At 73.6% G+C, this 56759-nt stretch carries 50 protein-coding genes and 1 tRNA gene (1 of these 51 running past the window's edge); 30 read left to right on the top strand and 21 right to left on the bottom strand.

Features of this window, described 5'->3' with window-relative positions; all coding sequences use genetic code 11:
- Window positions 1–125, top strand: the 3' end of a protein-coding gene (locus ACTHAM_RS16135) for an SDR family NAD(P)-dependent oxidoreductase (protein WP_440689307.1). The gene continues 628 nt to the left of window position 1, outside the view; 125 of the gene's 753 nt are visible here — the last part of the coding sequence; its start codon lies off the left edge, out of view; the stop codon is at window positions 123–125.
- Window positions 126–142: 17 nt separating this feature from the next.
- Here the strand turns inward: ACTHAM_RS16135 and arsM are convergent, their stop codons facing one another.
- Window positions 143–940, bottom strand: coding sequence for an arsenite methyltransferase (arsM, locus tag ACTHAM_RS16130; protein WP_440689305.1), 798 nt, complete (start codon window positions 938–940; stop codon window positions 143–145).
- A gap of 115 nt (window positions 941–1055) precedes the next feature.
- Here arsM and ACTHAM_RS16125 point away from each other — a divergent pair, with 115 nt between their 5' ends.
- Together ACTHAM_RS16125 and ACTHAM_RS16120 are read left to right on the top strand one after the other, a co-directional pair.
- On the top strand, window positions 1056–1463 hold the full coding sequence (locus ACTHAM_RS16125) for an ArsR/SmtB family transcription factor (protein ID WP_440689303.1): 408 nt from the start codon (window positions 1056–1058) through the stop codon (window positions 1461–1463).
- Window positions 1460–1999: an N-acetyltransferase family protein gene (locus ACTHAM_RS16120; RefSeq protein ID WP_440689301.1), complete on the top strand. Its 540-nt coding sequence runs from the start codon at window positions 1460–1462 to the stop codon at window positions 1997–1999. The genes ACTHAM_RS16125 and ACTHAM_RS16120 overlap by 4 nt, the downstream gene beginning before the upstream one ends.
- A 69-nt stretch (window positions 2000–2068) precedes the next feature.
- On the opposite strand, the gene glpK is transcribed toward ACTHAM_RS16120, so the two are convergent.
- From glpK to ACTHAM_RS16105, 3 genes are all read right to left on the bottom strand, one after another.
- Entirely contained in the window at window positions 2069–3592 is a 1524-nt protein-coding gene (gene glpK, locus ACTHAM_RS16115; protein WP_440689299.1) for a glycerol kinase GlpK, read from the bottom strand.
- A 53-nt stretch (window positions 3593–3645) separates the two neighbouring features.
- On the bottom strand, window positions 3646–4356 hold the full coding sequence (locus ACTHAM_RS16110) for an MIP/aquaporin family protein (RefSeq protein WP_440689329.1): 711 nt from the start codon (window positions 4354–4356) through the stop codon (window positions 3646–3648).
- Window positions 4357–4544: 188 nt separating this feature from the next.
- Complete coding sequence (locus tag ACTHAM_RS16105; protein WP_440689297.1) at window positions 4545–6302, bottom strand: FAD-dependent oxidoreductase; 1758 nt, start codon at window positions 6300–6302, stop codon at window positions 4545–4547.
- A 217-nt stretch (window positions 6303–6519) separates the two neighbouring features.
- Between ACTHAM_RS16105 and ACTHAM_RS16100 the strand changes: the two genes are divergently transcribed.
- Together ACTHAM_RS16100 and ACTHAM_RS16095 are read left to right on the top strand one after the other, a co-directional pair.
- A complete protein-coding gene (locus tag ACTHAM_RS16100; RefSeq protein WP_440689295.1) occupies window positions 6520–7506 on the top strand; it encodes a sugar-binding transcriptional regulator in 987 nt (328 codons plus the stop codon).
- A 62-nt stretch (window positions 7507–7568) separates the two neighbouring features.
- A complete protein-coding gene (locus tag ACTHAM_RS16095) occupies window positions 7569–8123 on the top strand; it encodes an amino-acid N-acetyltransferase (RefSeq protein WP_440689293.1) in 555 nt (184 codons plus the stop codon).
- A 12-nt stretch (window positions 8124–8135) separates the two neighbouring features.
- On the opposite strand, the gene ACTHAM_RS16090 is transcribed toward ACTHAM_RS16095, so the two are convergent.
- A complete protein-coding gene (locus ACTHAM_RS16090; RefSeq protein WP_440689291.1) occupies window positions 8136–8492 on the bottom strand; it encodes a cupin domain-containing protein in 357 nt (118 codons plus the stop codon).
- Window positions 8493–8567: 75 nt separating this feature from the next.
- Window positions 8568–9470 (bottom strand): A/G-specific adenine glycosylase, encoded by a 903-nt coding sequence (locus tag ACTHAM_RS16085; RefSeq protein WP_440689327.1) that lies wholly within the window; start codon window positions 9468–9470, stop codon window positions 8568–8570.
- 238 nt (window positions 9471–9708) lie between these two features.
- Here ACTHAM_RS16085 and ACTHAM_RS16080 point away from each other — a divergent pair, with 238 nt between their 5' ends.
- The gene (locus ACTHAM_RS16080) at window positions 9709–10314 is read left to right on the top strand and encodes a hypothetical protein (protein WP_440689289.1); all 606 of its coding nucleotides are present in this window, start codon (window positions 9709–9711) and stop codon (window positions 10312–10314) included.
- A gap of 60 nt (window positions 10315–10374) precedes the next feature.
- Here the strand turns inward: ACTHAM_RS16080 and disA are convergent, their stop codons facing one another.
- The gene (gene disA / locus ACTHAM_RS16075) at window positions 10375–11451 is read right to left on the bottom strand and encodes a DNA integrity scanning diadenylate cyclase DisA (RefSeq protein WP_440689287.1); all 1077 of its coding nucleotides are present in this window, start codon (window positions 11449–11451) and stop codon (window positions 10375–10377) included.
- Between the two features lie 296 nt (window positions 11452–11747).
- Here disA and ACTHAM_RS16070 point away from each other — a divergent pair, with 296 nt between their 5' ends.
- Complete coding sequence (locus ACTHAM_RS16070) at window positions 11748–12176, top strand: DUF6318 family protein (protein ID WP_440689285.1); 429 nt, start codon at window positions 11748–11750, stop codon at window positions 12174–12176.
- A gap of 133 nt (window positions 12177–12309) precedes the next feature.
- A complete protein-coding gene (locus ACTHAM_RS16065) occupies window positions 12310–13065 on the top strand; it encodes a PKD domain-containing protein (RefSeq protein ID WP_440689283.1) in 756 nt (251 codons plus the stop codon).
- A gap of 35 nt (window positions 13066–13100) precedes the next feature.
- Here ACTHAM_RS16065 and radA read toward each other — a convergent pair whose 3' ends face one another.
- Window positions 13101–14498, bottom strand: coding sequence for a DNA repair protein RadA (gene radA / locus ACTHAM_RS16060; RefSeq protein ID WP_440689281.1), 1398 nt, complete (start codon window positions 14496–14498; stop codon window positions 13101–13103).
- A gap of 160 nt (window positions 14499–14658) precedes the next feature.
- On the opposite strand from radA, the gene ACTHAM_RS16055 reads away from it, so the two are divergent.
- The gene (locus tag ACTHAM_RS16055) at window positions 14659–15930 is read left to right on the top strand and encodes a hypothetical protein (RefSeq protein ID WP_440689279.1); all 1272 of its coding nucleotides are present in this window, start codon (window positions 14659–14661) and stop codon (window positions 15928–15930) included.
- A gap of 54 nt (window positions 15931–15984) precedes the next feature.
- On the opposite strand, the gene ACTHAM_RS16050 is transcribed toward ACTHAM_RS16055, so the two are convergent.
- Both ACTHAM_RS16050 and ACTHAM_RS16045 read right to left on the bottom strand, forming a co-directional pair.
- Window positions 15985–17592 carry a sensor histidine kinase gene (locus ACTHAM_RS16050; RefSeq protein WP_440689277.1) on the bottom strand — a complete coding sequence of 536 codons (1608 nt, stop codon included), beginning with the start codon at window positions 17590–17592 and terminating at the stop codon, window positions 15985–15987.
- Entirely contained in the window at window positions 17589–18323 is a 735-nt protein-coding gene (locus ACTHAM_RS16045; RefSeq protein ID WP_440689275.1) for a response regulator transcription factor, read from the bottom strand. The genes ACTHAM_RS16050 and ACTHAM_RS16045 overlap by 4 nt, the downstream gene beginning before the upstream one ends.
- Window positions 18324–18504: 181 nt before the next feature.
- On the opposite strand from ACTHAM_RS16045, the gene ACTHAM_RS16040 reads away from it, so the two are divergent.
- The 4 genes from ACTHAM_RS16040 (at window position 18505) to tmk (ending at window position 23997) form a co-directional block, all read left to right on the top strand.
- Complete coding sequence (locus ACTHAM_RS16040; RefSeq protein WP_440689273.1) at window positions 18505–19455, top strand: phosphatase PAP2 family protein; 951 nt, start codon at window positions 18505–18507, stop codon at window positions 19453–19455.
- 76 nt (window positions 19456–19531) lie between these two features.
- Complete coding sequence (gene topA / locus ACTHAM_RS16035; protein ID WP_440689271.1) at window positions 19532–22267, top strand: type I DNA topoisomerase; 2736 nt, start codon at window positions 19532–19534, stop codon at window positions 22265–22267.
- Window positions 22268–22297: 30 nt separating this feature from the next.
- Complete coding sequence (locus ACTHAM_RS16030; RefSeq protein WP_440689269.1) at window positions 22298–23302, top strand: Gfo/Idh/MocA family protein; 1005 nt, start codon at window positions 22298–22300, stop codon at window positions 23300–23302.
- Window positions 23299–23997, top strand: a complete 699-nt coding sequence (gene tmk, locus ACTHAM_RS16025) for a dTMP kinase (RefSeq protein ID WP_440689267.1) — start codon at window positions 23299–23301, stop codon at window positions 23995–23997. The genes ACTHAM_RS16030 and tmk overlap by 4 nt, the downstream gene beginning before the upstream one ends.
- Before the next feature lie 48 nt (window positions 23998–24045).
- Here tmk and ACTHAM_RS16020 read toward each other — a convergent pair whose 3' ends face one another.
- From ACTHAM_RS16020 to ACTHAM_RS16005, 4 genes are read right to left on the bottom strand one after another with little or no spacing between them, the layout of a single operon-like run.
- Entirely contained in the window at window positions 24046–25212 is a 1167-nt protein-coding gene (locus ACTHAM_RS16020; protein ID WP_440689265.1) for a HAMP domain-containing sensor histidine kinase, read from the bottom strand.
- Window positions 25209–25892: a response regulator transcription factor gene (locus tag ACTHAM_RS16015; protein ID WP_440689263.1), complete on the bottom strand. Its 684-nt coding sequence runs from the start codon at window positions 25890–25892 to the stop codon at window positions 25209–25211. Before ACTHAM_RS16015 ends, ACTHAM_RS16020 begins: the two co-directional genes overlap by 4 nt.
- A 1-nt stretch (window position 25893) precedes the next feature.
- Entirely contained in the window at window positions 25894–26175 is a 282-nt protein-coding gene (locus tag ACTHAM_RS16010) for a hypothetical protein (RefSeq protein WP_440689261.1), read from the bottom strand.
- Window positions 26172–26612, bottom strand: coding sequence for a hypothetical protein (locus ACTHAM_RS16005; RefSeq protein ID WP_440689259.1), 441 nt, complete (start codon window positions 26610–26612; stop codon window positions 26172–26174). Before ACTHAM_RS16005 ends, ACTHAM_RS16010 begins: the two co-directional genes overlap by 4 nt.
- A 157-nt stretch (window positions 26613–26769) precedes the next feature.
- On the opposite strand from ACTHAM_RS16005, the gene ACTHAM_RS16000 reads away from it, so the two are divergent.
- The 7 genes from ACTHAM_RS16000 to ACTHAM_RS15970 all read left to right on the top strand — a co-directional run bounded on the left by ACTHAM_RS16000 (window position 26770) and on the right by ACTHAM_RS15970 (window position 37110).
- Complete coding sequence (locus tag ACTHAM_RS16000) at window positions 26770–27924, top strand: DNA polymerase III subunit delta' (protein WP_440689257.1); 1155 nt, start codon at window positions 26770–26772, stop codon at window positions 27922–27924.
- Window positions 27925–27947: 23 nt separating this feature from the next.
- Window positions 27948–29486, top strand: a complete 1539-nt coding sequence (locus ACTHAM_RS15995) for an alpha/beta hydrolase (RefSeq protein ID WP_440689255.1) — start codon at window positions 27948–27950, stop codon at window positions 29484–29486.
- 130 nt (window positions 29487–29616) lie between these two features.
- The gene (locus ACTHAM_RS15990; RefSeq protein WP_440689253.1) at window positions 29617–30519 is read left to right on the top strand and encodes a DUF2510 domain-containing protein; all 903 of its coding nucleotides are present in this window, start codon (window positions 29617–29619) and stop codon (window positions 30517–30519) included.
- Window positions 30520–30614: 95 nt separating this feature from the next.
- Window positions 30615–30690, top strand: a tRNA-Thr gene (locus ACTHAM_RS15985).
- A 173-nt stretch (window positions 30691–30863) separates the two neighbouring features.
- A complete protein-coding gene (locus tag ACTHAM_RS15980; RefSeq protein WP_440689251.1) occupies window positions 30864–33617 on the top strand; it encodes a cation-translocating P-type ATPase in 2754 nt (917 codons plus the stop codon).
- A 227-nt stretch (window positions 33618–33844) separates the two neighbouring features.
- On the top strand, window positions 33845–36805 hold the full coding sequence (locus ACTHAM_RS15975; protein ID WP_440689249.1) for a glycoside hydrolase family 2 TIM barrel-domain containing protein: 2961 nt from the start codon (window positions 33845–33847) through the stop codon (window positions 36803–36805).
- A gap of 95 nt (window positions 36806–36900) precedes the next feature.
- On the top strand, window positions 36901–37110 hold the full coding sequence (locus ACTHAM_RS15970) for a hypothetical protein (protein WP_440689247.1): 210 nt from the start codon (window positions 36901–36903) through the stop codon (window positions 37108–37110).
- Window positions 37111–37136: 26 nt separating this feature from the next.
- Here ACTHAM_RS15970 and ACTHAM_RS15965 read toward each other — a convergent pair whose 3' ends face one another.
- Entirely contained in the window at window positions 37137–37508 is a 372-nt protein-coding gene (locus ACTHAM_RS15965; protein ID WP_440689245.1) for a DUF2249 domain-containing protein, read from the bottom strand.
- A 120-nt stretch (window positions 37509–37628) separates the two neighbouring features.
- Between ACTHAM_RS15965 and ACTHAM_RS15960 the strand changes: the two genes are divergently transcribed.
- A complete protein-coding gene (locus ACTHAM_RS15960) occupies window positions 37629–37931 on the top strand; it encodes a hypothetical protein (RefSeq protein WP_440689243.1) in 303 nt (100 codons plus the stop codon).
- 24 nt (window positions 37932–37955) lie between these two features.
- Here the strand turns inward: ACTHAM_RS15960 and ACTHAM_RS15955 are convergent, their stop codons facing one another.
- Complete coding sequence (locus ACTHAM_RS15955) at window positions 37956–38918, bottom strand: hypothetical protein (protein WP_440689241.1); 963 nt, start codon at window positions 38916–38918, stop codon at window positions 37956–37958.
- 275 nt (window positions 38919–39193) lie between these two features.
- Here ACTHAM_RS15955 and ACTHAM_RS15950 point away from each other — a divergent pair, with 275 nt between their 5' ends.
- Window positions 39194–40171, top strand: coding sequence for a M15 family metallopeptidase (locus ACTHAM_RS15950; protein WP_440689239.1), 978 nt, complete (start codon window positions 39194–39196; stop codon window positions 40169–40171).
- Between the two features lie 7 nt (window positions 40172–40178).
- On the opposite strand, the gene ligD is transcribed toward ACTHAM_RS15950, so the two are convergent.
- The 3 genes from ligD to ACTHAM_RS15935 all read right to left on the bottom strand — a co-directional run bounded on the left by ligD (window position 40179) and on the right by ACTHAM_RS15935 (window position 44534).
- The gene (ligD, locus tag ACTHAM_RS15945; protein ID WP_440689237.1) at window positions 40179–41267 is read right to left on the bottom strand and encodes a non-homologous end-joining DNA ligase; all 1089 of its coding nucleotides are present in this window, start codon (window positions 41265–41267) and stop codon (window positions 40179–40181) included.
- A gap of 70 nt (window positions 41268–41337) precedes the next feature.
- Complete coding sequence (locus ACTHAM_RS15940; protein ID WP_440689235.1) at window positions 41338–44307, bottom strand: helix-turn-helix transcriptional regulator; 2970 nt, start codon at window positions 44305–44307, stop codon at window positions 41338–41340.
- Entirely contained in the window at window positions 44304–44534 is a 231-nt protein-coding gene (locus ACTHAM_RS15935; RefSeq protein ID WP_440689233.1) for a hypothetical protein, read from the bottom strand. The genes ACTHAM_RS15940 and ACTHAM_RS15935 overlap by 4 nt, the downstream gene beginning before the upstream one ends.
- A 298-nt stretch (window positions 44535–44832) precedes the next feature.
- Here ACTHAM_RS15935 and ACTHAM_RS15930 point away from each other — a divergent pair, with 298 nt between their 5' ends.
- The 4 genes from ACTHAM_RS15930 to ACTHAM_RS15915 all read left to right on the top strand — a co-directional run bounded on the left by ACTHAM_RS15930 (window position 44833) and on the right by ACTHAM_RS15915 (window position 49251).
- Window positions 44833–45270, top strand: a complete 438-nt coding sequence (locus tag ACTHAM_RS15930; RefSeq protein WP_440689231.1) for an ATP-binding protein — start codon at window positions 44833–44835, stop codon at window positions 45268–45270.
- 207 nt (window positions 45271–45477) lie between these two features.
- Complete coding sequence (locus ACTHAM_RS15925; protein WP_440689229.1) at window positions 45478–47019, top strand: MinD/ParA family ATP-binding protein; 1542 nt, start codon at window positions 45478–45480, stop codon at window positions 47017–47019.
- A 102-nt stretch (window positions 47020–47121) separates the two neighbouring features.
- On the top strand, window positions 47122–47646 hold the full coding sequence (locus ACTHAM_RS15920) for an RNA polymerase sigma factor (protein ID WP_440689227.1): 525 nt from the start codon (window positions 47122–47124) through the stop codon (window positions 47644–47646).
- A gap of 138 nt (window positions 47647–47784) precedes the next feature.
- Window positions 47785–49251 carry a hypothetical protein gene (locus ACTHAM_RS15915; protein WP_440689225.1) on the top strand — a complete coding sequence of 489 codons (1467 nt, stop codon included), beginning with the start codon at window positions 47785–47787 and terminating at the stop codon, window positions 49249–49251.
- A gap of 43 nt (window positions 49252–49294) precedes the next feature.
- Here ACTHAM_RS15915 and ACTHAM_RS15910 read toward each other — a convergent pair whose 3' ends face one another.
- Complete coding sequence (locus ACTHAM_RS15910; protein WP_440689223.1) at window positions 49295–51379, bottom strand: beta-galactosidase; 2085 nt, start codon at window positions 51377–51379, stop codon at window positions 49295–49297.
- A gap of 195 nt (window positions 51380–51574) precedes the next feature.
- On the opposite strand from ACTHAM_RS15910, the gene ACTHAM_RS15905 reads away from it, so the two are divergent.
- The 4 genes from ACTHAM_RS15905 (at window position 51575) to ACTHAM_RS15890 (ending at window position 55912) form a co-directional block, all read left to right on the top strand.
- A complete protein-coding gene (locus tag ACTHAM_RS15905; protein ID WP_440689221.1) occupies window positions 51575–52897 on the top strand; it encodes an ABC transporter substrate-binding protein in 1323 nt (440 codons plus the stop codon).
- Window positions 52898–52983: 86 nt separating this feature from the next.
- A complete protein-coding gene (locus ACTHAM_RS15900; RefSeq protein ID WP_440689219.1) occupies window positions 52984–53952 on the top strand; it encodes a carbohydrate ABC transporter permease in 969 nt (322 codons plus the stop codon).
- A gap of 1 nt (window position 53953) precedes the next feature.
- Window positions 53954–54853 carry a carbohydrate ABC transporter permease gene (locus ACTHAM_RS15895; RefSeq protein WP_440689217.1) on the top strand — a complete coding sequence of 300 codons (900 nt, stop codon included), beginning with the start codon at window positions 53954–53956 and terminating at the stop codon, window positions 54851–54853.
- A 30-nt stretch (window positions 54854–54883) separates the two neighbouring features.
- Complete coding sequence (locus ACTHAM_RS15890; RefSeq protein ID WP_440689215.1) at window positions 54884–55912, top strand: LacI family DNA-binding transcriptional regulator; 1029 nt, start codon at window positions 54884–54886, stop codon at window positions 55910–55912.
- A gap of 207 nt (window positions 55913–56119) precedes the next feature.
- On the opposite strand, the gene ACTHAM_RS15885 is transcribed toward ACTHAM_RS15890, so the two are convergent.
- On the bottom strand, window positions 56120–56392 hold the full coding sequence (locus ACTHAM_RS15885) for a hypothetical protein (protein WP_440689213.1): 273 nt from the start codon (window positions 56390–56392) through the stop codon (window positions 56120–56122).
- Between the last annotated feature and the right edge of the window lie 367 nt (window positions 56393–56759).

Raw genomic sequence — 56759 nt, 5'->3', positions numbered from 1 at the left:
CACCGTTGGCCCGTGCCGGCGCGGGGTCCGACGTGGCCGCGGCCGTGGTGTTCCTGGCGTCCGAGGCCGCCTCGTTCATCACGGGCACGGTGCTCGACGTGAACGGCGGTGCGGGCTTCCGCTGACGCACCGCCGTGCGACGTCAGCCGGCCTTGTGCGCGCGGACGATCGCGCCGTGCAGACCGTCGGCCACCTCGTGCGTGAACTCGACCGTGGGCCGCTCGAACCCTGCGGCGGTGAGCAGGTCGAGGTACTCGGTGCGGCTCAGCGCCCCGGCGATGCAGCCGACGTGGTCGCCCCGCTCGGCGCGGTCGGCGGGGCTGAGCCGGTCCTCGGCGACGATGTCGCTGATGCCGACCCGGCCGCCGGGTGCGAGGACGCGGAAGGCCTCGCGGAGCACGGCCGGCTTGTCGGGGGAGAGGTTGACGACGCAGTTGGAGATGACGACGTCGACGCTGGCGTCGTCCAGCGGCAGGTCCTCGATGGTGCCGGCCCGGAACTCGACGTTGTCCAGCCCGGCCCGCTCGGCGTTGGCGCGGGCCAGCTCGAGCATCTCCGGTGTCATGTCGACCCCGATGGCGTGCCCGGTGGGGCCGACGCGGCGGGCGGAGAGCAGCACGTCGATGCCGCCGCCGGACCCGAGGTCGAGCACGCGTTCGCCGGGGTGCAGGGCGGCGACCGCGGTGGGGTTGCCGCAGCCGAGCGAGGCGAGCACGGCCTCGCGGGGCAGCACGCCGGTGGCGTCGGCCTCGTAGAGCGCGGCGCCGAACCGCGTGTCGTAGACCTCCGTGGTGTCCGGTCCGCAGCAGGCGGCGTCGGTCGCGTCGGCGGCAGGCGCGCAGCACGTGGCGGTGCCGCTGGTCAGCACCTCGCGGGCCGCGGCGCCGTAGTGCTCGCGGACGGCGGTGCGCACGGCGTCGGGCTGGTCCTGCGTGCTCATGGGGTCCTCCTGGTCGCGATGCGATATTGACGAGCGTCAATGTCTCTATCGTGAAGGTCCACATCGACCGGTGTCAATATCGACACGGGTCGATGTCCGGGGCTAGCGTGTGCCCATGAGCCCGACCACCCTGGCCGCGTCCCCGGCCGTCCCGTTGCCGCTGACCGACGTGTCCGCCGTCCCGCAGGGCGCCCCCGACGGGCTGTGCTGCGCACCGCTCGCCCGCGCAGCCCTCGACCACGACGACGCCGTCGTCCTGGCCCGCGTGCTCAAGGCCGTCGCCGAGCCGACCCGCCTGCGCCTGATCTCCCTGATGTGCGCGGAGGAGGGCGGCGAGGCCTGCGTGTGCGACCTCGTCGACGCCGTCGACCTCAGCCAGCCGACCGTCTCGCACCACCTCAAGGTGCTGATGGACGCCGGGATCGTCACCCGCGAGAAGCGCGGCGTCTGGGCGTACTACGCCGTCGTCCCCCGCTGCATGGACGCCCTGTCCGACGTGTTCCGGATGGGACGCGAGGCATGAGCGCCCCCACCGGCACGCCGACCACGCTCGTGGTGACCCCGATGCTCGCCGAGCACGGGGAGCGGGTCCGCGCCGTGCAGGCCGAGGGCATCGCCACCGGCGACGCCACGTTCGAGCAGGCACCCGCGCCGTGGCCCGACTGGGACGCCGGCCATCTCGCCGACCACCGGTTCGTCGCGCTCGACGCCGCGACCGGTGACGTGCTCGGCTGGGTCGCCGCCAGTCCCGTCTCCGGCCGCTGCGTCTACTCCGGTGTCGTCGAGGTGTCCGTCTACGTGGCCGCGGCCGCCCGCGGGCGTGGGGTCGGGCGTGCGCTGCTCGACGCGTTCGTCGCCTCGACCGAGGCCGGCGGGGTGTGGACGATCCAGGCGGGCATCTTCCCGGAGAACACGGCCAGCCTCGCGCTGCACCGCTCGGCCGGGTTCGCCGACGTCGGCGTGCGGCGCGGGCTGGGGCTCATGGGCCACGGCCCGCGGATCGGGCAGTGGCGCGACGTGGTGCTGCTGGAGCGGCGGAGCACGGTCGTCGGCATCTGACAGGGCGAGGGCCCCGGGGAGTCGATCTCCCCGGGGCCCTCGCACGTCATCCGCGTTCCGTGACGGAGGTCAGTGCACGTCCTCGTCGACCCAGTCGAACGTGCGTGTCACGGCCTTCTTCCACAACCGGTACTGACGGTCCCGCTCGGAGTCGTCGATGTCCGGGTCCCAGCGCTTGTCCTCGGCCCAGTTGTCGATGACGTCCTGCTCGCCCGACCAGAAGCCCACCGCGATGCCCGCTGCGTACGCCGCACCCAGGGCCGTCGTCTCGGCGACCTTCGGGCGGATGACGGGCACGCCGAGGATGTCGGCCTGGAACTGCATGAGCAGCTCGTCCTGCACCATGCCGCCGTCGACCTTCAGCTCGGTCAGGTCCACACCGGAGTCGGCGTTCATCGCGTCGAGCACCTCGCGCGTCTGGAAGGCCGTGGCCTCCAGCGCGGCCCGGGCGATGTGCGCCTTGGTGACGTACCGGGTGAGCCCGACCAGCGCACCGCGCGCGTCCGAGCGCCAGTACGGGGCGAACAGGCCCGAGAACGCCGGCACGAAGTACGCACCGCCGTTGTCGTCGACCGTGCTGGCGAGCGCCTCGATCTCCGGTGCCGACGAGATGAGCCCGAGGTTGTCGCGCAGCCACTGCACGAGCGACCCGGTCACCGCGATCGACCCCTCGAGCGCGTACACGGCCGGCTGCGAGCCGATCTTGTAGCAGACCGTGGTCAGCAGGCCGTTCTTGGACGGCACCGGCGACGTGCCGGTGTTGAGCAGCATGAAGTTGCCCGTGCCGTACGTGTTCTTGGCCGTGCCGACCTCGAAGCACGCCTGGCCGAACGTGGCCGCCTGCTGGTCGCCGAGGATGCCCGCGATCGGCACGCCCGGCAGCAGACCGCCCGTGCGGCCCTCGCCGTACACCTCGGACGACGAGCGGATCTCCGGGAGCATCGACAGCGGGATGCCCATCTCGGCGGCGATCTCCTCGTTCCAGGAGAGCGAGTCGAGGTTCATCAGCATCGTGCGCGAGGCGTTGGTGACGTCGGTGACGTGCACGCCGCCGTTGACGCCGCCGGTCATGTTCCACAGCACCCACGCGTCGGTGTTGCCGAACGCCAGGTCGCCGCGCTCCGCCTTCTCCCGGGCGCCCTCGACGTTGTCGAGGATCCAGCGGATCTTGGGGCCGGAGAAGTACGTGGCCAGCGGCAGGCCGACCCGGTCCTTGTACCGGTCCGCGCCGCCGCCGAGCGCCCCGAGGTCCTCGGCGATCTTCTGCGTGCGGGTGTCCTGCCAGACGATCGCGTTGTACACCGGCACACCGGTCGTGCGGTCCCACACCACGGCGGTCTCCCGCTGGTTGGTGATGCCGACCGCGGCGACGTCACGGTGCGTGATGTTCGCGTTGGCCAGCGCCAGGGCGACGACGGCGCGCGTGTTGTCCCAGATCTCCGTCGCGTTGTGCTCGACCCAGCCGGGCCTCGGGAAGATCTGCTCGTGCTCCTTCTGGCCGACCGACACGATCTGCCCGCCGTGGTCGAAGACGATCGCGCGGGTGCTGGTCGTGCCCTGGTCGATCGCCAGGACGTACTGGGTGTCAGACATGTGCTCTCACTCGTTCCTCAGAGGGTGTGGGGGTGTGGCGCCGCAGCCACCGGTCAGACGTACGCGGCACCCGCGAGGCCGGCGAGCACGCCGCCGACGATCGGGCCGAGGACCGGGACCCAGGAGTACGCCCAGTCGCTGGACCCCTTGCCGCGGATCGGCAGCAGGGCGTGCGCGATACGCGGGCCGAGGTCACGGGCAGGGTTGATGGCGTACCCGGTCGGGCCACCGAGGCTGGCGCCGATGCCGACCACGAGGAGCGCGACGGCGAGCGGGCCGAGACCTGCGGGGGTCTTGCCGAACACGAGGATGACGAACACCAGCACGAACGTGCCGATGACCTCGGTGATGAAGTTCCACGCGTAGCTGCGGATCGCCGGGCCGGTCGAGAAGACGGCGAGCTTGGTGGCGCCGTCGGCGTCCTCGTCGAAGTGCTTCTTGTAGGCCAGGAAGCACAGCACGGCGCCGAGGAGTGCCCCGATGAGCTGGGCGAGGATGTACCAGGCCGCGTTGCTGACGGTCGGTTCGATGGTGGCGGTGACCATGCCCTCCGGCCCGGTGAGGGTGGCGAACGGCGAGTCGGCCGCGAGCAGCCCGAGGGTCACGGCCGGGTTCAGGTGGGCGCCGGACTTGAACGCCACGTACACGCCGGCGAACACCGCGAGCCCCCATCCGAAGTTGATGAGCAGCCACCCGCCGTTGAACCCCTTGTTCTTCGGCAGGACCACGTTCGCCACGACTCCGGTACCGAGCAGGACGAGCATGCCGGTGCCGAGGATCTCGGAGACGAACGCATGGGAGAGAATTGTGTCCACGACCTACCCCACTTCTTGACGGACGTCGTTGTCACGTGCGCCCGGTCCGGAGGACCGGGGTGTCTGGGGTCGGGCAGCGACGCCCGACGGTGGTGCCCGACCGCGCCGCACGGTGTGCGACGCGGCCGTTCGTACGCTCAGACGCTCTCGCGCTTTGCCAGCGGCTGCAACGGGGCGAGGTCCACCGCACGCAACCTGACCTGCTCGGCTGCGGCGTCGTCGGGCTCCAGGGCGGCTGCATCCTCCGCCTCGGCACGTGCCCGGTAGGCCTCGATCTCCTTGCTGCGGGTGCGCTCGTCCCAGCCGAGCACCGGGGCGACGAGGTCCGCGATCTCCTCGAGGGCGCCGACTCCGCGGTCGGCCTGCTCGTAGTTGAGCCGGGTGCGGTGCATGAGCACGTCGTCCAGGTGCAGGGCGCCCTCGTGGGAGGCGGCGTACACGATCTCCGCCCCGATGTACGCCGGTGCGTGCTGCAGCGGCGTGGCCAGAGCCGGGTCGGCGTCGACCAGGTCGATCAGCTCGCCCAGCAGCGAGCCGTACCGGTGCAGCAGGTGGTCCATGCGGGGGCGGTCCCAGCCGTAGCGTGCCCCGATCGCGCGCGACTGCCGCTGGAACACGGCCAGGCCCTCGGCGCCGACGAGCGGCAGCTCGTGCGTGATCGACGGCAGGCTCGTGGCCCGCGAGCCGATCGCGAAGTCGACCGCGTCCTTGGCCATCACCCGGTACGTCGTCAGCTTGCCGCCGGCGATGACCGTGAGCCCGGGGGTGGGGGAGGCGACCGTGTGCTCGCGGGACACCTTCGCCGAGCTGGTGCCCGCCTTGACCTCGGGCTGCAGCAGCGGACGCAGGCCCGCCCACGACCCGATCACGTCCTCACGGCTGATCGGCCGGGACAGCACCGAGTTGGCGTGGTCGATGACGTAGTCGATGTCGGCGCTGGTCGCGACGGGGTGCGTGAGCTCCTGCTCCCACGGGGTGTCGGTCGTGCCGATCACCCAGTACCGGGACCACGGGATGATGAACAGAACCGACTTCTCGGTCTGCAGGATCAGGCCCGTCTCGCCCGCGATCCGGCTGCGCGGCACCACGATGTGGATGCCCTTCGACGCGAGCACCCGCAGCCCGCCGTCGGTGCCGGCCAGCGCCTCGGTCTGCTCGGTCCACACGCCGGTGGCGTTGATGATGGCGCGGGCGCGCACGTCGATGTGCTCGCCGGTCTCCAGGTCGACCACCTCGGCGCCGGTCACGGCACCACCGGACGTGGTCTGCAGGTCGAGCACCTGGGTGCGTGAGGCGGCGTGCGCCCCGTAGGAGACGGCCGTCCGCACCAGGGTCTCGACGAGCCGGGCGTCGTCGACGCTCGCGTCCCAGTAGCGCACCGCGCCGATCGCGGCGTCGTGTCGCAGGTCCGGGAACAGGCGTTCCATGCCCTTGCGGGTCAGGTGCCGGTGCAGCGGCATCGCGCGGCGCGTGCCCGAGACCGTGGCCAGGGTGTCGTACAGGGCGACGCCCGCGCCGACGTACGCGCGCTCCCAGACGCGGTTCTCCAGCGGGTACAGGAACGAGACGGGCTTGACCAGGTGCGGGGCCAGCCGGGTGATCAGCAGGTCGCGTTCGGTCAGCGCCTCACGGACCAGCGTGAAGTCGAGCATCTGCAGGTAGCGCAGACCGCCGTGCACGAGCTTGCTGGAACGGCTCGACGTGCCCGAGGCCCAGTCCTGGCCCTCCACGACGGCGGTCGACAGCCCGCGGGAGACGGCGTCGAGCGCGATACCGGCTCCCGTCACCCCACCACCGATCACCAGGACGTCGAGCTCGTTGCCGCGGTTCGCGCTGGCGCGCAGTGCCTCGAGCGCCTCGCTGCGCGCCTGCACCGTCAGTGGTGCGGTCCTCATGTGGTCGTCCTCCCGGTCGTGCGTGCTCCGGCCACGGCGGTGCGGCGGGAACGCCCGTGCACGGTCCTTGTCGGATCGCCGGTGCACGGCATGCCCGTTATCGTCATCACGGGCCGAACGAACGCGCAACCCGAGTGCACATACGTGCAATGCTGGGACGGGGTCGATGACCCGCGACGGCGGACGGTCCCGCGGTCGGCACAGGGGAGAGGCGGGCATGGCGGCGGAACGCGAGCAGGACGTGCTGCGGGCGGCATCGATGTACTACCTGCAGGACCTCAAGATGGAGGTCATCGCCCGGCACCTGGGCACCTCTCGCTCCACCGTGTCCCGGCTCATCAAACGTGCACGGCAGACCGGGCTGGTCGAGATCACCCTGCGCCCCGGCAGCACCCGCGCACCCGGGCTCGCCCGCACCATCTCCGCCGAGTACGGCATCGACGCCTACGTGGTACCCGTGCCCGACTCCGCCAGTCACATCGACCGGCTCGACCAGGTGTCCATCACCGCGGCCCGCCTGCTCAGCTCCTGGTTCGACTCCGACATGGTGCTCGGAGTGGCCTGGGGCACCACGCTCGCCTCGGTGTCCCGGTACCTGTCACCCAAACCCACCCGCGGCTCCACCGTCGTCCAGCTCAACGGTGCCGCGAACATGCGCACCAGCGGCGTGGAGTACGCCAGTGACCTGATCTCCAGCTTCGGCACCGCGTTCGGCGCCGCCGTGCACCACTTCTCGGTGCCGGCGTTCTTCGACTACCCCGAGACCAAACGGGCCATGTGGCGCGAACGGTCCGTGCAGCGCGTGCTCGACATGCAGCGTCGCGCCGACATCGCCGTGTTCTCCGTCGGAGCCGTCGCAGGTGCGGTGCCCAGCCACGTGTACTCCGCCGGCTACCTCGACGACGACGACGTACGCCTGCTGCACGACGAAGGAGTCGTGGGCGACGTGTGCACCGTGTTCATCCGCGCCGACGGCTCCTGGCAGGACGTGCAGCTGAACGAACGTGCCACCGGACCCACCCCCGCCGAGCTCGCCCGCATCCCCCGGCGGCTGTGCGTCGTCGCCGGCGACAACAAGGTCGTGCCGTTGCTCGCGGCGCTGCGCGCCGGGGTCGTCACCGACCTCGTCGTCGACGAGGTCACCGCCACCGAGCTGCTCGACGCCGCCGAACCGGTGCACCGGCGCGCCCGCCCCCGACACTGAGCCGCTGGTCGGAGGCCGGTCGGTCGCGGGACGGCGCCCGCGACGCCAGTACGGTGGGACGCGTGACCTCCGCACCACCGCTGCCGCCCCTGCGCGTGCGGCCCGCGCGGCCGGCCGACGTCCGGGCCATCCACGACCTCGTCGAGCCGTACGCCTCCGACCGGATCCTGCTCGCCAAGGAGTGGGTCGCCTACTACGAGGCCGTGCAGGAGTTCGTCGTCGCCGACGTGCCCGACGAGACCGCCCCGACCGGTCGCCGGGTCGTCGGCTGCGGCGCGCTGCACGTCATGTGGCAGGACCTCGCCGAGATCCGCACGCTCGCCGTCGACCCGGCCTGGCGTCGGCACCGGGTCGGGCACGCGCTGCTCGACGCGCTCATGGTGCGGGCCCGCGAGCTCGGTCTGCGCCGGCTGTTCTGCCTCACGTTCGAGGTCGACTTCTTCGTCCACCACGGGTTCCACGCGATCGAGGGCACACCCGTCACCCCCGAGGTCTACGCCGAGCTGCTGCGCTCGCACGACGACGGCGTCGCCGAGTTCCTCGACCTGGCCCGCGTGAAGCCCAACACGCTGGGCAACACCCGCATGCTCATCGAGCTCGAACCGGGTGGCGCCTGACACGCACCGCGGTCACAGCTCGCGGAAGTGCTCGTCCAGGTCCAGCGTGCCGGTGGTCTCCAGGATCACGGCCGTCAGGTCGGTCGTCGCCCACGTCTGGTGCAGTTCGCCGGGCTCCCACACCACCAGCACCCCGGGCCGCACCGCACGCCGCGGACCGCCGGAGATCTGCACCTCGCCCGCACCGGTGATCACGCAGAACACCTGCCGCAACGTCGCCGGGTGCATGCCGAGCGTGCCGCCCCGCTGCAGGTACGCCACCGACACCCGCGCCTCGTCGCCGTCCTTCGCCCGAGGCAGGAAGTCCATGGCGACACCGGAAGACCCGAAGGCGGTGATCTCCCCGCGGGGGAGCTCGTACAGGCGCATGGGCGAATCCTCGCGCACCGGACGGCCCGCACGGAACAGATTCCGTGACCCGATGTGAGCGTGCGCAGGACCCGATCAGCGTGGCAGCCGGAAGTGGACCAGATCGTCCGGCCCGGGACCAGGCTCACGCACCAGCAGGCCGTCGGCGGCGAGCCCTTCCAGGCACCGGGCCAGCTGCACCGCATCGGGCCACACCGCGTCGACAGCATGGGCCGGGACAGGTTCGAGCGCCTCCCGCAGCAGCGCCATGACACGTCCACGCACCTGCCGGTCGGTGCCCTCCCACGCCTGCGTGCGGCGGCGGCCCGCATGCACGTCCGTCGGGCACCCGGCCTCCCGCCACGCGCACACGGCGAGCAGCGGGCACTCCGGGCACCGCGGGCTGCGCGCCGTGCACACCAACGCCCCCAGCTCCATCGACGCCGCGGCCCACCGGGCCGCCGTCGCGTGATCGGCAGGCACCAGCGCCGCGGCGCGTGCACGTTCAGCCACGGTCGGCGACGGTGACGGCAACGCCTCGCCGTCGACCGCCCGGGCGAGCACGCGGCGCACGTTCGTGTCGAGCACCACCGACCGACCGCCGAACGCGAAGGCCACCACGGCGGCCGCCGTGTACGAACCGATCCCCGGCAACGCCAGCAGCTGCTCCTCGGTGTCCGGCACGCGACCCCCGTGCCGCTCCACCACGGCCTGCGCGCACGCCTGCAGGCGCAGTGCCCGCCGCGGGTAGCCGAGCCGGTCCCACGCCCGCAGTACGTCGCCGGTCGGCGCACCCGCGAGGTCCGCCGGTGCGGGCCACCGGGCCATCCACGCCCTCCAGGCAGGCTCGACGCGCACCACGGGCGTCTGCTGCAGCATCACCTCGCTGACCAGCACGCCCCACGGCGTCCGCTCCGGTGCACGCCACGGCAGATCACGGGCGTGCTCGGTGAACCACGTCAGCACCGGGCCGTGCAGCGTCTCGGCCGCCGACGACATCGACGACGCCGACGACGGTGAGGCGGCGGGGTCGAGGGTCACGCCACCCATCCTCTCCCGACCACCCGACCACCCGACCACCCGACCACCCGGCGACCCGACGGACCCTGGCCGCCCCTGCCTGCTCGCCGACGGCCACCGCGTGGTCGCCCGCTGCCGCGCGTCGAGCGGGAGGTGGCCGTCGCGGACCGTAGGGTGGTGCGGCGTCCACCGCAGGAGCAGACCGGAGGAGGTTCGCATGAACGTCGTGCGACCGACGGGGCCGTTGCCCGCGCGCGTCTACTGGGTGCGACGGTTGGTGGTGCTCGGCATCCCGCTGCTCGTCATCGTGCTGGTCGTGTGGTGGTTCGCCGGACGCGGCGACTCCGCCGCAGAACCCGGCGGCACCACCACCCCCGCCGCCGAGCAGGGCGCCGAACCTGCCGCAGAGGACCAGGGCGACGAGGGTGGGGTGGCTGCCTGCCCGGCTGCCTCGCTCGCGGTCGCGATCACCGCCACCGCGACGAGCTTCGCCGAGGGCAGCGACCCGACCTTCGACCTGACCATCACCAACTCCGGCACCGTGGCCTGCCTCGTCGAGGCGGGGACCTCGCAGGCCGAGGTGCTCATCACGTCCGGCTCCGACCGCATCTGGTCGTCACGCGACTGCGCCGCCGCCGAGGCCGCCACCAACCAGCTGCTCATCGACGCGGGGGACAGCCACCAGCAGCAGCTCGGCTGGGACCGCACCCGCTCGGCCGAGGGGTGCCCCGCGGACCTGCCCGCACCGAACCCGGGCACCTACAGCGCCACGTTCACGGTGCAGGGAGCAGCCTCGCAACCGACGGTCTTCGGTCTGGACTGAGCCCCTCCGCAGGGAGGACGCCGCACGGCAGAGACTGCGCGCGGGTCAGACGTACCGGGGTCAGACGTACCGTTCGAGGATGCTCGACTCGGCAAGTCGCGACAGGCCCTCGCGCACGGCCCGGGCCCGCTGCTCACCCACACCCTCGACAGCCATGAGGTCCTCGATCCCGGCCGCGAGCAGCTTCTGCAGCCCGCCGAAGTGAGCCACCAGGCGCTCGACGATCGCGCCGGGCAGGCGCGGCACCTTCGACATCAGGCGGTAGCCGCGCGGGCCGACCGCCGCGTCGAGCGCATCACCGCCACCGGGCAGGCCGAGCACGCGTGCGATGTGCGCCAGGTCCAGCAGCTCGGTCGCATCCAGCTCGGCGAGCGCCTCCAGGACGGCGTCGGTGTCGCGGCGCACGGTGTCCAGGTAGTCACGGATCACCAGCTCACGGTCCGAGCCGATGCCACCCACGAGCTCGTCCAGCTGCAGCGTCAGCAGGCGGCCGTCCGTCCCGAGCTCGACGACGTAGCCCTCGATCTCCTCCGAGATCCGGCGGACCATCTCGAGGCGCTGCACGACGGCAGACACGTCACGAACCGTCACCAGGTCCTCGATCTCGAGGGCGGACAGCGTGCCGCTGACCTCGTCGAGGCGGGACTTGTAGCGCTCGAGCGTGGCCAAAGCCTGGTTCGCGCGCGACAGGATCGTCGTGGAGTCCTCGAGCACGTGCCGCTGCCCACCCACGTACAGCGCGACGATCCGCATCGACGCGGAAACCGAGATCACCGGGAAGCCGGTCTGCTTGGCGACCCGCTCGGCGGTGCGGTGCCGGGTGCCGGACTCGGCCGTCTCGATCGTCGCGTCGGGCAGCAGCTGCACGGCCGCCCGGACGATCCGGCTGACGTCCTGGTCCACGACCACGGCGCCGTCCATCTTGGCCAGCTCGCGCAGACGCGTGGCCGAGAAGCCCACGTCGAGCACGAAGCCACCCGAGCAGATGGACTCGACCGTCTTGTCGAACCCGAGGACGATCAGGGCGCCGGTGCGACCCCGCAGGATCCGCTCGAGGCCGTCGCGCAGCTCCCCGCCGGGGGCGACAGCGGCGAGTGTGGACCTCAGCAGGTCGTCGGTGGCGTGCAGGTGCGGCACCGCAGCATCGTACGTGCCCCCGCCCGCCAATGGTCGGACGACCCGCCACGCCACCGGGTGACCTGCGCCTTCGCGACACGGATCGCCCCCGTGGCCGCGCTGTCCACAGATACTCCGATCCCACCCCGGGGATGGCCGGTTTGGGTAGGTTCGCCGGTATGCCTGCACCGACGAGACGCCTCCTGGCCTGCGCGACCTCGATCGCCGCGGCGGTCGGACTGCTCGCCGGGTGCACCGACGGGACTACCGCCGCTGACCCGACCGACACCACCACCACAACCGGCTCACAGCCGAGCATGAGCGCGACACCGAGCCCGGACGTGACCGCAGCCGCGCCGCAGTGGACAGCCGCGATGGACGAGGTCAGCGCCGACGGCGCTCTGGCCGTGGGCCAGTACTTCCTCGAGCTGTTCCCGTATGTTCACGCCACGGGTGACACGACCGCCTGGCGCTCGATGAGCCACCCCGACTGCCTCTTCTGCGCCGATGTGGCCCAGGACGCGGAGAGCCCACCGGAGGGTGGTTTCGAGGACGCCAGCGTGCGAGTGGAGGTCATCCAGGGTGTTGAACTGACGCCTTCAGCGTCCTACTCCTTGACCTACTCGATGCAGTTCGAGTCCGAGTCGGGCAGCGAGGACGACACGGTCGCCATGCTGGTCGTGCGTGAGGCTGACCGGTGGCTCGTTCGCGGCGTCGACATCACCGTCACGTCCTCGGATGCATAGCGCAGTCGGGATGGGCGGGGTGTGCCTTCTCTCCATCTCCGCTCTGATCACGCCCTACGTCGTCACCCCACAGCCCGGAGGTGGCAGCGACCGGTACAGACCTGGCGGCTATGCGCGCGACGCCGTGGTCGAGATGACGAACAGGGAGAGCGCGAACCTCGCGATGGCTGCGGCTGCAGATCCGGCGTCGTCGCCGTGGGAGTACGACCGGGGGCCGCACTGCGGGACGGGGGCCTCGACGGGCGACGCCCTGCTCGTGGGGTGCCTGGGTGAGCCGCCCGTCTGCGAAGACGGCGCCCCACCGCTCATGCCGCTGTTCCGCCGGTTGGAGACCTCCACCAACGAGAACGACTGGGAGCAGGTGAGCAGCTGGGCATGCCCGGAAGCCGCCGTCCCGGCGTTCACCGCCCAGGACCTGCGCCTGCTGCCGATCGCGCCGGGCACCGCGGGGATCAACCCCAACACAGGTCCGTTGCTGGTCAACGCCACCAACGTGGTGTTCACCGACGCGGGCGAGCAGCAGTTCACCACGAACCTGCTCGGCTACACCTTCGAGGTCATCGTCACCCCCACCAGCTACACCTGGGACTTCGCCGACAACACCCGCCCCCTGGTCACCACCGACCCCGGCGCCCCCTTCCGACCCGGCGACGGCGACCGCCTCGATGAGTACCTCACCCACGTCTACACCCAACCCGGCACCGCCCAGATCACCCTGACCACCACCTGGACCGGCCGCTACCGCATCCCCGACCTGACCGACTGGCAAGACGTCCTGGGCACCGCCACCACCACGACCACCAGCCGCGCCCTGACCATCGAAGAACGCCGCACCCACCTCGTCGGAGCCACCTGCGACCAAGAACCCGACGCACCCGGCTGCGGCTGAACCCGACAGCCACACCGCGAGGTCAGGCCCCGCGGTCAGCGACCGATGCCGACCGCCACGACCGCCTCGGCCAGGTCGTGCGCGAACAGGACCGTCAGCCCGGCCGGTGCGGCGGCGCCGTCGAGCGCGCCGGCGGGCACGATCGCGTGCGTGAAGCCCAGCCGGGCGGCCTCGGCCAGTCGGCGACCGACACCGCTGACGGTGCGGATCTCGCCCGCGAGACCGACCTCACCCACGGCCACCAGCCGCGGGGGCATCGGTGCGTTCTCGCGGGAGCTGACTGCAGCCAGGGCGAGCGCCAGGTCGGCCGCAGGCTCCACCACGCGCGCGCCGCCGACGGTCGAGACGTAGACGTCCTGGTCGGCGAGCCGGGCGCCGACCCGACGTTGCAGCACGGCCAGCACCATGGCCAGGCGGCTGGAGTCGACACCGCTCGTGGTCCGCCGCGGGTTCGGCACCGCCGACGGGGCCACCAGGGCCTGGACCTCGGTGGCCAGCGGGCGGCGGCCCTCGAGCGTCACGGTGACGCACGTGCCGGGCACGTGGTGCCGGGTGCCGGACAGGAACAGCCCGCTGGGGTCCGCCAGGCCCACGATGCCCGACTCGGACAGGTCGAAGCAGCCGACCTCGTCCGTGGGTCCGTACCGGTTCTTGGTGGCGCGCAGCATCCGCAGGCGTGAGTGCCGGTCGCCCTCGAACTGGCAGACGACGTCGACCAGGTGCTCGAGCGTGCGGGGACCGGCCACCGAGCCGTCCTTGGTCACGTGGCCGACCAGCACGACGGGCAGGTCGCGGGACTTGGCGGCCTGGATCACGGCGGCGGTGACCTCGCGGACCTGGGCGACACCCCCGGCGGTGCCCTCGATCGCCGAGGACGCGATGGTCTGCACGGAGTCGAGCACGAGCAGGTCCGGGTCGACCTGCTCGATGTGCCCCAGCACCGTGGCCAGGTCGGTCTCGTCGGCCAGGAGGAGCCGCTCGTCGAGCGCCGAGATGCGCTCGGCGCGCAGCCGGACCTGGGCGGCCGACTCCTCGCCCGTGACGTACAGGACCCGACGCCCCGTGCGGGCAGCGCGAGCCGCCACGTCCAGCAGCAGCGTCGACTTGCCCACGCCCGGCTCACCCGCCAGCAGCACCACGGCACCGGGCACGATGCCGCCGCCGAGCACCCGGTCGAGCTCGTCGACTCCGGTGGGCCGGGCGCGGGCCTGCTCGACATCGATCTGGTCGATCGGCCGGGCGGGGGCGCGTGTGGGGGCCACGGCCGTGGTGCGCGGGGCGCCACCCCCCGGCCCGGTGTCCTCGACGACGGAACCCCAGGACTGGCACTCGCCGCAGCGGCCCACCCACTTGGTCGCGGTCCATCCGCACTCGGTGCAGCGGAACCCCGGTCGGGTGGCCCGCTCGGCCCGGCGAGTAGTTGTGGTCGTCACGGCGAGCACGGTAGCCGTCGCCGCCCACAGCCCCGCGCGGCGCGAGGGCGACAGACACCCGGGGCGCTCCCACGCCCGCCGTGCACGCCTGGGTAGGCTGCGGTGGGCCCGTGCGGACGGGACCGCGACCGGGACCGAGTGCCACGCAAGGGGAGCCCACATGACCGACGACCGGCGACCGGAGCACGTCGACCCGGACCTGCCGACCCCTGGTGCGGCCGCTCCGGACGTTCCCCGCTGGGCCTCGACGAGCCAGGCGGCGCAGCAGACGGGTGGCGGCGTGTGGAGCGCGCGACCCTCCAAGCCCGCCCGGCCCGTGCAGGCCGCGCCGGCGCCGGCTGTCCCGCAGGCCCCTCTGGTCCCTCCGGCTCCGGCCGCGCCGCTGGCACCGCCTGCCCCGCAGGCGCAGACCGCCCCGCCTGCGCCGTGGAACGCTCCGCCTGCTGCTGCGTCGGCCCCCACTGCCCCCGCTGCCGCTGCGGCGATGGCGTCTCCCACGGGTGGGGACGCCTCGCCCACCACGGCCGGCTGGGCGATCGTCGACCCGTCGACGCCGAAGCCCTCGGCCGCGCCGCTGCTCGGCACCGCCCCGGTCGGTCCTCTGGGTGCCGCGGCCCCGGCGTTCGCGGCACCGACGCCTGACGAGCAGCACTTCGCTGCCGCTGCACCCGGCGCCGCGGGGCCGGTGCCCGCACCGCAGACGGGTGCCGCCTTCGCCTCGGCCGCCACTGCGGACGTGCCCGACCGTACGACGCCGGGCGCGTCCGGAGGTGAGCCGCCTGCCGGTGGGCGGCCGCGCTGGCTCGTCCCCGTCGTGATCGGCGCCGTGGTGCTGATCGTGGGCGGGGTTGCCGGCGGCATCCTGGCCACGCGCGGCGGTGACGACGCCCCGCCGCCCGCCGCGGCGTCCACCATCGTGATCCCGCCGCCCACCGCGACGGTGGCGCCGGTGGTACGCGAGGCGACGACGCCGTTCGCGACCGTGCTGCCCGCCACCCTGCTGCAGTACGCGCTGACGACCTCCGGTCCGGCGGACGCCTGGTCGGGCGCCGGGGCCATCGAGGCGTACACGGACACCTACGACGACGGCGCAGGCACGCAGATCACCGTGCTGGCCGGGCAGTGGGAGACCGCCGAGGAGGCCGCCGCGTTCGCGCAGCAGCTCGTCGAGACGCTGGGTGACGTCGCGGCGCAGCCCGCGGACGACAGCGCCACCCCGGAGACGACCGAGCCGACGGCGGGCGCCGCGGCGACCGTCGACGAGCCGCGCTCGGGTGACGTGCTCGTCGGTGGGCAGAGCGTCGGCTCGTACGTCATCACCGACCAGGGAGACGGCAACTCGGTGGCGGTCTGGTGGAACGGCACGGCCGTGTTCCAGTTGACCGCACCGACCGGGGACATCGCCAACCTGTACGCCGCGTACCCCCTCTGATCGCCGACCTCTGGGGACCGACCTCTGAGCGCTGACCGTCGACCCGTCCCGGCCTCAGTCGTCGGGGGCTGCCGGCAGCATGACGGTGAACGTCGTTGAACCCGGACGGCTGGCCACGGTGAGCGTGCCACCGTGCGCCGTCACCACGGCGTGCGCGATCGCCAGGCCGAGCCCGGTCGACCCGGCGGCACGGTTGCGTGAGGCGTCCCCCCGCGTGAACCGCTGGAACAGCCGTTCACGCAACGCGGGCGCGATGCCGGGTCCGTCGTCGCTGACCTCGAGCACCACGTGGTCGCCCTCGCGGCGAGGGCGCACGGTGACGGTCGTGCCCGCCGGTGTGTGCACGCGCGCGTTCGACAGCAGGTTGGCCAGCACCTGACGGAGCCGGTGGTCGTCGCCGAGCACCACGACCTCCTCGGCCTGGTCGTCCTGCGCGGCGACGAGCAGGTCGGACAGCGCCCACTCCTCCGCCCCGAGCTCGGGTGCCTCGGTGTCCCACGGACCCTCGTCCGTGCCGGGCAGGTCCAGCCGCCAGGTGTGGTCGGGTCCGGCGGCGTGCGCGTCGGCGATCGCGTCGATGGCCAGGCCGGTCAGGTCGACCGGTGCGGAGTCGAGGGGACGGCCGGCGTCGAGACGGGCCAGCAGCAGCATGTCCTCGACGAGCGCGGTCATGCGCAACGACTCGGACTCCACCCGTCCGAGGGCCTGCAGCGCACCGTCGGGCAGCTCCTCGGGGGAGCGGCGCACCAGCTCGGCGTAGCCGCGGATCGAGGCGAGCGGGGTGCGCAGCTCGTGGCTGGCATCCGCGACGAACTGGCGCACCTGCGTCTCGGACTCGTGCCGGGCGGCGAGGGCGCTCTCGACGTGGCCGAGCAGACGGTTGAGGGCGGCGCCGACCTGCCCGACCTCGGTGGCCGGGTCGGTGTCGCGGGCGGGCACGCGTTCGGCGAGCGTCACCTCGCCGCGGTCCAGGGGCAGCTCGGCGACGCGGGTGGCCGTGGCGGCCACGCGGGCCAGCGGTCGCAGCTCACGGCGCAGCAGCAGGAGGGCCAGCGCCCCGGCGACGAGCAGCGCGATGGCGGCGACCACGAGCTCGGCCATGACGTAGTCGTTGACGGTCTCGGTCACCGTCGACATGGGGACCGCGGTGACGGTCGTGACGCCGTCGTGCGTGGAGGCGGCCAGTGCGCGGTAGTCGCCCAGGCCGTCGAGGGTCACGTCGTGGGCGGAGCCGTCGGCGGGGACGGCCAGCAGGGCGGCGGTGGCGGACGCGTCGAGCACGACGAACTCGCCGGTCTCGCGGTCCAGGTACCCGGCGCTCGTGGTGGAGCCGTCGTCGAAGACGTTGACGGTGCCGGCGGCCTGGCCGGGAGGCTGGCGGTCCTCGAGCGGGGACCCGGTGCCGGACGAGGGGTCGTCGGACGGCGTGCCCCCCGTGAGGGAGGGCAGCTCGCCGAGACGTTCGGGAGCCCGCTGCGCGAACCCCGAGCTGCGGCTGAGCTGCTCGTCGAGCTGGGTGACCAGCGAGCCCCGCAGCGCGAGCGCCGAGACGACCCCCATGAGCACGGCGACGACCGCGATGAGTCCCACGACGAGGGTCAGCAGGCGGGTGCGCAGCGTCCAGCGGGACGGCGTCAGGCGCGTGGTCCGAGGCGTGCTCACGCCGGCTTGAGCACGTATCCGACACCGCGCAGGGTGTGCAGCATCGGCTCGCGGCCCTTGTCGATCTTGCGCCGCAGGTACGACACGTACAGCTCGACGATGTTCGCCTGGCCGCCGAAGTCGTACTGCCAGACGCGGTCGAGGATCTGCGCCTTGGACAGCACCCGCTTGGGGTTGCGCATGAAGTAGCGCAGCAGCTCGAACTCGGTCGCGGTCAGGCGGATGTCGTCACCGCCGCGCGAGACCTCGTGGGAGTCCTCGTCGAGCTGCAGGTCGCCGACGACGATCACGGAGTCCTCGCGCGCGGAGGTCGCTCCGGTGCGCCGCAGCAGGGCGCGCAGGCGGGCGACGACCTCCTCGAGGCTGAACGGCTTGGTGACGTAGTCGTCGCCGCCCGCGGTGAGGCCGGCGATGCGGTCCTCGACGGCGTCCTTGGCCGTGAGGAACAGCACGGGCACGTGCGGGTCGGTGGCGCGGATGCGGCGCAGCACGTCGATGCCGGACAGGTCGGGCAGCATCACGTCGAGCACGATCACGTCGGGGTCGAGCGACTTGGCCTGCTTGACGGCCGCGTGGCCGGTCAGGGCGTGGTCGACCTGCCAGCCCTCGTACCGCAGCGCGGTGGAGAGCAGCTCGGCGAGGGTCGGCTCGTCGTCCACCACGAGGGCACGGACGGGGGAGCCGTCGGGGCGGGTGAGCACGTCCGGTCGGCGTGCGGTCGTCGTCGTCATGGTGGAGAGCATCGGCTGTGAACCTGTTGTGTTGCTGATTCGTCCCTGTGAATCACCTGAGCCCGCCGCGGGAGGTGCACGGGCGCGGGCTCGGTGCGTGCACCCACGCGGTCGTCGTCGGGGCCGGGCAGCCGCGTCCGATCGGCTACGGGCTGCACGCCGTGTGACCTACCGTGGTGCGGTGCACCCCACCCCTGTCGCGTCCTCGCACAAGGTCGCCCCGGCGCACACCCGCGTGAAGCCCGAGGTGGCCGTGACGGCGGTGGTCATCACGGCGGTCTCGGCCGTGGGGGTGTGGCTGCTGTGGCGGGTCTTCGTCGACACGTGGGCGGGTCAGCGGGTCGACCAGGCCGCGCTCGAGGGTGCCCGGTACGGCCAGGTCGAGCTGTGGCAGGTGGCCGAGCACGTGCTGGACGTGGTGTCGGTCGGGTTCATCGCCGGTGTGCTGCTGGCCGCGGTCGTCATCGCACTGGTCCGTCGGCGGTGGTCGCTGGCCGTGCAGGTGGCGGTCCTCATGATCGGCGCGAACGTGACCACCCGGGTGCTCAAGCTCATGGTCTTCCAGCGGCCCGACCTGGGCGTCGAGGGAGTGTGGGGCAACACGCTGCCGAGCGGGCACACGACTGCCGCGGCCTCGGTGGCGGTCGCGCTGCTGCTCGTGGTGCCGCCGCGGGTGCGGCCGTGGGCCGCGCTGCTCGGGGCCGTCTACACGACCGCCACGGGCGTCTCGACGCTCGTGGGGCAGTGGCACCGGCCGTCCGACGTGGTGGCCGCCGTGCTCGTCGTCCTGGCCTGGTCGGCCGGGGTGTGCGCGCTCGTGGCACTCGACCAGCGGCCCGTGGTGACCACGACGGGGAACCTCCCGCGGGTGGGTCGGTCCGGGCGGCCGCAGCTGCCGACCGGTGTCCGCCGGGTCGCCGTGCTGCTGGCCGCCGTGGGGGTGGTGGTCGGGGCGTTCGCGGCGGGCGCGTTGTCCTCGACGTGGCAGCAACGGATGGACCTGGACACGCGGGCCGAGCTGCTCATGGCGTACGCGGGTGGTGTGTCGGCGGTCCTCGCCTCGGCGTGCCTGGCCTTCGCGGTGCTCCTCGTGCTGCGGCACGTCGCGGGCACGGCGTCCGCCCGGGTTTGACGGGAGGTCGTAGAGTCCCCACCCAGTAGGGCGGACGACGCCGACGACGAACGACTGCAGGGAAGAGACCGGACGCATGGCTGGTGGACGCAAGCTCGTGATCGTGGAGTCGCCCGCGAAGGCGCGCACGATCGCCGGGTACCTCGGCGAGGGGTACGACGTGGAGGCCAGCGTCGGCCACATCCGTGACCTGCCGCAGCCCTCCGAGCTGCCCGCGGACATGAAGAAGGGCCCGTTCGGCAAGTTCGCCGTCGACGTCGAGCACGGCTTCGAGCCGTACTACGTGGTCGACTCGGACAAGAAGAAGAAGGTCTCCGAGCTCAAGAAGCTGCTCAAGGAGTCCGACGAGCTGTTCCTGGCCACCGATGAGGACCGCGAGGGCGAGGCCATCGCGTGGCACCTGCTGGCCGAGCTCAAGCCCAAGGTGCCGGTCAAGCGCATGGTGTTCCACGAGATCACCCGGGAGGCGATCCAGCGGGCGCTGGAGAACACCCGCGAGCTGGACAACCGCCTGGTCGACGCGCAGGAGACCCGCCGCATCCTGGACCGCCTGTACGGGTACGAGGTCAGCCCGGTGCTGTGGCGCAAGGTCCGTCAGGGCCTGTCCGCCGGGCGCGTGCAGTCCGTGGCCACCCGTCTGGTCGTCGAGCGTGAGCGCGAGCGCATGGCGTTCCGTGCCGCCGACTACTGGGACGTCACCGGCACGTTCGCCGTGGCCGACGCCGGTGAGCCGACGTTCGAGGCGCGCCTGACGGGCCTGGGCGGCAAGCGTGTCGCGTCGGGCCGCGACTTCGACGACCGTGGCCAGCTGCGCGGCAAGGACGTCGTGCACCTGGACGAGGCGACGGCCGGCGCGCTGGTCGCGGGCCTGTCCGCGTCGCCGTTCAGCGTGGCGAGCCTGGACACCAAGCCGTACACGCGTCGCCCCGCGGCGCCGTTCACGACCTCGACGTTGCAGCAGGAGGCCTCCCGCAAGCTGCGGATGGCCTCGCGGCAGACCATGCGCACCGCGCAGGGCCTGTACGAGAACGGCTACATCACGTACATGCGTACCGACTCGCCCGTGCTGAGCACGCAGGCGATCGACGCGGCCCGCCGCCAGGCCGCCGAGCTGTACGGCGCCGAGTACGTGCCGGCGAACCCGCGCGTCTACACCAGCAAGGCCAAGGGCGCCCAGGAGGCGCACGAGGCCATCCGCCCCGCCGGCGACCACTTCCGCACCCCGGCCCAGGTGGCCCGTGAGCTGTCCGGCGACCAGTTCCGGCTGTACGAGCTGATCTGGAAGCGCACGGTCGCCTCGCAGATGGCGGACGCCCGCGGTCAGACGGCCTCGGTACGGCTGTCCGCGACGGCCACCCCGGCGGGCGGTGCACCCGTCGAGACGGTGTTCTCGGCGTCCGGCACGGTCATCACCTTCCGGGGTTTCCTCGCCGCGTACGAGGAGGGCAAGGACGTCGACCGTTACGGCGACGACGAGTCCGACAAGGGCGCCGAGAAGGCCGAGGCCCGTCTGCCGCAGATGGCCCAGGGCGACCCGCTGACCGCGTCCGACCTGAGCGCCGACGGGCACCGCACGTCCCCGCCGCCGCGCTTCACCGAGGCGAGCCTGGTCAAGGCCCTCGAGGAGCGCGGGATCGGCCGCCCCTCGACGTACGCCGCGACGATCTCCGTGATCCAGGACCGCGGGTACGTCAGCAGCCGCGGTCAGGCGCTCGTGCCGAGCTGGTTGGCGTTCGCGGTCACCCGGCTGCTCGAGGAGAACTTCGACCGGCTCGTCGACTACGACTTCACGGCCTCCATGGAGGAGGACCTCGACGAGATCGCCGCAGGTGACAAGCAGCGCTCGGAGTGGCTCGAGGAGTTCTACTTCGGTGACCGCTCCGGCACCCGCGGGTCGGGTGGTCTGCGTGGGCTGGTGGAGAACCTCGGCGAGATCGACGCCCGTGAGGTCAACTCGATCGACATCGGCGACGGCCTGACCCTGCGGGTGGGCCGGTACGGCCCCTACCTGGAGGACGCGTCCGACCTCGGTGAGGACGGCAACCCGCGTCGTGCGTCCGTGCCGGAGGACCTCGCGCCCGACGAGCTCACGGTCGAGAAGGCGCGCGAGCTCATGCAGACGCAGCCCGAGGGTGACCTGGTGCTCGGCCAGGACCCGACCACCGGCACCACGATCGTGGCGAAGAACGGCCGGTACGGCCCGTACGTCACCGAGCTGCTGCCCGAGCCCGAGATCGACCCGGCGCTGTCGGCCGCCGCCAAGAAGAAGGCCCTGGCCGCCGCCCCCAAGCCGCGCACCGCGTCGCTGTTCAAGACCATGAGCCTGCAGACCGTCACGATCGACGACGCCCTCAAGCTCCTGTCGCTGCCCCGCGTGGTCGGTACCGACCCCGAGTCGGGCGCCGAGATCACCGCGCAGAACGGCCGCTACGGCCCGTACCTGAAGAAGGGCACCGACTCGCGCACGCTCGCCTCGGAGGACCTGCTGTTCACGGTCACGCTCGAGGAGGCGCTGGCGATCTACGCCCAGCCCAAGCGCGGCCGCGGTGCGACGGCCGCCCCGCCCCTGCGCGAGCTGGGCGAGGACCCGACCTCCGGCAAGCCGATCGTGGTCAAGGAGGGTCGGTTCGGTGCGTACGTCACCGACGGCGAGACCAACCGGACGCTGCCGCGCGACGTGACGCCCGAGACCATCACGCCCGAGCAGGCCGTCGAGCTGCTCGCCGAGAAGCGCGCCCAGGGACCGGCCAAGAAGAAGGCCCCCGCCCGGCGCGCGACGACCACGCGCAGCAAGGCCGCCGCCAAGAAGTGACCGGCCCGGGCGACCACTAGGTTGGAGCCCATGGCACGCACCGAGGACCCCCGCACCGCACCGTCGATCCGCTGGGGGATCCTCGGTGCCGGCAACATCGCGTCGACGTTCGCCCAGGCGGTCAACGCGCACACCCGCGCGCAGCTGGTGGCCGTCGGCTCGCGCAACCGCGACCGCTCCGAGCGGTTCGCCACGGCGCACGGCATCCCCACGACCCACATCGGCTACCGCGACCTGGTCGAGGACCCGCAGGTCGACGCCGTGTACGTCGCCACACCGCACTCCGAGCACCTCGAGCACGCCCTGCTGGCCATCAAGGCCGGCAAGCACGTGCTCGTCGAGAAGGCGTTCACGCGCAACGTCGGTGAGGCCGAGCGGATCTTCGACGCCGCCCGCGCCGCCGGGGTGTTCGTCATGGAGGCCATGTGGACGCGGTTCCTGCCGCACGTGGCCGCGCTGCACCAGGTGATCGACGCCGGGGAGATCGGGGACATCGTCAACCTGTCCGCCGACCACGGCCAGTTCTTCCCGTTCAACCCGGCCAGCCGCCTGTACGACCCGGCCCTGGCCGGTGGGGCGCTGCTCGACCTGGGCGTGTACCCGGTGTCGTTCGCGCACGACTTCCTCGGGGTGCCCACGGCCGTGCAGGCTGCCGGTGCGCTCACCGAGACGGGCGTCGACGGCCAGATCTCCATCGCGCTCAGCTACCCCGGCGGCGCGCAGGCCACGCTGTCGACGACCCTGTGGGCCAAGACCCCGACCACGGCGTCGATCTCGGGCACCGAAGGGTGGATCGAGGTGGCCGGCAACTTCTACGGGCCGACCTCGTTCCGCGTGGTGCGCCGTGACGGGCGCACCTGGACGTTCGACCAGCCGGGCGAGAAGGGCCTGCAGTACGAGGCGGCCGAGGTGGCCCGTCGTGTCGCGGCCGGCGAGCACGAGAGCCCGCGCATGTCCTGGCAGGGCACGCTCGAGGTCATGCGCACGCTCGACGAGATCCGTGCGCAGGCCGGCGTGGTGTACCCGGGCGAATGAGCCAGACGCACACCCAGCCCGAAGGCCCCGGCCTCTTCGTCTCGCTCGAGGGCGGGGACGGCGCCGGCAAGTCCACGCAGTCGCGCCTGCTCGGCGAGTGGTTGCGCGCGCTGGGCCACGAGGTCGTCCTGACCCGTGAGCCCGGCGGCACGACGCTCGGGCAGACGCTGCGCGACGCGGTGCTGCACGGCGACCACGTCGACGCGCGCACCGAGGCCCTGCTGTACGCCACCGACCGCGCGCACCACGTGGCCTCGCTGGTGCGTCCGGCGCTCGAGCGGGGCGCCGTGGTCGTCACCGACCGCTACCTCGACTCGTCGGTGGCCTACCAGGGCACCGGGCGTGACCTGGGCGCCGACGAGGTCGAGCAGCTGTCGCTGTGGGCCGTGCGAGGGCTCATGCCCGCGGTCACGGTCCTGCTGGACCTGGACCCGGTGCTGGGGCGCTCGCGGCTCACCGGCGACCCGGACCGGCTCGAACGGGCCGGCGACGAGTTCCACCGGCGCACCCGGCAGGCGTTCCTGGACCGGGCCGCCGCCGATCCGGCGCGGTGGCTCGTGCTCGACGCCACCCGGCCCGTCGAGGAGCTCGCGGCGGCCATCCGGGAGCGGGTCGAGCGGGCGCTCGCCGTGGCCGCGACGCTGCCGCCCGCCGGTGCGACCGGGCCCGCGGACCTGCCCGCGACGCACGCCTGAGCGACCCGCACGCCGCCGTCGCCGTCGACCGGGCGCGACGTCCGGGGGTCAGTCGGCGTCGGGCAGGTGCACCGTGAAGCACGCGCCACCCTCGGGTGCCGCACCGGCACGGATGCCGCCGCCGAGCCGCTGGACCAGCCCGTGCACCAGCGACAACCCGATGCCGACCCCCACCGGCCGGTCGTCGCGGTACCGCAGGCCCAGCACGCCCGGTTCGAACGCCACCGCGTAGTCGGCCTCGGACAGACCCGGGCCGCCGTCGCGCACCTGCAGCACGGCGCGCGTGCCGTCCGGGTCGCCGGCCCCGCCCGCGCGCAGGGACAGCACGAGAGGCGCGTCGGGTGGGCAGACGCGCACCGCGTTCTCCGCGAGCCCGTCCAGCACCTGACGCACCCGCGCCCCGTCGGTGCGCACCACCAGCGGACCGTCGGGCAGCTCGACGCGCAGGGGCGTCGCACGGGAGGCGGTGCGTTGCCGCCAGACCTGTGCGGCGTCCTGGAGCACCCGCACCAGGTCCACCGGCGCGAGGTCCAGGTGGAAGTCGGCGGCGCCGAGCCGCGCCAGGTCGAGCAGGTCCCGCACCAGCCGCTCCAGACGGGCCGACTCGGCGAGCACCACCCGACCGGCGGCCTGCGCGTCGATGCCCTCGACCACGCCGTCGGCGATCGACTCGGCGTACCCGCGCACCGCGGTCAGCGGTGTGCGCAGCTCGTGGGAGACGGACAGCAGGAACTGGCGTTGCCGGTCCTCGCTGCGGGCCAGGGCGTCCGCCAGCTCGTTGAGGCTCGCGGCGACGTCGGCGACCTCGGGCGGACCCTCCACCGGGACACGGACGTCGCGGCGCCCCGCACTCATCGCGCGGGCCGTCTCGGCGGTGCGGCGCAGCGGGCGGGTGAGCAGCCGGGCCGTGCCCGCCCCGGCCGCCGTGCCCACCAGCATGCCGACGGCCACGGACAGCAGCACCGAGCGGGCGATGCGCACCGCCGGACGCTGCGCGGCGCCCTCCCGTGCGGCCCTCAGCTCCTGGCGCAGGGGTGCCGTGGGGTTCGCACCCGTCCCGGGGCCCGCCGTGGCGGTGGGGACGGTGGACGCCGCAGAGCTGTCGAGCGTGGCGACGTACCGGCCGACGGCCAGGCCGGACAGCACGGCGGAGACCAGGGCCACACCGACGCAGGCGAGCGTGATCCGCGTCGTCAGGGACACCGGGACGCTCACGGCGTGTCCACGTCGGCGGAGTACCCGACGCCGCGCACGGTGCGGATCGGGGTGGTCGGCCCGAGCTTGGCGCGCAGCTGGGCGACGTGCACGTCGACGGTGCGGGTGCCCGCCTGCGCGGAGTACCCCCACACGGCCGACAGCAACTCCTCGCGCTGCCACACCCGGCCGGGGGAGCCCATCAGGTGCGCCAGCAGGTCCAGCTCGGTGGCCGTCAGGTGCACCTCGCGGCCCGACACGTAGGCCCTGCGCCGCACCAGGTCCACCGTCACGTCACCCACGGTCCGGGTGTCCTGCGCGGGCTCGGCGAGGGACCGGCGCAGCACCGCGCGCACCCGGGCGACGAGCTCGCGCGGGCTGAACGGCTTGGTCACGTAGTCGTCCGCACCCAGCTCGAGGCCCAGCACGCGGTCGACCTCGTCGTCGCGGGCGGTCACGAACAGCACCGGGGTGCGGTCGCCGTCGGCACGCAGACGACGGCACACCTCGATGCCGTCCATGCCGGGCATGCCGATGTCGAGCACGAGGGCCACCGGACGGTGGGTGCGCACCGCCTGCAGCGCGCTGACGCCGTCGCCGTAGGTCTGCACGCCGAACCCGTCACGGACCAGGTACATCCGCACCAGGTCGGCGACCGCGGGGTCGTCCTCGGCGACCACGACCAGCCCGCCTGCCGTCACGTCAGCCCTCCTCGTCCTGCGCCATCTCCTGCTCGACCAGCTCGGCCGCGGCGGTCGCCTCGGTCAGCGCGGAGCCCAGCGCGTCGAGGGCATCCTCCTCGCTCCGGGCGCCAAGGGCAGGGGCGGTCGCGGGTGAGGTCGTCACGGAGGCCGTCGTCGGGGAGGAGGTCGTCGCGGGGGTCGCCGGCGCGTCCCGCGGCCCGCAGCCGGACAGGCCGGTCACGAGGACCAGCGTCAGGGTGGCGGCTCCGAGCAGCCGACCGGCGACGGGGTGCGCCGTCACGAGGCGCCCAGCTGCGAGCAGACCGACGAGTCGAGCAGCCGCAGCCGGTCGGCGGCGGACTCCAGGTTCGTGACCCTGCCGGCCCGCAGCTCGGCGCGGTTGTCCATGCGGTTCGCGGCGGCGCCCCGTCGGGCGCCGCGTGCCGTGTCCGCCTGGGCGTGCAGCCAGGCTGCCGAACCGGGCGACCCGGCGTCGGCCTGGATCCGGGTGACCAGCGCGTCGAGCCGTGCGACGGCCTCCGGGACCCGGTCGCACAGCTCCTGCAGGCGCGCGGTGTCGACGGTGATCGTCGTGGTGGCCCCGTCGACGGTCACGGTCGGGCCGTCGCCGGGGGTGGTCGCTGCCGAGGCCGGTGCGGCGAACGCCGTGAGCACGGCCAGCACGGTGGCGGTCGCGGCGGTGGTGGTGACGGCGGTGAGTCGACGGCTGGTGCGCATCGCGTTCTCCTTCGGTCGGCCGCCGGGTGCGGCCACGACGCCCACGGTGCCGCGCGGGTGTGCGGGGTCCGTCCGGCCTGTGTTCGGGTCCTGCAAAGGTCGGGCCGCGGTGCAGGCGGCGACCCGGACCGTCGGTGCGGGCGGCTACGGTGTCGTGGTGCCCACACCCGTCGCTGCCGCCGTCTGGGACGAGGTCGTCGGGCAGGAGCCCGCCGTCGAGCTGCTGCGCGGTGCGGTGGAGGACCCCGCGCGGATGACCCACGCCTGGCTGCTGACCGGTCCGCCGGGGTCGGGCCGGTCGACCGCGGCGCGGGCGTTCGCGGCGGCGCTGCAGTGCACCGACCAGGGGTGCGGCCGGTGCCACGACTGCGTCACCACGCTGCAGGGAACCCACCCGGACGTCACCGTGGTGGCGACGGAGGGAGTGTTCATCCGGGTGGACACCGCCCGGCCGCTGGTCGAGCTCGCGCAGCGCAGCCCCTCGCACGGGCGCTGGCGCGTCATCGTCATCGAGGATGCCGACCGGCTCAACGAGACCAGCGGCAACGTGCTGCTCAAGGCCATCGAGGAGCCCGCCCCGCGCACCGTCTGGGTGCTCTGCGCGCCGAGCCCGCAGGACGTGCTCGTCACGGTGCGCTCGCGCAGCCGGCACGTGTCGTTGCGGGTGCCCCCGGTCGACGCGGTCGCCGCGCTGCTGGTGTCCCGCGACGGCATCGACCCGGCGGTCGCGCACGTGGCCGCCCGGGCCGCGCAGAGCCACGTCGGTATCGCCCGGCGGCTGGCACGCGACCCGCAGGCACGTGCGCGTCGCACGGCCGTGCTGGCCGTCGCCCCGCGCATCCGGGGGGTGGGGGACGCGGTGCTGGCTGCCGGTGAGCTGGTCGAGACCGCCCAGGCCGAGGCGAAGGCCGCCACCGAGCTCCGCGACGCCGAGGAGAAGACGGCGCTGCTGCGCACCCTGGGCGCCGAGGGCGCCGCGACCCTGCCCCCCGCGCTGCGGGCGCAGGTCCGCCAGCTCGAGGAGGACCAGAAGCGCCGGGCCACGCGGGCGCAGCGGGACGTGCTCGACCGGGCGATGGTCGACCTGCTCTCGCTGTACCGGGACGTGCTCGTCGTGCAGCTGGGTGCGGACGTCGAGCTGGTCAACGTCGAGGAGGACGCCGCGGTGCGGGCACTGGCCTCCTCCACGACCGCCGAGCAGACCCTGCGGCGGATGGACGCGGTCGGGCAGGCCCGCACGCGGCTCGCGGGGAACGTCGCCCCCTTGCTCGCCGTCGAGGCGATGACCATCGCCCTGCGCCCCCAGGGCTGACCGTCGCACGTAGGCTGTGCGCCATGTCTGTCGCGTCCCCGTCCTCCGTCGTGCGCGCAGGGCGGGTGGCCGCGGCCCTCGTCGTGGGCGTCCTCGTGCTGGTCGGCTGCACGCCGGCCAAGCACCAGGCCTCCGCCACCGCGCCCACCGCCTCGGGCGGCTCCGACGTCGCCGCCGACCTGCAGCCGTTCTACGGGCAGTCGCTGGAGTGGACCGAGTGCGGCGAGCTGCAGTGCGCCACCGCGACAGCCCCGCTCGACTGGGCCGACCCGACCGGACCGACGATCACGCTGGCGCTGTCCCGGCAGCCCGCCCTGGGTGGCGAGGCCATCGGCTCCCTGCTGCTCAACCCCGGCGGACCCGGCGCCTCGGGCGTGGACTTCCTGGAGTCGGCGGTCGCCATGGTCAGCGAGTCCGTGCAGCAGCAGTACGACCTGGTGGCGTTCGACCCGCGGGGTGTGGCCGGGTCCTCGCCGGTGGCCTGTGTCGACGCCCCCGCGCTCGACGAGATCCTCGCGACGGACCTCGACACCAGCGACGCGGGCCTGCAGGAGGCGCAGGACCGGTACGGCGCGTTCGGCGCCGCCTGCCTGGAGAACACCGGCGACCTGCTCGCGCACGTCGACACCGTCAGCGTCGCCCGTGACCTGGACATGCTGCGCTCCGCGCTCGGCGACGACGCGCTGACCTACCTCGGGTTCTCGTACGGCACCGAGATCGGTGCGACGTACGCCGCGCTGTTCCCCGGGCAGGTCGGTCGTCTGGTGCTCGACGGGGCGCTCGACCCCACGCTCAGCTCGACCGAGCTGGCCGTGGGTCAGGCCGGCGGGTTCGAGAACGCGCTGCGTGCCTACGTCGCCGACTGCCAGGCCGGGTCCGACTGCCCGCTGACCGGCGACGTCGACAAGGGCCTCGCGCAGATCAAGGACCTGCTGGACCGGGCCGCCGTGAGCCCGCTGGACACCGGGACCGACCGTGCACTGACCTCGTCGTTGGCGTTCTACGGCATCGCCCTGCCGCTGTACTCGCAGGAGAGCTGGCCGTACCTGACGCAGGCACTCGCGGCGGCGCTGCAGGAGGACGACGGCTCCGTGCTGCTGTACCTGGCCGACCTGTACTCCGACCGCAACCCTGACGGCACGTACTCCTCGAACTCCTCCGAGGCGTTCTGGGCCGTCGGCTGCGCGGACGAGCGTGCCTCGGCGGACGTGGCGACCATGCGTGCCGAGGCGGAGCAGATCGAGGCCGTCGCACCGACGGTCGGTGCGTTCTTCGGCTACGGCGGTGTGATCTGTGCGCAGTGGCCCACCCCGGTGTCCGAGCCGCTGGAGTCGTACACGGCCGAGGGTGCGGCACCGATCCTGGTGATCGGCACCACCAACGACCCGGCCACCCCGTACGCGTGGGCGCAGTCGCTCGCGGAGACGCTCTCGTCGGGCACGCTGCTCACGTACGAGGGTGAGGGGCACACGGCGTACGGCTCGTCGAACTCGTGCGTGGCCGACGCCGTCGACGGGTACCTGCTGACCGGTGAGGTGCCCGCGGAGGGCACCCGCTGCTGACGGTCCCCGTCGGCGGTGCGCCCGATCGGTCGGTGCGGGGCGGCGCGGCCTCAAGTGCGGGCCTGTACCCGCCGATGACCCCCACGAACCGCACCTAGCGGGCGCAGGTGGACGCCGGGGGGCACAGACCATGAGCGGTACGACCGAGGCAGGCACACCTGCCGCCGGGTGGTACACCGACCCGCAGCACGGCACCGGGCACCGGTGGTGGGACGGCACCGGGTGGACCACGCACACGCGCGCACCCGAACCGGTGGCGCTCGTGCCCGTCGAGCCTGAACCGGCCGTCCCTGCGCCGCGCACCTGGTCGGCGGCCACCACGCCGTTCGCGTCCGCCACCGCGACGCCGTTCGTACCAGCGGCCGCGGCGCCGTTCGTGCCGGTCGCCCCGCTGCCGAGCACCTCGGCGCCCTCCGCGACGACCTCCGGGGGCCTGGGCGTCACGGCACCATCCGAGCCCGCGCGTCCGGTCAACCGCGGGGGAGCCGACGCGGCCTACGGGGCACCGACGCCGGCCACTCCCGCCTGGTACGGCCCGCCGGTCGCGGCCGTCCAGCCGCCGTACGGGCAGGCAGGCTACGGCGCACCCGGGTACGGCCCACCGGGGTACGGCACCTCTGGGTACGGCGCGCAGGGGTACGGGGCGGGCTACGGGCAGGCTCCCGGCCCGGCCGGGTTCGGGGCCCCGGCGTACGGTCAGCCCGCGCCCTTCGGGTACGCGGCCCCCAGTCACCCGGCCTTCGGCGGTGGCTACCCGGTCCAGCCCTACGGTCTGCCCGCGGTGTACGGGCCCGGCAGCTCGATGTCCGACGACGTCCGGTGGATGCCCTGGCTGGGTGCGCTCGCCCTGGTCGTCTGGGGGTACGGGCCGTTCGCGCTGCGTCGCGCGATCGGCCTGCGCCAGCGCATCGCGGCGACCGGTGAGCCGGGCGACGCGCGAGTGACGGCCGGGATCGTCATGGGCAGCCTCGGCACGGTGTTCCTGGTGGTGCGTGTGGTGACCTTCGCGCTCGTGGCCCTGACGACGTACTGAGCGGCGGACGGTTCGCGGTGCCGGCCGCTTTGGAGTCCCGGCGCCCGTCCGGGTAGAGTGGCCGCGCTCGCCGCTTCCCCCGGGATGTGTCCAGCGCCGCCTTAGCTCAGTCGGCAGAGCGTCTCACTCGTAATGAGAAGGTCAAGAGTTCGATTCTCTTAGGCGGCTCCACCACGAAGGCCCAGCACCCGCACGGTGCTGGGCCTTCGTCGTCGGTGCACCCGACCGGGCGGCTGCACTCTGGACGGGCCGGGCGACCTGGGCCTTCGTACGATCGGAGCGGACCGGGGCAGCCGCATCGGGGAGTCCCCGGGGTTCGCGTCCGGACGCCGATCGGAGTGCGCATGGCCGTCACCGAGGCACACGGGTCCGCGCCGTTCGCGCAGCCCCCCGACGTGGTGCTGGACGCGCTGTCGGCGTCCGCCGAGGGGCTCACCGGTGCGGAGGCGTCACGCCGGTTGGCGCAGGTGGGGCCCAACCGGTTGCCCGAGCCGCCGCGGACCCATCCGGTGCTGCGCTTCCTGCGGCACTTCCAGGACGTCCTGATCTACATCCTGCTGGCCGCGGCGGTGCTCAAGGCGGTCCTGGGCGACTGGGTCGACTTCGCGGTGATCGTGGCGGTGGCCGTGGCGAACGCTGTCGTCGGGTTCGTGCAGGAGGGCCGGGCGGACAAGGCCCTGGCGGGGATCGCCACGATGCTGTCGTTGGATGCGCAGGTGCGGCGCGACGGGGCGTGGCACGTGGTGGCAGCCGACGACCTGGTGCCCGGTGACGTGGTGCGGGTGCGGTCCGGCGACCGGGTGCCGGCGGACGTGCGGCTGCTGGAGACCACGACGTTGCAGGTCGACGAGGCGGCGCTGACGGGTGAGTCGGTGCCCGCCGGCAAGGACGTCGAGGCCGTCGGGCCGGACGCGGGGGTGGGGGACCGGTCGTCGATGCTGTTCTCCGGCACGATCGTCACGTCCGGGCGCGGGACCGGGGTGGTCACGGCCACCGGGGGCGGCACGGAGATCGGCCGCATCCAGCAGCTGGTGGCCGAGGTGGACCCGTTGGACACCCCGCTGACACGTCAGCTCGCACGGCTGGGTTCGCAGCTGAGTCTGCTGATCCTGGTGATGGCGGTCGTGATGCTGGTCATCGGGCGGCTCGTGCACGGCTTCGAGGGCGCCGAGCTGATCTCGGCGGCGATCGGGTTCGCGGTGGCCGCGGTGCCCGAGGGGTTGCCCGCGCTGGTCACGATCACGCTGGCCCTGGGCGTGCAGCAGATGGCCCGCCGGAACGCGATCACACGGCGGCTCACCTCCGTCGAGGCCCTGGGGTCGGTCACCACGATCTGCTCGGACAAGACGGGGACGTTGACGCGCAACGAGATGACCGTGCGCACCGTGATCACCCCGGAGACGGTCTACGACGTGGACGGCCTGGGGTACGAGCCGACCGGCGAGGTCCGTGCGCGGGGGGCGCAGGGGCGTACCGACGCGTGCGTGGGCGTCGACGCCCACGCCGACGGGCACTCTTCGACCGACCGGGCGGACCTGCGGGCGCTGGTCGCCGCGGGCGTGTACTGCAACGACGCGCGGCTGACCCGCGTGGAGGGGCGCTGGCAGATCGTGGGCCAGCCGACGGAGGGTGCCGTGGTGGTGCTCGCCGAGAAGGTCGGGTACGTGGCCGAGGCGCAGCGGCTCGCGCACGTGCCGTTCGAGTCGTCGACGAAGTTCGCCGCCACGCTCGACGCGCTGCCCGACGGCACCCGCACGGTGCACGTGCTCGGCGCACCCGACCGGTTGCTGGACCGGTGCACCACGCAGCGCACGGACCACGGGCCCGCACCGGTCGACATCGACCGGTGGGAGGCGGCGATCGACCTGCTCGGCGGGCAGGGCCTGCGCGTGCTGGCCGCGGCACGTCGGGCCGCCGCGGACGAGGACGCGCTGACGGACGACACGGTGGGGGAGGGCCTGGAGCTGCTCGGGCTGTTCGGCATCCTCGACCCGCCGCGTCCCGAGGCGGTGGCGGCGATCACGGACTGCCACCGGGCAGGCATCCGCGTGAAGATGATCACCGGTGACCATGCGGGCACCGCCCTGGCCATCGCGAAGGAGCTCGGCATCGTCGGGCCGGGGCAGCTGCGGCAGGCCGGTGCGCCCGAGGTGGTCACCGGTTCCCAGCTGGAGGCGATGAGCGACGACGAGCTGCGCGCCTGCGTGCGGGACGTCGACGTGTACGCGCGGACCTCGCCCGAGCACAAGATCCGCATCGTGCGGGCGTTGCAGTCGCACGGCGAGGTCGTGGCGATGACCGGCGACGGCGTCAACGACGCCCCCGCCCTGACCCGTGCGGACGTCGGCATCGCCATGGGAATCAAGGGCACCGAGGCCACCAAGGAGGCCGCCGACATCGTCCTGGCCGACGACGACTTCGCGACGATCGAGCAGGCGGTCGAGGAGGGGCGCCGCATCTACGACAACATCCGCAAGTCGGTGGCGTTCCTGCTGCCCACCAACGGGGCGCAGTCGCTGGTGATCCTGGTGGCCGTGCTGCTCGGGCTGACGTTGCCGTTGACGCCGGTGCAGATCCTGTGGGTCAACCTGGTCACCGCGGTCACGCTGTCGCTCGCGCTGTCGGGTGAGCCGGCCGAGCCGGACATCATGCGTCGCCCGCCTCGCGCCCCCGACGAGCACGTGGTCTCCCCGCGCTCGTTGCTGCTGATCCTGTTCGCGTCCGTCGCGATCGGCACGGCCACCCTGGTGGTGTTCCTCGTCGAGAAGGACCAGCTCGGTGCACCGGACGCCACCGCGCAGACCGCGGCGGTCACCGTGCTCGCCGCGGCCCAGCTCGGCTACCTGTTCAGCTGCCGGCTGCTGGGGTCGACGAGCCTGACGTGGCGCGTGCTGGTCGGCAACCGCCTGGTGTGGGTCGCCGCCGCGGCGCTCCTGGTGCTGCAGCTGGTGTTCACGTACGCGCCGTTCATGCACGACTGGTTCGGCTCGGCACCCATCGGGTGGCGTGACTGGGGCCTGGCGGTCCTGGGCGGTGCCGTGGTGTTCCTGCTGAACGAGGCCGCGAAGGCGGTCGGTCGGCGGGTCCTGCGCAGCTGACGGGCCCGGGCAGTACATCGTTGGACGAAATCACGGCGAGTCACGCGAACCGGTGCGGACAGCGGGGCCCGGCTCGGTACCGTGGGCGCGTCCGGGCGGTGCGCCGCCGCACCCGCCCGGACTGATGCGGTCGCTCGCCGAGCGCTCGCCCGCCACGTCCCGGAGCTCATCGTGCCCGTGCTGCCCGCCCTGCCCCTCGCCGACCGCACCGCCGCCGGCGGTGCACGATGAGCGTCGTCCGGCAGCTGCTGGCGGACCTGGCCTCACCGTTGCCCGGGCACGGCAGCGTGCCGCCGCGCGCGCACCTGCGCACCGACGCCCCCGTGCAGCTGCTGGACGGCACGTGGCAGGTTCGCGTGTGGCCCTCGGTTCGGCACGTCCCCGAGGACGAGTCGTGGCTCACGGACTCCCCGGTCGACGGCGGGGTCGCCTGGTCGCCGATCCCCGTGCCCTCGCACTGGGTGCTCGAGGGCCACGGCACCCCGGCGTACAGCAACCTGCAGTACCCGTTCCCGATCGACCCGCCGTTCCCGCCCGACGAGAACCCGGTCGCGGACCACCGGCTGGTGCTCACCGCCGACCCCGCACTGCTGGACCACCCGACCGTGCTGCGGTTCGAGGGCGTGGACAACGCCGCGACCGTGTGGCTCAACGGCGTCGAGCTGGGCACCACGCGGGGCAGCCGGCTCACGCACGAGTTCGCCACCACGGGTGTGCTGCGTGCGGGCGAGAACGTGCTGGCGGTGCGCGTGGCGCAGTGGTCCGCCGCGAGCTACCTCGAGGACCAGGACATGTGGTGGCTGCCCGGGGTGTTCCGCAGCGTCACGCTGCTGGCCCGCCCGGCCGGTGGCGTCCGGGACGTGTTCGTGCACGCCTCGTACGACCACCATGACGGTTCGGGCACGCTGCAGGTCGACGTCGAGCGTGAGGACGGCGCCGACGGCCCCGCGCTGCTGTCCGTGCCCGCGCTCGGCCTGGTGGACGTCGCCGTCGACACCGCGCACCGCGTGGCGTCCGTGCAGCCGTGGTCCGCGGAGACGCCCGTGCTGCACGACGCCACGCTCACGGCCGACGGTGAGACCGTGCACCTGCGGATCGGGTTCCGCACCGTGCACGTCGAGGACGCCACCCTGATGCTCAACGGACGACCGCTGCTGCTGCGCGGTGTGAACCGGCACGAGCACCACCCCGTGCACGGCCGGGTGCTGCCGCCGCAGACGGTGCGCGCCGAGCTGGAGCTGATGAAGCAGCACCACGTCAACGCGATCCGCACGTCGCACTACCCGCCGCGCGCCGACCTGCTCGAGCTGGCCGACGAGCTGGGCTTCTACGTGATCCTCGAGAACGACCTGGAGACGCACGGTTTCGCGCTCGTCGACTGGCGGGGCAACCCGAGCGACGACCCGCGCTGGTTCCCCGCGTACGCCGACCGGATGCGCCGCACCCTGGAGCGCGACAAGAACCACTGCGCGGTGCTCATGTGGTCGCTGGGCAACGAGTCCGGCACGGGCAGCAACCTCGAGGCGATCGCCCGCTGGACCAAGCGGCGCGACCCCGACCGGCTCGTGCACTACGAGGGTGACTGGGACTCCACGTACGTCGACGTGTACTCGCGCATGTACGCCAGCACCGACGAGGTCGCCGCGATCGCCGCCGAACCGCCGGCCGCCGCGTTCCCCGACCCGGTGCGCCGCCACCGCCGCGAGCTGCCGTTCCTGCAGTGCGAGTACGCGCACGCCATGGGCAACGGGCCTGGCGGGCTGAGCGAGTACCAGGACCTGTTCCACGCGCACCCCCGGCTGGCCGGCGGGTTCGTGTGGGAGTGGGTCGAGCACGCGCTCGACGGTGGAGCCCTGCCCGGCGGGTCCGGTCGACGCCAGCTGTACGGCGGGGACTTCGGCGAGGCCGTCCACGACGGCAGCTTCGTCGTCGACGGCCTGGTGCACGCCGACCGGACGCCCGGGCCGGCGCTGGCGGACCTGGCGGCCGTGTGGTCGCCCGTGGGGCTGGCGCTCGCCGACGACCTGTCGACGCTCACGGTCACCAACCGGTACCACGGCATCGCCCTGGACCACCTGGTGCTCACGTGGTCGGCCGACGGTGCGCCGCACGGCGCAGGCGACGAGGGGGTCGACGGAGGCTCCGACGACCGCACGATCGTGCTCCCGGACGTCCCCCCGGATGAGCGGGCGGTGGTGCCGCTGGCGCTTCCGGACCTGTCCGGGCGGACCGTCACCGTCAGCGCCCGCACCCGGCAGGCCACGCCCGGCTGCCCGGCGGGTCACGAGGTGGCCTGGGCGCAGCGGGTCGTGGCCCGTGCACCGGCGGGGCTCAGCGGCCCCCCGGCCGCCCCGCTCGACCGCGGCACGTCCGTGCACGTCGGTTCGCTCGAGCTCGACGCCCGCACCGGCATGCCCGTGCGGCTCGGCGACGTGGCGCTGCACGACGTGGCTGTCGGGCTGTGGCGCGCCCCGACGGAGAACGACCGTGGCACCGGGTGGGACGAACCGGGTCTGCCGCCCCACGCGCAGCGGTGGCAGTCGGCCCGGCTCGACGACCTGCGCAGCCGGCTCGTGTCGGTGGCCACCGAGGGGCAGTCCGTGGTGGTTCGCACCCGTGTCGCGCCGCCCGTGCTCGACTCCGGGGTGGAGTGCACGTGGCGCTGGACGTCCGACGGGCACGCGGTGGCGCTCGACCTGACGCTGGTCCCGTACGGGCAGTGGCCGTGCGACTGGGCGCGCGTCGGCGTCGACCTGGCGCTCGGGGCACCCACGGAGCAGGTGCGCTGGACCGGGTTCGGCCCCGGACCGCAGTACCCCGACACGGGGCAGGGGGCCCGCTACGGCACCTTCACCGCCGACCGGGACACGTTCGCGGTCCGGACCGTCCGCCCGCAGGAGCACGGGGCCCGGCGCATCGACGACGCGACCGTCATCACGGCGGACGGGGGGCTGCGGGTGCGCGGCGCCGGGCTGTGGCTCACCGCGCGCCCGTGGGACCGCCGGACGGTCGCCGCCACCGCGCACGACCACGAGCTGGCCGAGGCCGAGGCGACCTACGTGTCGATCGACGCCGCCGTCAGCGGGGTCGGCACGGCGTCCTGCGGCCAGGGCGTGCTGCCCGCCTACCGGGTGCCCGCCGCGCGGCACACGTTGCACGTCGTGCTCGAGCCGCTCACGAGGGGGTGAAACATCGGCCGGTCCGACGCCCGAGTGAGTGAAGGAGCGGGCGAAAAAACAGGGACGAAGGGCCTTGCACCCCTCCGGCGCGGGAGACTCTTCCCGTGGACGAGCAGAGGATCGACGCGCCGGGGACCGACTGGCGGATCGACATCACCGACGCCGACATCCGCGACGCCAAGAAGGCCTGGAAGGCGGCGTGCGAGGGTGACGCGTCACTCGCGCGTGTGCAGCAGCTGCACGAGTCCTACCGCGGGCTCGTCCAGCGGCAGGCGCAGCAGATCGCCGAGGAGTTCCGCGCGCGGTTCGCCTGAGCGCCGACGCCCCGCCCGACGCCTCGTCAGCTGAAGAGGCGGAAGCCGCGCGTCACGCGCAGCCGCCAGGCCCCCGGGGTGTCCTGCAGGTACTCGACCTCCAGCTCGCCGTGCGCCTCGTCGCCCAGCTGGTGCAGCAGCTCGACGGGGTCCTCCGGGGCGATCACGATCAGCGACCCGCCGCTCGGCACCGACCCGAACACCGCCAGCGCCGCAGACTCGCGCACACCCCAGGAGATCGCCCGCAGGTCCAGGACCGGGTCTTCCTCCTGCTCGTCGCACGCGCACGCCCCGCAGCACCCCGCACGCTCCGCCTCGCCGGTCTGCACGTCACCGAGCACCTCGTCCAGGTCGAGCACGGTGCGGTCGACGGGGGCGGGAAGCGGCTGGACGGCCATGGGTGATGCTCCGAGACGGACGGCATCCCGCAGCGGTGCGGGCTCCGACTCAGGATCACCTCACCAGGCACGCGGGGCCTGGGACCTTCGGCCAGGGGTCGGGTCGCGTACCGTGCGCGGGTGCCGTCGTACCGGGTGAGTCTCGCCGTGGGCCTGCTGCGCCCGGGCACCGCGGCCCCGGACCTGCTGCCCGAGCTGGTCGACGTGGCCGGTGGTCACGGGGTGGTCGAGGCCAGCGACCTGGCCGTGGTGCGCGGCCAGGCGCGCGTGACGGTGCGGTTCACGGGCGACGACGACGCGGCCGCCCGACGGGTCGCGTGGGCGGTGCTCGCCCGGGCCGACGAGCTGGCGGAGACCACGGAGCCGCGGTTCACCCGGCGCTACGGCGCCCGCTGGTACCCCGTGGCGCGGGCACGCGGCTGACGCACCCGCACACCCGCCCGCAGGTCACAGCAGCGGTTCGCAGGTTCCCACGATCTCCGGCGTGCCCACGATCCGGGAGACCCCGGGCACCGAGGCGTACCGGTGGGCGACGACGAACCCCGGCCGCCCGCTGTCGCACGCCTCGACGAACACCGCGTCCCGCCCGTTGCCGTCCCGCGGGTCGGCCGGCTCGTTCAGACGCCCCTGCCAGGCGATCGCCGCGCGCAGCGCCCCCGTCGCACGGACCCAGCCGCGGGCGAGCCCCGGCTCGGTGAACCGGCGGATGCCCACCTGCGTGCCGTCGTCGACCATCGCGAACGGCGCCAGCGGCCCGCCGGCCGGTACGACGTCCTCCACTGCCTGCGCCAGTGCCCGCAGGGCCAGGTCCTGCACGGCGGCCGAGGGGTGCGAGGGCAGCTCGTCGGGTGTGCGCGGACGGTGCGCGGCGCCCTGCTCCTCGCCCGACCGGGCCGGCGAGGGCACCTGCGGCTGCTGACCGGCGTGCCGCGAACGGGTGCCCGTCAGGTGCGCGATCGTGCGCTCCACCCACCCGTACGCCCAGCCGCGCTCACCGGCGCGCCAGCGGACGCTGACCTCCTCGAGGGGGGCGACGCACCAGGTCGAGGTCATCACCACCGGGGTCGCGACACCGTCGGTGGTCCGCAGCATCCACGAGGCACCCGTCGAGGTGGCCAGCACGTCACCCAGACCGACGCCCAGGGCGCGCACCAGCGGGCGGGGGTCGCCGGCGCCGCCGGACTGCGCCCACGCCTCCCACGAGGAGTCGGACAGCGCACCGAGCGCGTGCGGGTCGTGCACGTCGACACCGCTGGCGGCCAGGTCGTGGCGCAACCGGTCCAGGTGGGCGGACTCCTCGGCCGTCAACGGGCGGTCTCCCGCGACCGGATCGGCACCCGCCCCCGGGCGGTGCTGCACGGGCGTCGCAGCACCCGCGTGGACGTTCCCCGGACCGACGTCGACTGCCATACCGAGGGTGTCGACGCGTCAGGCCGACCGATTGAGCCCGAGCGCACCGAATCATCCGGTTGGCGGTGTCGGGCGGTGTCGGGCGGTGCCCGGCAGGCGGCCCGGTGCGCCCGCCCGCGCCGACCGCCCTACTCTGGGAGTCGCGTCAAGGCGCCTCGCCCACGCGTGTCGACACGTACGCCTCGACCCCACCGGAGCGTCCCATCCGCCGATCCGCCCCGCACCACGCCTCGCCCCCGCGCCCGCGGCGGCGGGCCGCACCGCTGCTCGTGGCGGTGCTCGTGCTGGTGGTCGCGCTGGCCGGGACGGCCACGCTGTGGGCGTGGCGGGTGCAGGCGGCCGACACGGCACGGGCGCAGGCGGTGCAGCGCGCGCAGCAGCAGGCCACCGCGGACGCCGCCGCCGACGACTGGCGTGTGCAGCACGAGGCCGCGGCGTCCCGCAGCCGGGCGGCCCGCACGCTCGCGCAGGCGCAGCAGGACCTGACCGCGGCGGTCGACCAGGCGCAGGCGGTCCTGGTCGCCACCGAGGGGCAGGTGGGCGACGACACCGTGCGGCAGGCGCTCGCGGACACCCTCGCGGCCGCACAGGTGCCGGGTGCCTCGGTGGTGGCGGTGCAGGCGCAGGTCGGGTCGGTGCAGGCGGCCGAGGCGGCCGTGACCGCCGCGCACACCGCCTGGCAGGCCGAGCAGACCGCCGCCGCGGCGCGCGCGCAGGCCTCGGCGACCGACGAGCCGACCACAGGCACCTCGACGGGTGGCTCGGGGGCAGCGGGCTCCTGCACCACGACGTACACCGGGCCGGCGTTCTACACCTCGGTGCCCAGCGAGGGTGGTGACGGCTCCAACGGCAGGCTGCCCGCCTCGGCGCTGTCCGCGCTGTCGTGGACCGTTGACGAGCACGGCACGCCGTTCTACCTGGCGACCGCTGCGGCCGCCGCGCTCGAACGGCTCGACGGGGCGTTCCTGGCCGCGTTCGGCCACCACCTCGACGTCGACCTCACGTACCGGGACTACGCCACGCAGGTCGCCATGCGTGAGGCGCTCGGGTCGATCGCCGCCGTCCCGGGCACGTCCTCGCACGGCACCGGGCTGGCACTCGACGTGCCCGAGCGGCCGTGCGAGTACGGCTGGGACACGGTGCAGCGCCGGTGGCTGGTCGCGAACGGGCCGTCGTACGGCTGGGTGTCGCCGTCGTGGGCGCGGCAGGGCGGGTCCAACCCGGAGTACTGGCACTACGAGTACCGGGGCTGACCTGCCGTCAGCTCGCCGGGCCGGCAGGTTCCTCGTGGTGGCGGGCCCGGCTGGGCTGCACACGCGGTGGCTCGCCGGGCATCTTCGGGTACTCCGGCGGGTAGGGCAGGTCGCCGTGCCCGTGGTCGCGCTCGTCGCGCGCGGCCAGCTCCAGCAGCGGCTCGAGCGACTGGCGACCGGGTGCGCCCGCCACCAGGTCGGCGAACAGGTCGCCGACCTGCGCGAACCGGGCCGGGACCGTCGTCACGTCGAAGTCGTCGGGCCGGACCTCGGCGACCTCGTCCCAGCGCAGCGGCGTCGACACCGTCGCGCGGGCGTTCGGGCGGATCGAGTACGCAGAGGCGATGGTGCGGTCGCGGGCCATCTGGTTGTAGTCGACGAAGATCTTCGCGCCGCGCTCCTCCTTCCACCACGCCATCGTGACCTGCTGCGGCAGCCGGCGTTCGAGCTCACGGCCCAGGGCGATCGTGGCGCGGCGGGCCTCGACGAACGTCCACCGCGGCTCGATCGGCACGAACACGTGCAGCCCGCGACCTCCTGACGTCTTCGGCACACCTGTCAGGCCCACCTCGGCGAGCAGCTCGCGCAGGTGCGGGGCGACGCGCGCGGCGTCCGCGTAGTCCGTGCCGGGCTGCGGGTCCAGGTCGATCCGCAGCTGGTCGGGCCGTTCGACGTCCGCGCTGGTCACCGGCCACGGGTGGAAGGTCAGCGTGCCCAGGTTCGTCGCCCACACCACCACGGCCAGCTCGGAGGGCGCGACCTCGTCGGCGGTGCGACCCGACGGGAACGCGATGCGCGCCGTGCGGACCCACTCCGGGGCGCCCGTGGGCACCCGCTTCTGGAAGAACGCGTCGCCGGTGGAGTCCTGCCGGGTCGACAGCCGCGCACCCTCGAACACGCCCTTGGGCCAGCGTTCCAGCGTCGTCGGCCGCTTCAGCAGCGCGCCCAGCAGGCCGTCGCCGACCGCCAGGACGTACTCGACGACGTCCAGCTTGGTCAGGCCCTGGGCGGGGAACAGCACCTTGTCGGGCGACGAGACACGCACGGTGCGCCCGCGCACGTCCAGCTCGACGGCCGGTGTGGTCGAGGGTGGCATGCCCTTCACCGTAGGCGTGCGCTCCGCACCGGCAACCGGGCGCCGGCAACCGGGCACAGACCGCAACCCCTCAACGGCCGAGCAGCCCCCGCTGGTGCGCGACGGTCACCGCCTCCGTCCGCCCCGAGACGCCGAGCTTGGCCAGCAGGTTCGACACGTGCACCGACACGGTCTTGCCCGAGATGAACAGCGACTCGCCGATCTGGCGGTTCGAGAGCCCCTGGGCGACCAGCGCGAGCACCTCGGCCTCACGGGCCGTCAGCACGTCGGGCCCGTCGGTGCGCACACCGGGCAGGTCCAGCCGGCCACGCCGGGCCAGGTCACGCACGGCACCGGCCAGCGGCACGGCCCCCATCGCCTCCGCCTCGGACAGGGCGCGGGCCGCCTGCTCCGTGGCGGCGGTGCGGTCGCCGGACTCCAGCAGCGCCTCCGCCCAGCGCCACCGGGTGCGGGCCTCCTCGTACCGGTACCCGTAGGCGAAGGCCTCCGTGGCCGCCGCCCACCGCTCAGGGTCCGGCCGCCCGTGCAGGCGGGCGTGCTCGGCGTGCGCGCGCAGCAGCCAGGCGCGCCCCTCGGGCCCGAGCCGCCCGCCGCGCGGGCGGCCGCGCTGCGCCGTGGTGACCGCACGGTCCAGCAACCAGTCGCCCTGCTCCACGCGTGCCTGCACGTCCTTGCCGAGCAGGCGTTCGGCCGCCGCCGCATCGGCCGACGCCCCGATCGCCAGCGTGGCCAACCAGATGCCACCCAGGAAGTAGTCGTTCCACCGCTGGTTGAGGTGCTCGATGAGCCGCAGCGCCAGCTCGACCGCCTCGTCGTCCCGCCCGCGCCACGTCAGCGCGTCGATGGTGGTGCCGCCACCGATCAGGGCGATCGAGCCGTCGCGCTGCCACATCGGCTCCAGTGCACGGCCGCGTTCGACGGCATCGGCGTCGCCACGGGCCACCGCCGCGTACAGGTCGTCCGCGCGGGCACCCGCGGTGAGCACGTCGAGCAGACCGCCGTCGTCGCCCGCACGCCCCGCGGGGCCCGGCGGGCGGTCGGGGTCGGGGGTCAGGTCGCCGAGCATGTAGCGCGTGATGGTGGCCAGCTCACGCAGCGACACCGCGTACGGGTCACCGGTCATGCCCGTCTCGACCGCGCGAGCCAGACCGGTGGCCGTGAGTCGGCGGGCCGCCTCCAGGTCGCCGGCGTAGAAACGGTTGCCGGCCAGGTTGTACCGGGTGCGCAGCTCGGTCTCCAGGTCGCAGGCGTCCTGGGCGCGGGCCAGTGCCTCGTCGAGCAGCGTGGCCGAGTGCCCGGCATCGTCGACCAGCAACGCCGCCAGCGTCGTCAGCGCGTCGGACTCGGCGTCGGCGGCACCCGCCGAACGGGCCAGCTCGACCGCCTCGGTGGCGCTGGCGGTGGCCTCGGCGTCCCGGTCGGCCGTCAGTGCGGCCCGGGCGAACGTGGCCAGCGCCCAGGCGCGCTCGCGGATCCGCTCCGGCGGCAGGTCCGCCAGGGCACGTGACGCCTCGGCCATCGCCTCGTCCGTGCGGTCGTCGAGCAGCACGTAGCGCGCCAGTGCCGTCCGCCGCACGGCCCGGCCGATCGGGTCGGTGGACTCCTCGACGGCGGTCCGTGCGTGCTTGCCGGCCCGTTCGGACGCCCCCGCTCGGCTCGCGGCGGTGGCCGCGTCGACCAGCACGTCCACGCGTGTGCGTCCGGCGAGCGACGCGGCGTCGGGCACGGCGTCCCACAGGCGCAGCGCCGTCTCCAGGTGGTGCAAGGCCTCGGCGGGGGCCAGCACAGCGAACGCGGTCCGTGCCGCGTCGAGGGAGGCGGTCAGGGCCCGCGCCAGGTCGGGCGCGCGCAGGGCGTGCAGCGCCAGCACGGAGGCCGGCCCGAGGTCGGGGTCGTCGAGCAGCGCACGCAGGTACGCCCGGTGCAGCGAGGAGACCTCGCCGGGCAGGAGGTCGGTGGCCACCGCCTCGGCCAGCAGCGCGTGGCGGAAGGCGATGTACTCGTCCTCGACCACCAGCACGTGCCGCGCGACGGCCTCGCGCAGCGCGTCGTCCACGACACCCGGACCGGTCAGCAGCGGGTCCGCGCTGGCGACCACCGCGGCGCGCAGCAGGGGTTCGGTGACCCGGCGGCCGGCCACCGACGCGATCCGCGCCAGCCGCTGCACACTCGGGTCGAGCTGTTCGAGTCGGGTCCGCAGCACGTCGGCGAGGGTCCACGGCAGCCCGTCGTCGTCGGGGCCGGACTCCAGCAGCTCCTCCGCGTAGTAGGCGTTGCCCTCCGACCGCTCGATCACGCGACGGACCCAGCCCTCCGGCACCGGGCTGCCGGCGACGGCGGTCGCGAACTCGCGGACCTCGTCGTCGGTGAACGGTGGCAGGTCGATCCGCTCGACCCGCGGGTGGCGCAGCAGTTCGGCGACCACGGGCCGCCACGGGTGCCGGCGGTGCAGGTCGTCGGTGCGGTAGCTGGCCACGACGAGCACGTGCTCGGTGTGCAGCCGGGCGGTGACGAAGCGCAGCAGGTCGCGGCTGGAGGGGTCCGCCCAGTGCAGGTCCTCGAGCACCAGCACGAGGGGCGCGCCGGCGTGCCCGACCGCGCCGAGCAGCTCCGCCACGGCGGTGAACAGCTGCATGCGGCTGCTCTGCTCGTCAGGCGAGGGCGCGGGTGTGCCGGCGGACGACGGGGGAGCGGCCGGTGCGTCGGGCCCACCGCTCGCCCCCGGGAGCAGGCGCGCGAGGGCGGGACGGCTGGCCACGACCGTGTCGACGGCGGCGGGGTCGAGGTCGCGCAGCCGGGTCAGCGCCTCCACGAACGGCAGGTACGGCAGGCCCACGTCGCCCAGGTCCACGCAGTGCGCGGTCACCACGCGGGCGCCGTCCGCCTCGGCCAGCTCGGCCACGTGCCGCAGCAGCCGGGTCTTGCCGACCCCGGCGTCGGCGGCGAGCAGCACGACCGTCGGCTCCCCGGCGCCCGCGCGCCGCCACGCACCGCGCAGCTGGTCGACCTGCGCGGTGCGCGCGACGAACGGTGCGCTCATCGGGCCACGTGCCATGCCCCCGATCCTCGCAGCAGCCACCCCCGTGCCGCTGCCCCTCGGGCTGAGCGGGCGGAGTGGGCGGCACGGGCGGAGCGGCGCGCGAACGCCCGCTCCGGGTTGGCCTCGTCCTGCGTGCGCGGCAGGCCGACACCCCGCAGCAGCGTGACGACGCGCTCGTGGCGGTACGCCAGCTCGGCGTCCAGCGCGGGTCCCCAGGTCATGCTCATGGCGTGCTCCCCGATCGATGACTGCTGTCCGGTGCGGACGTGTGCCACGCTCGTCGTGAGGCGGCCGGGTGCGGATCGGTCGGTCGACGGGTGCTGCGTGGCGCCCCTGCAGCGGCAGGCCCTGAGGTGCCGCCTGAGGTACCTCAGGAGGAGCACCCGCCCGGACCGCCGATACCGCGGTGCCCGGGTGATCGACACGTCCTCGGTGCCGGCCGGTCGCGCGGGTGCGGCGAGCATCACCCGGTCGTCGGGCGCTGTCCGGCCAGCGGAACCCCTGCGCGTCAGGCACCCTGGAGACGTGGGCGAGGTTCGGGACCTGAGGAGCGCGGCGAGGCTGCGGCGGGCTGTGCTCGTCGAGGACGCCCTCGTGCTGCGTCCCGAACGTTCGGCGCCGCGCACCGCCCGGCACTGGGTGATGCAGGTCGTGGCGGGTGCGGGTGTCGGCGGGTCGGCGAACCAGGTGGTGGAGCTGCTGGCGGGTGAGGTCGTGGCCAACGCGGTCGTGCACGGCCCGGAGAGCGGCCAGGTGCGGGTGGACGTCGCGGTCGACCCCCACCGCATCCGCGTCGCCGTGAGCGACGACGGCGGTGGCGTGCCCGTCGCCGGGCACCCGGCACCCTCGGCATCCAGCGGCCGGGGCCTCGCACTCGTCGAGGCGCTGGCGGAGACGTGGGGCACGGTGCCGCGCCAGGGTGGCGGCAAGACGGTGTGGTTCGAGGTGGACCCCGGAGCCTGACGTCGGCGTGACGAGTCTCATGACGGGTGTCGCGCACGCCTGTCATGCACGGCCGCGGGCCACAGCGTAGGTTCGGGGTCGCGCCCTGACGACAGTCGGCCGATGGCCTTGCACCGCTGCCAGCAGCGATGGCCGAGCCGGTCGTGCGGGGCCACGTGACGTGTGCACGCCTGGCGTGCACGGCCGCAGGAGCGAGGAGAGACACCGATGACCGAGCGCACGGGCGAGCAGCCCCCGACACCCGCGGGTGCACCGGAGGCGCCCACCGGCACGGGTGCCGTTGCCGCCGTGACCATGGCCGTGACGGCCGCCGGTCGCACCCCGACGATCCGTGCCGAGGTGCGCGACGACGGCACGGGCGAGCTCACGGTCGACGGCGTCGTGCAGCAGGTCCGGGCCGGTTCCCTGGCCGAGGCGGGTGCCGCGGTGACGGCACGCATCGCGGAGCTGGCCGCGGCGTCGGGCCATGCGCTGCCCGCCGAGATCCGCGACTCGGACGGCCTGTGGTCGCTGCTGATCCACCCGGACGGCACCGTCGACGAGGCTCCCCGCGTCGGCCTGGAGACCGAGGGCGTCCGTGTGCCCGGTTCCGCGGCGGCCCCCTCGCGCCCCGGTGCAGGGGCGCCCGCCACGTCGACGGCGTCGGGCCGCGCCGGCTCCTCCCCGGCGGCGACGGCATCCGCGTCCGCGACGTCCGCAGCCACGGCCGCGCAGGCCGCGCCGGTGGCACCCGCCGCCACGGCCCCGAGCGCCGGCACGGCCGGTGGCGCCGGCACGGGACGCCGGGAGGCCCCGCCCGTGTCCGGCTCGCTCGCCCTGCCCACGCTCGACGACCTGCTGGCCACCCGGCACCCCGCGGTGGACGGCCCCGCCGAGGAGGGGTGGCGCGGCACGGTCCGGCGTCTGACGGGCGGCCGGTGGGCACCCCACCCGGGCCCGGCCGAGCGTCGCCGTCGCGGCGAGGTCGCCTCGGTGCGCCGCTCGCTCGACGGGCCGCGCACGATCGTCGTGCTCAACCCGAAGGGTGGCGCGCACAAGACGACCGCCACGATGCTGCTGGCTGCGACGTTCGGCCTGCAGCGCGGGGGCTACACGCTCGCGTGGGACAACAACGAGACCCGCGGCACGCTCGGCTGGCGGTCCTCGCACGCCGACCACACGCGCACCGCGGTCGACCTGCTGCACGCCCTGCCGTCGTTGACGGCCCGCGGCACGGTCCGCATCGGTGACCTCGACCAGTTCGTGCGCACCCAGCCGACCGAGCAGTTCGACGTGCTGGCCTCCGACGAGGACGCCGCATCGGCCGCCCTGTTCGACGCGCGGTCGTTCTCCGAGCTGCACAGCATCCTGTCGAGGTTCTACCGGGTGCTCGTGGTCGACACGGGCAACAACATGCGCGCCTCGAACTGGCAGGCCGCGATCGACGTGGCCGACCAGCTGGTGATCGTCTCGACGATCCGCGAGGACACCGCGCAGTCGGCGGCGTGGGCCATCGACGCGCTGCGCGCCACAGGCCACGACGAGGCGGTGCGTCGCGCCGTGACGGTCCTGTCGGCGCCCGACGCGAAGGTCGACAAGGAGCTGCGCAACCGGCTGCGCGCGCACTTCGGCGCCCTGACGCGTGACGTGGTCGACGTGCCGCACGACCCGGCCCTCGTGGCCGGTGGACCGATCCGGTTCGACGAGCTGCACCCGCGGACCCGCGACGCGTGGCTGCACGTGACGTCGGTGGTGGCCGAGGGTCTGTAGGTCGTGGCGGCGCGTGTGCAAGATCCGCGCGGGTGGCGACACAGGGCAGGTGGAGGGGGCTGATCCCCTTCGGCCTGCCCGCACCGACCCCAGGAGATCCGCGTGGCCGTTGGCACTTCCGTGACCACCGGGCCCGGCCTGCACGACGCCGCCTGGTTCGACGCGCTGGTCCGTGCCCACGGCACCGCGGTGCACCGCTACCTGCTGCGCCGCGTGGGTTCCTCCGGGCGGGACGAGGCCGAGGACCTGGCCGCGGACGTGCTCACGGTGGCGTGGCGCCGCCGCGACGACGTACCGGACGGCGCCGAGCTGCCGTGGCTGTACCGCACGGCCGGGTTCGTGCTGGCCAACCACCGACGCAAGGGGCGGCCCGTGCCGGTGGGTGACGTGCCCGACGAGGTCGACGACGCCGACCCGGCGGTGCTGGTGGTCGAGGACGCCCAGGTGCGTGCCGCGCTCGCAGCCCTGAGCGCCCGGGACCGGCAGGTCCTGCTGCTGCACGCGTGGGAGGGGCTGACCGGTGCCGCACTGGCCGAGGTGCTCGGTGTGGGCCGTGGTGGTGCGGATGCGGCGCTGAGCCGCGCGCGGGCGCGGTTGCGCGAGGTCTGGGCCGCGCTGGACGCCTGACCGGCGGGCCGGTCGGCGACCCGGGCTGTGCGCCGGTGCGCTGCAAGCCTCGTGCCGCTCGGGACACAGGACGGGTAGAGGGTCACGTGCACGCGGACCGGCCGGAACGGCCCCACGCGACCCGCGGGAGGAACCACCATGAGCGACAGGACGCCGTCGGGCACGCCCGACGAGGGCACCGGGCCGCAGGCCGAGCCGCGCGACGAGGCATTCGACCGTGTGCGTGCCGCGGACCCGGCCGCCGGTGCCACGGCTGACCTGGACCGGCTGGCTGCCACGGCCCGGGACCGTGCCGGGCTGGTGACGGCTGGCGCCGTCGCGCACGAGGGCGTGGACGAGCCCGAGGAGCTGGCCGAGGTGCGGGTGCTGGGTGCCCCGCGTCGTCCGGCGCGGTGGCTGCAGATCGCCGCGGCGGTGGCCGGCGTGGCGATCATCGGCGGTGGCGGGTACGCCATCGGTGCGTCCGGTGACGCTGCGGGCGGGGCCTCCCTCGCGGACGCCGCCGCGCCGGCGATCACGCTCGAGGGCACCGTGGGTGCGGCGGACCAGGCGGCGGCGGGCGGTGCCGTGTCGAAGCTGGCCGCGGAGTCGACCGTGGGCTGGTGGTACGGCGGCCGGACGGTCTTCACGCAGGAGGGCCTGTCGGACGAGGGCGGCCAGGGCAAGGCCTGGGGCTTCGACGCGGTCAGCGTGGTGACGCAGGAGAACGCGGCCCGGCTGGCTGCGGTGCTCGGCGTGGCCGGTGAGCCGCGGCAGGAGTACGGCAGCTGGACGGTGGGTCCGAACGACGGCTCCGGCGCGACCGTGACCCTGTCGGCCGACGGTCTGGCGAACATGTCGTACTACGACCCGGCACGTGACCCGTGGGCGCAGTGCTACGCGTCGTCCCTGGACACGCCGTCCACGTCCGAGGGTGCCGAGGCCGAGGGGTCGACCGTCGAGCCTGCGCCGGCGGAGTGCGTGCCGTCCGGCGACCCGGCGCCCACGGGTGACGCGGCGGTCGCCGAGGTGAGGGACGTGCTGGCCGACCTGGGTGTCGACCCGGACGGCTGGGAGTACGACCTGCAGACCGACACGGGCAACCCGCAGGCGGTGTACGTGACGGTGCAGCAGGTCGTCGACGGTCAGCGCACGTCGGTGTCGGGCAGCGCGACGCTCGTGGCCGACGGCCTGCAGTCGCTGTACCTGCCGCTGGCCACGCTCGTGGACCTGGGCACGTACGACGTGATCAGCCCGGTCGAGGCCGTCGAGCGGTTGGCGGACCCGCGGTTCGGCCCGTCGAGCGGCGTCATGCCGTACATGGCGCGCGAGGGGATGTCCTCGACGATGCCGGAGGCCATGGGTCGTGACGGTGCCCTGTCGGGCATGGCGGACGAGGCCACGGATCAGCCCACGGTGCCGGCGACGCCGGCGGCGGGCGACCCGATCGCCTGGCCGGTGCAGCAGGTGACGTTGGTGTCGGCGCGGCTGGGTGTGGCGGTGGCCACGCTGCCGGACGGCGCCACCGTGCTGGTGCCGACGTACGAGCTGGCCGATGCGGACGGCACGACCTGGTCGGTCGTGGCGGTCGTCGAGGAGCAGATGGACTTCTCCCCGGTCGGCTGACGGGTCGTCCGGCCGCGTGGAGGGACGCGGCCGGACGGCACGCTCAGCGAGTCGGGTGTGCCGCGGGGGTCAGTCGGACGACCGCGGTGCCCCCGGCGGGGACCTTCAGCGTGCCGTCCACCGGTGCGCCGGTGAGCAGCTCGACGCCCTGCGCGGCCAGCTCGGCCGGTTCGTCGGCGTGGTTGACGGCCACCAGGTAGTCGGCGGTCGTCCCGTGGCGGCGCACGACCTCCAGCTGCGGGGTGTGCTCGGCGGCGGTGAGCCCGGCGTCGCGGTAGGCGGCACCGAGCACGGGTGCGAGCTCCTCGACGGACAGGCGGGTGGAGACGTACCAGCCGGTGCCGGTGCCGCGCGTGTGCCGGGTGATCGCGGGGCGTCCGGCGGCGGGGCCGTCGAGGTAGGTGGACATCACCCGGGCGCCTTCGAGCGCGATGTCGTCGGCCCACACGTCGCCGACGAGCGTGCCCGGGTCGTCGCTGGTCTGCCCTGCCCAGGTCAGGTGCACCTGGTGGCCTGCGCGCAGGGGCAGGAACTCCTCGACGGTGAGCCCGAGGGTCTCGCGCAGCGGCGCGACGTAGCCACCGGCGTGCACGGCGTCGTTCTCGTCGACGACGGCCGAGAAGTACGACACGACGAGCGTGCCGCCGTCGGCCACGTACCGGTCGAGGTTGGCGGCGGCGTCGAGGGTGAGCAGGTAGGACGCGGGTGCCACGACGAGCCGGTACCCGGACAGGTCGTCGGTGGGGTGCCGCATGTCGACCGTCAGCCCGTCGAGCCACAGCCGCTCGTACCAGGCGCGCAGGCGTTCGGCGTGGTCGGCGTCGACCGAGGGGCGCCATTCGAGGCTCTGCGCCCAGAACGACTCCCAGTCCCACAGCAGGGCGACGTCGCCGCGCACGCGGGTGCCGCGCAGCTCGGCGAGCCGGCCGAGGTCGGCGCCGAGGGCGGTGACCTCGCGCCACACGCGTGAGCTGGTGCCGGCGTGCGGCAGCATCGCGGAGTGGAACTTCTCGGCGCCGCTGCGGGAGGCGCGCCACTGGAAGAACAGGACGGCGTCGGCGCCCCGGGCCACGTGCTGCAGCGCGTTGCGGGCCATCTCGCCGGGGCGTTTGGCCACGTTGCGCGGCTGCCAGTTGACGGCGGAGGTGGAGTGCTCCATGAGCATCCAGGGGTTGCCGTCGGCCACGGAGCGGGTCAGGTCGGCGGCCATGGCCAGGCCGATGTGCCCGTGCTCGTCGGCGGCGGTCAGGTAGTGGTCGTTGGAGACGACGTCGACGACCCGGCCCCACGCCCACAGGTCGGTCGAGGGGCAGGAGTTGGCCATGAAGTTGGTGGTGACGGGCACGTCGGAGTGCGCCCGGATGGCGTCGCGCTCGGCCAGGAAGCAGGCACGCAGCGCGTGGTCGGTGAACCGGGCGAAGTCGAGCCGTTGGGCGGGGTTGACGACGCTGGGGGCGAGCGCGGGCACCTGCACGTGATCCCACTGCCCGTACCGCTGACCCCAGAACGTGGTGCCCCACGCGGTGTTGAGCGCGTCGAGGGTGCCGTAGCGGTCCTGCAGCCAGAGCCGGAACGCGGCGGCCGACGTGGGGGAGTAGTCGTCGGAGACGGGTGCGCCGTACTCGTTGTGCACGTGCCACAGGGCGAGGGCGGGGTGCTGCCCGTACCGCTGCGCGAGGGCGGTGGTGATGCGCACGCAGGCCTGCCGGTACTCGGGGGAGCTGGGGCAGGCCATGCCGCGTGAGCCGAAGCCGAGCACGGTGCCCTCGCGGGTGACCACCCGGGTGTGCGGGTGGGCGGCGAAGAACCAGGCGGGCGGGGACGCGGTGGGGGTGCCCAGGTCGACGCGGATGCCGTTCGCGTGCAGCAGGTCGATGAGCCGGTCGAGCCAGCCGAAGTCGTACTCGCCCTCGCGGGGCTCGAGCAGCGCCCACGAGAAGATGCCGATGCTGACCAGGTTCACACCGGCCTCGCGCATGAGGGCGACGTCCTCGTGCCAGACCTCTTCGGGCCACTGCTCGGGGTTGTAGTCGCCGCCGTAGGCGAGCCCGTCGAGTCCGAGGGGCCACCGGTCGGGGCGGTCGGCGGGGTGGGCGGTCGTGCGGGGGGCCGGGCGCTGGTCGGGCATGACACTCCGTCGAGTCACTGAGCTGAGAATGTGCACGGTCACAGCCTGGGACCGTGCACAACAACCAGATAACACCAGGATGTCGGCGGTTGACAAGCCGCCGGGCCGTGTCGCTACTGTGATCGTGCACAGGCAGCGCGGATCAGCCGCGCTCCGTCCGCCGCGAGGACGCGGGGGACTTGACGAGGAGGTCAGATGCGCCTGCACACAGGCCTGAAGGTCGCCGCAGCACTCGCGGCCACCACACTGCTCATGACGGCGTGCTCGTCCGGCTCGGACTCCCCGGGCACGGACGACACCGCCGCAGACGGACCGGTCGAGCTGGTCTTCTGGACATGGGCGCCGGGCATGGACGAGATCGCCGCGGTGTGGAACGAGTCGCACCCGGACATCCAGGTGACCGTCAACAAGCAGGACGGCGGCGACGCTGCCGTCACCAAGCTGCTCACCGCCATCAAGGCAGGCTCCGGCGCGCCGGACATCATGCAGGCGGAGTACCAGAAGATCCCCACGCTCGTCTCCTCCGACGCGCTCGCGGACCTGTCCGGCGAGCTCTCCGAGGACACCGCCTCGCACTACTCCGACGGCATGTGGGAGGCCGTGACCCTCGGGTCCGAGGCCGTCTACGGCGTCCCGCAGGACTCCGGCCCCATGGAGCTGTACTACCGCGCCGACATCTTCGAGCAGTACGGCCTGGCCGTGCCCACCACGTGGGAGGAGTACGCGCAGGTCGCCGAGCAGCTGCACACCGCCGACCCGACCAAGTACCTCGGCACGTTCTCCGCGCAGGACGCCGGCTGGTTCACCGGCCTCGCCCAGCAGGCCGGTGCCTCGTGGTGGGGCATCGACGGCGAGGCGTGGACCGTCGACATCGACGCCGACCCGACGCAGAAGGTCGCCGCGTACTGGGGTGACCTGGTCGAGAAGGGCGTCATCGACAACAAGCCGATGTACACCCCGGAGTGGGGCGCCGCGCTCAACGACGGCACGCAGGTCGCCTGGGTCTCGGCCATCTGGGGCCCCGGTGTGCTCGAGGGCAACGCCCCCGACACCGCCGGGCTGTGGAAGATGGCGCCCATGCCGCAGTGGGACGCCGACGCACCGGCCACCGGCAACTGGGGCGGCTCGGCCACCTCGGTCACCACGCAGTCGGAGCACCCTGCCGAGGCCGCGCAGTTCATCGAGTGGATGAACGCCTCGCAGGAGGGCGTGAACCTGCTCGTCGAGAAGGGCTCGGTCTACCCGGCCGACATCCCCGGCCAGGCCGAGGCGCTCGCCGAACCGCCGGCGTTCTTCTCCAACCAGCCGGACTTCTACACGATCGCCGGCGAGATCGCGCAGACCGTGCAGCCGTTCCAGTACGGCCCGAACGTCAACGTGGCCTACTCGGCCTACAACGACGAGTTCGGCAAGGCCGCCGAGGCGAGGTCGGCCTCGATGTTCACCGACGCCGTGGCCGCCATGCAGACCGCGACCGTCGACGACCTGACGAACTCGGGCTTCACGGTCAAGGAGTGAGACCACGGTCGGCCACCCTGTACCCCCCCCGCCGGGTGGCCGGCCGTCCCCCTCGCTCGACCCGCATCTCCTGGGAGCTGATCCACGTGACCACCGTTGCCCCGCCGCCCGTCGCGACCGCGCGGGCCCCCCGCACCGCCTCGCGCAACCGCCGCCGCACGGGCCGCTTCGCGCCGTACGTGTACCTGGCGCCGGCCATGACCCTGTTCACCCTGTTCCTGGCCCTGCCGATCGCGTACGCGGTCTACCTGAGCCTGCGTGCCACGAAGGTCAGCGGCCTGGGTCTGGGCGCCGGGGCCAAGAAGGAGGTCTGGGCGGGCCTGTCCAACTACACCCGCGCGCTCGGTGACCCCGACTTCGTCGACTCGGTGATCCGCGTCGGCCTGTACGGGCTGCTGCTGGTGCCCACCATGCTCGGCCTGGCGCTCGTCTTCGCACTGCTGCTCGACGCCCGTCGCACCGGCGCGAAGAGCTTCTCGCGGGTGTCGATCTTCCTGCCGTACGCGGTGCCCGCCGTGATCGCCTCGCTGCTGTGGGGGTTCCTCTACCTGCCGCGGGTCAGCCCGTTCTACTACGTGTTCGACAAGATCGGCTGGCAGGCCCCGCAGATCCTGTCGTCCCAGCTGGTCATCTTCGCGATCGCCAACATCGGCCTGTGGGGCGGCGTCGGCTTCAACATGATCGTCATCTACACCGCGCTCAAGGCCATCCCGTCCGAGCTGTACGAGGCGGCCAGGCTCGACGGCGCCTCCGAGCTGCAGGTCGCCTGGCGGGTCAAGGTGCCGATCGTCACCCCGTCGCTGATCCTCACGTTCCTGTTCTCGATGATCGCGACCCTGCAGGTGTTCGCCGAGCCGATGACGCTGCGGCCCCTGACCAACACCATCTCCACCACGTGGAGCCCGCTGATGAAGGTCTACCGGGACGCGTTCGTGCGCGACGACGTGTACGCCGCCGCCGCGACCTCGGTGATCATCGCGGTGGCCACGTTCGCCCTCTCGTTCGGGTTCCTGCGCCTCGTGCAGCGGCGCGCCTTCAGCCAGGAGAACAGCTGACATGACCGCCTCGACCCTCACCCGCCCGGCCGCCCGCCCGGCGGACCTCACGCCCACCGTGCGGTTCCGCACCGAGCGTCGCTCGCCGCTGGCCACCGGCGTCCTGCTGCTCGGGGCGGTCTACTGCCTGCTGCCGGTGGCGTGGGTGCTCATCGCCGCGACCAAGAGCTCCGGCGAGCTGTTCTCCACGTTCACGTTCGCGCCGTCCACGCACCTGTGGTCGAACATCCAGGAGCTGTCGGCGTACCGCGGCGGGCTGTTCTGGCGCTGGATGGCCAACACCGCGCTGTACGCCGGCGTCGGCGGGCTGCTGTCCGTGACCGTCTCGGCGATGGCCGGCTACGGCCTCGCGAAGTTCCAGTTCGTCGGCAAGAAGGCCACGTTCAACATCATCCTGGCCGGGGTGCTGGTGCCCGGCGTGATCCTGGCGATCCCGCAGTACCTGCTGCTCGCCGAGGTCGGCCTGACCAACACGTACTGGTCGGTGCTGCTGCCCAGCATCATCAGCCCCTACGGCATCTACCTGGCGCGCATCTACGCCGCGGCGTCCGTGCCCGACGACGTCATCGAGGCCGCCCGCACCGACGGGGCCAAGGAGTGGCGCATCTTCACCCAGATCGCCACACCCATGATGATCCCGGGCCTGGTGACGGTGTTCCTGTTCCAGTTCGTCGCCATCTGGAACAACTTCATGCTCCCGTACATCATGCTCGGCAACGACCGCCTGTTCCCGATCACGGTGGGCCTGTCCGGTCTGCTCAACCAGGGCGCCACCCAGCCCGCCATGTACACCGCGGTCATCACCGGGGCGCTGCTGTCGATCCTGCCGCTCGTCGCCCTGTTCCTCACGCTGCAGCGGTACTGGCAGGTCGACCTGGCCGCCGGTGCGGTCAAGGCGTGACCAGGCCCGATGAGCCCTAGAGTGCCCGTGATGGACCACCACACCCCTGCGCCGAGCCCCGCGCGCCGCCGCCCGACGATCCGTGACGTCGCGGCGGCCGCTGGCGTGTCCCGCGGCACCGTGTCCCGGGTGCTCAACGGCGGCCACTGGGTCTCGCCCGAGGCGCTGGTCGCCGTGCAGGAGGCGATCCGCAGCACTGGCTACTCCACGAACGTCCACGCGCGCAGCCTGGTGACGGGCCGGTCGAACTCGGTGGCGTTCCTGCTCACCGAACCCCAGCACCTGCTGTTCGAGGACCCCACGTTCTCGATCCTGCTGCGCGGCGCCGCCCAGGAGCTGTCCGCCCGTGGCATGCCGCTGCTGCTCATGGTGGCGGGCACCGCCGCCGAGCAGAAGCAGGTGCTGGAGTACGTCGCCGCCGGGCACGTCGACGGCGTCCTGTCGATCTCCTCGCACGCCGGCGGCCAGGTGCTCGCACGCCTGGTCGAGTCGGGCATCCCGACGATCTCGTGCGGCATCCCGCTCGGGTTCGAGGACCGCATCGGGTTCGTCGCCGCCGACGACCTCGGCGGGGCCCGCAAGATGACCCGCTACCTGCTGGACCGGGGCCGCACGCGCATCGCGACCATCACCGGGCCCATGGACACCCCCGGTGGGCGGCACCGCCTGGACGGCTACCGCCTCGAGCTGGGCGACGCCTACGACGAGACCCTCGTTGCGCACGGCGACTACACGCGGGCCGGCGGTGCCGCGGCCATGCGCGAGCTGCTCGACCGCCGCCCAGACCTGGACGCCGTGTTCGTCGCCTCCGACCTCATGGCCTCCGGCGCGATCACCGTGCTGCGCGAGTCCGGGCGGAGCGTGCCGGACGACGTCGCCGTCGGCGGGTTCGACGACTCCGGCCTGGCCGCCACCCTCGACCCACCGCTGACCACCCTGCGGCAGCCGTTCGAGCGGATCGCCTCGGAGATGGTCCGCCTGCTGCTCGAGGTGGTCGAAGGCGGCGAACCGGCCGCGATCACCCTGCCGACGGCCCTCGTGGAGCGCGAGTCGGCCTGACCGGGCCGGATGCGCACCGTCGCATCGAACAGCGCCGACGTGCCGCCCGAAGGGCAGGTGACGGGGTCTCACGTGGAGAGGTCTCCGGGTGCGCCGGGGCAGTCCAGAGGCCTGACGGGCGGCGGTGCCGCCGAACGATGGGCGCCGCTGAAGTGGCCTGGTTTCGAGGCCGTCACCACGGCAGCCGACGGCACCTCGCCGCGCAGGCTACAAGCGCTTCGGCAGTTGGACGACCAGGTACTCCTTCGCCGCGGAGTTGGTCTGCATCCGGGCCGCCAGCGACTCAGCGGCCTCGCGAGAGGTGAACTGGTGTGCCTGTGACTGCCGACCCCAAGCCTCCAGCGGACCACCGTCCCAAGCCCTCATGCGCGGGTCCTCGTAGTAGTAGTAGGCGCCCCCGTCGCGCAGGCGCACGACGATGCCCCAGTGATTCGCACGTCCGGGCATCGTCCCGGCTGGCTTCTTGCGCTCCTTCGACACGCCCCGTCTCCCCCGCCTCGTAGGCCCCTCTCCCGGCACCGACGATAGCGTCGGCTACCGGTGGAGCCGGACGCGCGTCGGGCCGTCGGTCGGGTGCTCGTGTCGGACATCGTGCCGGAGCGCGATGCTTCAGCCCGTCGAGCCGCCAGTCGGCGCACCCGAGCCAGGCGAGCAACGTGGATGCGCTGACGGTTCCGCGTGATCCTCGCTGAGGTCGGGGCGGCTGCTGTTCGACACCGCGTCGCTGCAGCTCGTCTCGGTGGTAGTCAGCGTCGACTGCGCGACGGATGCCCCCTTCGGCGCGGAGGCAGCATCCAGGTGAACGGGCGTGCGTACCTCCGGGACCCCCGATCGAGCGCCCCCGAGG

This window comes from Cellulomonas soli (genome assembly GCF_052036975.1).
Classification (GTDB): Bacteria; Actinomycetota; Actinomycetes; order Actinomycetales; family Cellulomonadaceae; genus Cellulomonas; species Cellulomonas soli_A.
This window is presented reverse-complemented; position numbering and strand designations above follow the sequence as displayed.

Excerpts from the sequence above, each read along its gene's own strand:
- arsM (WP_440689305.1), bottom strand. The coding sequence starts at position 940 with ATGAGCACGCAGGACCAGCCCGACGCCGTGCGCACCGCCGTCCGCGAG.
- ACTHAM_RS16125 (WP_440689303.1), top strand. The coding sequence starts at position 1,056 with ATGAGCCCGACCACCCTGGCCGCGTCCCCGGCCGTCCCGTTGCCGCTG.
- ACTHAM_RS16120 (WP_440689301.1), top strand. The coding sequence starts at position 1,460 with ATGAGCGCCCCCACCGGCACGCCGACCACGCTCGTGGTGACCCCGATG.
- glpK (WP_440689299.1), bottom strand. The coding sequence starts at position 3,592 with ATGTCTGACACCCAGTACGTCCTGGCGATCGACCAGGGCACGACCAGC.
- ACTHAM_RS16110 (WP_440689329.1), bottom strand. The coding sequence starts at position 4,356 with ATGCTCGTCCTGCTCGGTACCGGAGTCGTGGCGAACGTGGTCCTGCCG.
- ACTHAM_RS16105 (WP_440689297.1), bottom strand. The coding sequence starts at position 6,302 with ATGAGGACCGCACCACTGACGGTGCAGGCGCGCAGCGAGGCGCTCGAG.
- ACTHAM_RS16100 (WP_440689295.1), top strand. The coding sequence starts at position 6,520 with ATGGCGGCGGAACGCGAGCAGGACGTGCTGCGGGCGGCATCGATGTAC.
- ACTHAM_RS16090 (WP_440689291.1), bottom strand. The coding sequence starts at position 8,492 with ATGCGCCTGTACGAGCTCCCCCGCGGGGAGATCACCGCCTTCGGGTCT.
- ACTHAM_RS16085 (WP_440689327.1), bottom strand. The coding sequence starts at position 9,470 with ATGTCGTCGGCGGCCGAGACGCTGCACGGCCCGGTGCTGACGTGGTTC.
- ACTHAM_RS16080 (WP_440689289.1), top strand. The coding sequence starts at position 9,709 with ATGAACGTCGTGCGACCGACGGGGCCGTTGCCCGCGCGCGTCTACTGG.
- ACTHAM_RS16070 (WP_440689285.1), top strand. The coding sequence starts at position 11,748 with ATGAGCGCGACACCGAGCCCGGACGTGACCGCAGCCGCGCCGCAGTGG.
- ACTHAM_RS16065 (WP_440689283.1), top strand. The coding sequence starts at position 12,310 with ATGACGAACAGGGAGAGCGCGAACCTCGCGATGGCTGCGGCTGCAGAT.
- ACTHAM_RS16055 (WP_440689279.1), top strand. The coding sequence starts at position 14,659 with ATGACCGACGACCGGCGACCGGAGCACGTCGACCCGGACCTGCCGACC.
- ACTHAM_RS16045 (WP_440689275.1), bottom strand. The coding sequence starts at position 18,323 with ATGACGACGACGACCGCACGCCGACCGGACGTGCTCACCCGCCCCGAC.
- topA (WP_440689271.1), top strand. The coding sequence starts at position 19,532 with ATGGCTGGTGGACGCAAGCTCGTGATCGTGGAGTCGCCCGCGAAGGCG.
- ACTHAM_RS16030 (WP_440689269.1), top strand. The coding sequence starts at position 22,298 with ATGGCACGCACCGAGGACCCCCGCACCGCACCGTCGATCCGCTGGGGG.
- tmk (WP_440689267.1), top strand. The coding sequence starts at position 23,299 with ATGAGCCAGACGCACACCCAGCCCGAAGGCCCCGGCCTCTTCGTCTCG.
- ACTHAM_RS16005 (WP_440689259.1), bottom strand. The coding sequence starts at position 26,612 with ATGCGCACCAGCCGTCGACTCACCGCCGTCACCACCACCGCCGCGACC.
- ACTHAM_RS15995 (WP_440689255.1), top strand. The coding sequence starts at position 27,948 with ATGTCTGTCGCGTCCCCGTCCTCCGTCGTGCGCGCAGGGCGGGTGGCC.
- ACTHAM_RS15990 (WP_440689253.1), top strand. The coding sequence starts at position 29,617 with ATGAGCGGTACGACCGAGGCAGGCACACCTGCCGCCGGGTGGTACACC.
- ACTHAM_RS15980 (WP_440689251.1), top strand. The coding sequence starts at position 30,864 with ATGGCCGTCACCGAGGCACACGGGTCCGCGCCGTTCGCGCAGCCCCCC.
- ACTHAM_RS15975 (WP_440689249.1), top strand. The coding sequence starts at position 33,845 with ATGAGCGTCGTCCGGCAGCTGCTGGCGGACCTGGCCTCACCGTTGCCC.
- ACTHAM_RS15965 (WP_440689245.1), bottom strand. The coding sequence starts at position 37,508 with ATGGCCGTCCAGCCGCTTCCCGCCCCCGTCGACCGCACCGTGCTCGAC.
- ACTHAM_RS15955 (WP_440689241.1), bottom strand. The coding sequence starts at position 38,918 with ATGGCAGTCGACGTCGGTCCGGGGAACGTCCACGCGGGTGCTGCGACG.
- ligD (WP_440689237.1), bottom strand. The coding sequence starts at position 41,267 with ATGCCACCCTCGACCACACCGGCCGTCGAGCTGGACGTGCGCGGGCGC.
- ACTHAM_RS15940 (WP_440689235.1), bottom strand. The coding sequence starts at position 44,307 with ATGAGCGCACCGTTCGTCGCGCGCACCGCGCAGGTCGACCAGCTGCGC.
- ACTHAM_RS15935 (WP_440689233.1), bottom strand. The coding sequence starts at position 44,534 with ATGAGCATGACCTGGGGACCCGCGCTGGACGCCGAGCTGGCGTACCGC.
- ACTHAM_RS15925 (WP_440689229.1), top strand. The coding sequence starts at position 45,478 with ATGACCGAGCGCACGGGCGAGCAGCCCCCGACACCCGCGGGTGCACCG.
- ACTHAM_RS15915 (WP_440689225.1), top strand. The coding sequence starts at position 47,785 with ATGAGCGACAGGACGCCGTCGGGCACGCCCGACGAGGGCACCGGGCCG.
- ACTHAM_RS15910 (WP_440689223.1), bottom strand. The coding sequence starts at position 51,379 with ATGCCCGACCAGCGCCCGGCCCCCCGCACGACCGCCCACCCCGCCGAC.
- ACTHAM_RS15905 (WP_440689221.1), top strand. The coding sequence starts at position 51,575 with ATGCGCCTGCACACAGGCCTGAAGGTCGCCGCAGCACTCGCGGCCACC.
- ACTHAM_RS15895 (WP_440689217.1), top strand. The coding sequence starts at position 53,954 with ATGACCGCCTCGACCCTCACCCGCCCGGCCGCCCGCCCGGCGGACCTC.
- ACTHAM_RS15890 (WP_440689215.1), top strand. The coding sequence starts at position 54,884 with ATGGACCACCACACCCCTGCGCCGAGCCCCGCGCGCCGCCGCCCGACG.